At 61.7% G+C, this 57,671-nt stretch carries 43 protein-coding genes (1 of these 43 running past the window's edge); 14 read left to right on the top strand and 29 right to left on the bottom strand.

Translation table 11 applies throughout. The features are described 5' to 3' along the window. From MA04_RS02145 to MA04_RS02130, 4 genes are all read right to left on the bottom strand, one after another. Window positions 1-704, bottom strand: partial view of a TonB-dependent receptor family protein gene (locus tag MA04_RS02145; RefSeq protein WP_262459304.1) — the beginning only. Its footprint begins 1,426 nt before the window's first position; only the first 704 of its 2,130 coding nucleotides appear in the window; the start codon lies at window positions 702-704; its stop codon lies beyond the left edge, outside the window. A gap of 34 nt (window positions 705-738) precedes the next feature. Continuing rightward, window positions 739-1,164, bottom strand: a complete 426-nt coding sequence (locus tag MA04_RS02140; protein ID WP_022994160.1) for a CopD family copper resistance protein — start codon at window positions 1,162-1,164, stop codon at window positions 739-741. A gap of 133 nt (window positions 1,165-1,297) precedes the next feature. Continuing rightward, the gene (locus MA04_RS02135) at window positions 1,298-3,211 is read right to left on the bottom strand and encodes a hypothetical protein (RefSeq protein ID WP_262459303.1); all 1,914 of its coding nucleotides are present in this window, start codon (window positions 3,209-3,211) and stop codon (window positions 1,298-1,300) included. A 65-nt stretch (window positions 3,212-3,276) separates the two neighbouring features. Beyond that, window positions 3,277-3,813 carry a hypothetical protein gene (locus tag MA04_RS02130; RefSeq protein ID WP_063140282.1) on the bottom strand — a complete coding sequence of 179 codons (537 nt, stop codon included), beginning with the start codon at window positions 3,811-3,813 and terminating at the stop codon, window positions 3,277-3,279. A 112-nt stretch (window positions 3,814-3,925) separates the two neighbouring features. On the opposite strand from MA04_RS02130, the gene MA04_RS02125 reads away from it, so the two are divergent. Further along, window positions 3,926-4,660 (top strand): Crp/Fnr family transcriptional regulator, encoded by a 735-nt coding sequence (locus MA04_RS02125; protein WP_163125283.1) that lies wholly within the window; start codon window positions 3,926-3,928, stop codon window positions 4,658-4,660. On the opposite strand, the gene MA04_RS02120 is transcribed toward MA04_RS02125, so the two are convergent. Continuing rightward, entirely contained in the window at window positions 4,657-5,211 is a 555-nt protein-coding gene (locus MA04_RS02120; RefSeq protein ID WP_240342726.1) for a TetR/AcrR family transcriptional regulator, read from the bottom strand. The genes MA04_RS02125 and MA04_RS02120 overlap by 4 nt on opposite strands. A 165-nt stretch (window positions 5,212-5,376) precedes the next feature. On the opposite strand from MA04_RS02120, the gene MA04_RS02115 reads away from it, so the two are divergent. Then, window positions 5,377-5,817 carry a hotdog fold domain-containing protein gene (locus MA04_RS02115; RefSeq protein ID WP_163125287.1) on the top strand — a complete coding sequence of 147 codons (441 nt, stop codon included), beginning with the start codon at window positions 5,377-5,379 and terminating at the stop codon, window positions 5,815-5,817. A gap of 17 nt (window positions 5,818-5,834) precedes the next feature. Here the strand turns inward: MA04_RS02115 and MA04_RS02110 are convergent, their stop codons facing one another. Both MA04_RS02110 and MA04_RS02105 read right to left on the bottom strand, forming a co-directional pair. Further along, window positions 5,835-6,563: an SDR family oxidoreductase gene (locus tag MA04_RS02110; RefSeq protein ID WP_262459302.1), complete on the bottom strand. Its 729-nt coding sequence runs from the start codon at window positions 6,561-6,563 to the stop codon at window positions 5,835-5,837. Between the two features lie 64 nt (window positions 6,564-6,627). After that, window positions 6,628-7,818 carry an oxygenase MpaB family protein gene (locus MA04_RS02105; protein WP_163125289.1) on the bottom strand — a complete coding sequence of 397 codons (1,191 nt, stop codon included), beginning with the start codon at window positions 7,816-7,818 and terminating at the stop codon, window positions 6,628-6,630. A 108-nt stretch (window positions 7,819-7,926) separates the two neighbouring features. Here MA04_RS02105 and MA04_RS02100 point away from each other — a divergent pair, with 108 nt between their 5' ends. Then, complete coding sequence (locus MA04_RS02100; protein WP_262459301.1) at window positions 7,927-8,535, top strand: TetR/AcrR family transcriptional regulator; 609 nt, start codon at window positions 7,927-7,929, stop codon at window positions 8,533-8,535. A gap of 37 nt (window positions 8,536-8,572) precedes the next feature. On the opposite strand, the gene MA04_RS02095 is transcribed toward MA04_RS02100, so the two are convergent. The 4 genes from MA04_RS02095 to MA04_RS02080 form a co-directional block, all read right to left on the bottom strand. Continuing rightward, on the bottom strand, window positions 8,573-9,544 hold the full coding sequence (locus MA04_RS02095; RefSeq protein ID WP_262459300.1) for an acyl-CoA dehydrogenase family protein: 972 nt from the start codon (window positions 9,542-9,544) through the stop codon (window positions 8,573-8,575). Window positions 9,545-9,564: 20 nt separating this feature from the next. Further along, window positions 9,565-10,128 (bottom strand): NADPH-dependent FMN reductase, encoded by a 564-nt coding sequence (locus tag MA04_RS02090; protein ID WP_262459299.1) that lies wholly within the window; start codon window positions 10,126-10,128, stop codon window positions 9,565-9,567. A gap of 224 nt (window positions 10,129-10,352) precedes the next feature. Continuing rightward, entirely contained in the window at window positions 10,353-11,147 is a 795-nt protein-coding gene (locus MA04_RS02085; RefSeq protein ID WP_262459298.1) for a hypothetical protein, read from the bottom strand. A 10-nt stretch (window positions 11,148-11,157) separates the two neighbouring features. Further along, the gene (locus tag MA04_RS02080; RefSeq protein WP_262459297.1) at window positions 11,158-15,717 is read right to left on the bottom strand and encodes a phosphodiester glycosidase family protein; all 4,560 of its coding nucleotides are present in this window, start codon (window positions 15,715-15,717) and stop codon (window positions 11,158-11,160) included. 289 nt (window positions 15,718-16,006) lie between these two features. Between MA04_RS02080 and MA04_RS02075 the strand changes: the two genes are divergently transcribed. Then, a complete protein-coding gene (locus MA04_RS02075) occupies window positions 16,007-16,813 on the top strand; it encodes a helix-turn-helix transcriptional regulator (protein ID WP_262459296.1) in 807 nt (268 codons plus the stop codon). A 329-nt stretch (window positions 16,814-17,142) separates the two neighbouring features. On the opposite strand, the gene MA04_RS02070 is transcribed toward MA04_RS02075, so the two are convergent. The 3 genes from MA04_RS02070 to MA04_RS02060 form a co-directional block, all read right to left on the bottom strand. Beyond that, window positions 17,143-18,414, bottom strand: coding sequence for a PstS family phosphate ABC transporter substrate-binding protein (locus MA04_RS02070; protein WP_262459295.1), 1,272 nt, complete (start codon window positions 18,412-18,414; stop codon window positions 17,143-17,145). Window positions 18,415-18,870: 456 nt separating this feature from the next. Next, window positions 18,871-19,662: a LuxR family transcriptional regulator gene (locus tag MA04_RS02065; RefSeq protein ID WP_262459294.1), complete on the bottom strand. Its 792-nt coding sequence runs from the start codon at window positions 19,660-19,662 to the stop codon at window positions 18,871-18,873. A gap of 59 nt (window positions 19,663-19,721) precedes the next feature. Further along, the gene (locus MA04_RS02060; RefSeq protein WP_262459293.1) at window positions 19,722-31,481 is read right to left on the bottom strand and encodes a filamentous hemagglutinin family protein; all 11,760 of its coding nucleotides are present in this window, start codon (window positions 31,479-31,481) and stop codon (window positions 19,722-19,724) included. A 324-nt stretch (window positions 31,482-31,805) separates the two neighbouring features. On the opposite strand from MA04_RS02060, the gene MA04_RS02055 reads away from it, so the two are divergent. The 3 genes from MA04_RS02055 to MA04_RS02045 are packed head-to-tail and all read left to right on the top strand — an operon-like array spanning window position 31,806 to window position 34,050. Next, the gene (locus tag MA04_RS02055) at window positions 31,806-32,516 is read left to right on the top strand and encodes an STN domain-containing protein (protein WP_262459292.1); all 711 of its coding nucleotides are present in this window, start codon (window positions 31,806-31,808) and stop codon (window positions 32,514-32,516) included. Further along, entirely contained in the window at window positions 32,513-33,070 is a 558-nt protein-coding gene (locus MA04_RS02050) for an RNA polymerase sigma factor (protein WP_022994176.1), read from the top strand. The genes MA04_RS02055 and MA04_RS02050 overlap by 4 nt, the downstream gene beginning before the upstream one ends. Further along, the gene (locus MA04_RS02045; RefSeq protein ID WP_262459291.1) at window positions 33,067-34,050 is read left to right on the top strand and encodes a FecR family protein; all 984 of its coding nucleotides are present in this window, start codon (window positions 33,067-33,069) and stop codon (window positions 34,048-34,050) included. Before MA04_RS02050 ends, MA04_RS02045 begins: the two co-directional genes overlap by 4 nt. Window positions 34,051-34,234: 184 nt before the next feature. On the opposite strand, the gene MA04_RS02040 is transcribed toward MA04_RS02045, so the two are convergent. From MA04_RS02040 to MA04_RS02000, 9 genes are all read right to left on the bottom strand, one after another. Beyond that, window positions 34,235-34,537: a hypothetical protein gene (locus MA04_RS02040; RefSeq protein WP_262459290.1), complete on the bottom strand. Its 303-nt coding sequence runs from the start codon at window positions 34,535-34,537 to the stop codon at window positions 34,235-34,237. A 25-nt stretch (window positions 34,538-34,562) separates the two neighbouring features. Then, the gene (locus tag MA04_RS02035; RefSeq protein ID WP_262459289.1) at window positions 34,563-35,528 is read right to left on the bottom strand and encodes a peptidylprolyl isomerase; all 966 of its coding nucleotides are present in this window, start codon (window positions 35,526-35,528) and stop codon (window positions 34,563-34,565) included. Window positions 35,529-35,578: 50 nt separating this feature from the next. Then, entirely contained in the window at window positions 35,579-36,091 is a 513-nt protein-coding gene (locus MA04_RS02030; RefSeq protein ID WP_262459288.1) for a YbjN domain-containing protein, read from the bottom strand. A gap of 40 nt (window positions 36,092-36,131) precedes the next feature. Then, window positions 36,132-36,800, bottom strand: a complete 669-nt coding sequence (locus MA04_RS02025) for a DNA repair protein (protein ID WP_262459287.1) — start codon at window positions 36,798-36,800, stop codon at window positions 36,132-36,134. Between the two features lie 29 nt (window positions 36,801-36,829). Then, window positions 36,830-38,527, bottom strand: a complete 1,698-nt coding sequence (locus MA04_RS02020) for a putative porin (protein ID WP_262459286.1) — start codon at window positions 38,525-38,527, stop codon at window positions 36,830-36,832. Window positions 38,528-38,588: 61 nt separating this feature from the next. Further along, complete coding sequence (locus MA04_RS02015; RefSeq protein ID WP_262459285.1) at window positions 38,589-39,347, bottom strand: energy transducer TonB family protein; 759 nt, start codon at window positions 39,345-39,347, stop codon at window positions 38,589-38,591. A gap of 29 nt (window positions 39,348-39,376) precedes the next feature. Next, the gene (locus tag MA04_RS02010) at window positions 39,377-39,802 is read right to left on the bottom strand and encodes an ExbD/TolR family protein (RefSeq protein ID WP_262459284.1); all 426 of its coding nucleotides are present in this window, start codon (window positions 39,800-39,802) and stop codon (window positions 39,377-39,379) included. 11 nt (window positions 39,803-39,813) lie between these two features. Beyond that, window positions 39,814-41,706, bottom strand: a complete 1,893-nt coding sequence (locus MA04_RS02005; RefSeq protein ID WP_262459283.1) for a DUF2341 domain-containing protein — start codon at window positions 41,704-41,706, stop codon at window positions 39,814-39,816. A gap of 59 nt (window positions 41,707-41,765) precedes the next feature. Further along, window positions 41,766-43,322: a ShlB/FhaC/HecB family hemolysin secretion/activation protein gene (locus MA04_RS02000; RefSeq protein ID WP_262459458.1), complete on the bottom strand. Its 1,557-nt coding sequence runs from the start codon at window positions 43,320-43,322 to the stop codon at window positions 41,766-41,768. Window positions 43,323-43,764: 442 nt separating this feature from the next. On the opposite strand from MA04_RS02000, the gene MA04_RS01995 reads away from it, so the two are divergent. Then, a complete protein-coding gene (locus MA04_RS01995) occupies window positions 43,765-44,091 on the top strand; it encodes a hypothetical protein (protein WP_262459282.1) in 327 nt (108 codons plus the stop codon). 63 nt (window positions 44,092-44,154) lie between these two features. Beyond that, window positions 44,155-44,847 (top strand): 4'-phosphopantetheinyl transferase family protein, encoded by a 693-nt coding sequence (locus MA04_RS01990; protein WP_262459281.1) that lies wholly within the window; start codon window positions 44,155-44,157, stop codon window positions 44,845-44,847. A gap of 283 nt (window positions 44,848-45,130) precedes the next feature. On the opposite strand, the gene MA04_RS01985 is transcribed toward MA04_RS01990, so the two are convergent. From MA04_RS01985 to MA04_RS01975, 3 genes are all read right to left on the bottom strand, one after another. Continuing rightward, on the bottom strand, window positions 45,131-46,918 hold the full coding sequence (locus tag MA04_RS01985) for an acyl-CoA dehydrogenase C-terminal domain-containing protein (protein ID WP_262459280.1): 1,788 nt from the start codon (window positions 46,916-46,918) through the stop codon (window positions 45,131-45,133). Window positions 46,919-47,005: 87 nt separating this feature from the next. Further along, on the bottom strand, window positions 47,006-47,377 hold the full coding sequence (locus tag MA04_RS01980; protein WP_262459279.1) for a YbaN family protein: 372 nt from the start codon (window positions 47,375-47,377) through the stop codon (window positions 47,006-47,008). 356 nt (window positions 47,378-47,733) lie between these two features. Next, window positions 47,734-49,530, bottom strand: a complete 1,797-nt coding sequence (locus MA04_RS01975; RefSeq protein ID WP_262459278.1) for an acyl-CoA dehydrogenase C-terminal domain-containing protein — start codon at window positions 49,528-49,530, stop codon at window positions 47,734-47,736. 215 nt (window positions 49,531-49,745) lie between these two features. On the opposite strand from MA04_RS01975, the gene MA04_RS01970 reads away from it, so the two are divergent. The 3 genes from MA04_RS01970 (at window position 49,746) to MA04_RS01960 (ending at window position 53,429) form a co-directional block, all read left to right on the top strand. Beyond that, window positions 49,746-49,934: a Trm112 family protein gene (locus MA04_RS01970; RefSeq protein WP_022993715.1), complete on the top strand. Its 189-nt coding sequence runs from the start codon at window positions 49,746-49,748 to the stop codon at window positions 49,932-49,934. Between the two features lie 31 nt (window positions 49,935-49,965). Next, window positions 49,966-50,979 carry a phospholipase A gene (locus MA04_RS01965; protein ID WP_262459277.1) on the top strand — a complete coding sequence of 338 codons (1,014 nt, stop codon included), beginning with the start codon at window positions 49,966-49,968 and terminating at the stop codon, window positions 50,977-50,979. Window positions 50,980-51,155: 176 nt separating this feature from the next. Next, a complete protein-coding gene (locus MA04_RS01960) occupies window positions 51,156-53,429 on the top strand; it encodes a sulfatase-like hydrolase/transferase (protein ID WP_262459276.1) in 2,274 nt (757 codons plus the stop codon). A 154-nt stretch (window positions 53,430-53,583) separates the two neighbouring features. On the opposite strand, the gene MA04_RS01955 is transcribed toward MA04_RS01960, so the two are convergent. The 3 genes from MA04_RS01955 to MA04_RS01945 are packed head-to-tail and all read right to left on the bottom strand — an operon-like array spanning window position 53,584 to window position 56,103. Continuing rightward, window positions 53,584-54,930, bottom strand: coding sequence for a nicotinate phosphoribosyltransferase (locus MA04_RS01955; RefSeq protein WP_262459275.1), 1,347 nt, complete (start codon window positions 54,928-54,930; stop codon window positions 53,584-53,586). Window positions 54,931-54,977: 47 nt separating this feature from the next. After that, complete coding sequence (locus tag MA04_RS01950) at window positions 54,978-55,547, bottom strand: isochorismatase family protein (protein WP_262459274.1); 570 nt, start codon at window positions 55,545-55,547, stop codon at window positions 54,978-54,980. Window positions 55,548-55,584: 37 nt separating this feature from the next. Beyond that, window positions 55,585-56,103 (bottom strand): macro domain-containing protein, encoded by a 519-nt coding sequence (locus MA04_RS01945; protein WP_262459273.1) that lies wholly within the window; start codon window positions 56,101-56,103, stop codon window positions 55,585-55,587. A gap of 62 nt (window positions 56,104-56,165) precedes the next feature. On the opposite strand from MA04_RS01945, the gene MA04_RS01940 reads away from it, so the two are divergent. Beyond that, the gene (locus MA04_RS01940) at window positions 56,166-56,624 is read left to right on the top strand and encodes an LEA type 2 family protein (RefSeq protein WP_014993283.1); all 459 of its coding nucleotides are present in this window, start codon (window positions 56,166-56,168) and stop codon (window positions 56,622-56,624) included. A 45-nt stretch (window positions 56,625-56,669) separates the two neighbouring features. Beyond that, entirely contained in the window at window positions 56,670-57,629 is a 960-nt protein-coding gene (locus MA04_RS01935; protein ID WP_262459272.1) for an alpha/beta hydrolase, read from the top strand. The last annotated feature ends 42 nt before the right edge of the window (window positions 57,630-57,671 follow it).

Genomic DNA, 57,671 nt, shown 5'->3' with positions numbered 1-57,671 from the left:
TAGGTCCGGTTGACCCAGTTCCCACCCCGGTATCCGAAGTTGGCAACAAAGGTGTTTCTTTGCGCGCCGCTATGGCTTCGCCAACCATCGGACGCCTGATATCCGGCCCGTATATAGCCATCCCATTGCTCGCCTTTTTCGGCCAGGGCAAGACTACCCCTCCAGGTGTTCCAGGAGCCCCCTTCCAGAGAGACCGACGACGGGCTGTTCCTCGCCGTGCGCATATTGAAGTCAATGGCGCCGCCCAGGGTGGTGCCCCCGTAACGGAGCGCATTGGCACCTCTGTATACGGAGACCAGGCTGGTCTGCTCGGGATCGATCAGACCGATAATAAAAGAGCTGTCCGCCTGGTTGATCGGCAGACCATCATAAAGAATCTGCACGCCACGGCTGACCGGGTTATCCTGAATCCCTGATCCACGGATGTTCAGCCTTGGCTGATCATTGCCGCCGAAGAACTCCTGGATGATAATCCCCGGCTCAAAATCCAGCACCCTGGCCAGAGTAGCCTGGCTGCCCTCCTTCTCTGCGGGATCGATCAGATTGGTCGCACCGGGCACGTCATCGAGCCGGCGTTGCTGCTCCCGCTTTTCATGCACAGCTTCGTTACCGGCTTCGACCGTCACCGGGTCCAGGCGGTTGGGCTCCGCCGCCAGAGCGGTGGTGGCAACGAGCAGGCAACACGACAAACAACGCCTGGTCATCCCCCCACCTCCCACGGAGAAGAGGACGGACTGGTCAGGCCAGGTAGAACATGGCCTTGGCCAACACCACAATCAGCACCATATGGATGAACACACTGTAGTGGGTAATCTTGAAGCGCCGGGAGTTCATATTCCCGCAAACTGCCGCCCGGATGGCGGTAATGAAATGCACCAGGACGCTCAGCGCGAGCACGATCTTCGCGGTTAAAAGCGTGGAAAAAACACTGGAGAATGGCGGATACCAGCCTGCCCAATATACCCTCACCAGTAATCCGATCCCGGTGAGGAAGAGCAGCCCCACCACATAGGGCATGATCTTTCGCGCTCTTCGGTGAATGCCCTCCTCCACCAGCGTCATCATGCCCGCGGGCAGATACCGGCGGATGTTCTCCAGAAAGATCACCTCGAACGCCACAATGCCGATAAAGAGGATCGCACAGAACAGGTGCAGGGTGATCAATACTCCGTATTCCAATTGAATGCTCTCTCGTTAACCGGTCAGGAAATCGAATCATTGCTCACGAACCCCCTGAGCCTCAATGATATTTGTCATGGTGGAGAGGGGCGCCGGGCGCCCCGCTGCGTCGCGGCGCCTACCACTTGCGGCGGATAAGCAAGAGCGAAATCAGGCCCGACAATCCCAAGGGAAGGGAGCCGCCGCCCCCGGAGCCCCCCCCACCGGTTCCGCCGCCATCATCACCGTCACCGGTATTACCACCGTCCGTTTCCCCGCCGGAATCGGCCGGCTCGGTGGTGGCAAGCACCAGATTGACCAGCCGTCCGCCATCTTCGTAGGGGTATTCGTCCGGCAAAACGGTAATGTCCTGATCTTCATCAATGGGTGCGAACATATGGGTGGAAACCGTGAACTCGACAGTCTGATCATCGACTCGGGTAAACGGCACTTCGGCGGCCAGGCTGGCCCAGATGGTGGGCGCCAGCATCTCCTCCCCGTTGATCACCCCGGTGGTGCTGCTGAGAACACGCCGCACGGTAAACAACCGGAGTCCTTGCGGAATCTCCCCAGCGAATTCCAGCCGCATGGGCGGTGCATCGGGAAGCAGGCGGTAAACCACCGTGCCGTCGGACAGTTGTTCGCCCAGCCTGATGTAATCGACGATACCGGCATCATCGAGATACTCTTCGAAGCCGGTCTCGAAGACTTCACCGAACAGTTCGGTTCCCTGCGCACGCCACGCGCTGATCCCGGCTTCGAAGGCCGGCCGGGCCTGTTCCATCATGACGGCAAGGTCATCCATCAGTGCTTTCTTGCGGGCCAACAGCGTTTGCTGTTGCTCGGTCGGTTCATCCCCGAGACTGTCCCGATACGCTTCATAGTCGGCCTTGCGGAATAACCAGTCTCCCTTGGCGGAGAGGTATTCCCCCGCGTACGGCTCAATGAATTCCTTGTTCCACCTGTCCCAATCGGTGTCCTTCGCCGTGGTGCCGAACTGAATCTGGCCCAGCCGGTAGCTCAGTTCCGCGCCGTCCACGGTAACTCGGGGTAAATGTTCACCCACCGAGCTGGATTCAAAATAACGGGAGTCGATGCCGGTAACCGCATTGCCCAGTTGGAAGCGATTCCCTCTACTGTTGATCAATGTCACCAAGCGCCCGTCGAGAAGCCGTATACCGGCGGCCACGGAATCGTCTCCCACGCCTTTGACGCCTTCGATCAGGTCGGGCACGCCATCGTTGTCAGCATCAATCGGCATGGTGACGACGTCGCCGCGTCTGGCGATGTCCAGAACGGTATCAGCGGTAACGCCATAGGCCAGTGCCTGGGCATCGGTAACGCCGTCGCTGTTGCTGTCCGTGCCATCGTCCGGATACATCACCGCGCTTTCGAATTGAGGGGACACGCGGAAGGGAAACACCGCGTTGGGTTTCCCCTCGAACATGGCGGGCAGCCAGCGGCCCGGAATCATGTCCCCATCGGGGCCATCCAGAGTAGTGATCGACAGGGTGCCATCATCGGCTTCTTGTATCTCGAAATCCGTGGTGATCACGCCGAGAGGATAGCCCGCGAAATCGAGGAAGATCTGCAAGGCGAACTGTGCCGTGTAAGTGCCGTCACCATTGTCCACGAAGGTGCCGGTCACTTCGGATGAATCCGGTGTCTTTTCCGGAAAGAGCTGCCCGTCGATTCGTTCCCGGTCCGGGCTGAACAACTGAAACGGCGGCGAGGCCGTCTGCAAGGCGTAGATCCATCCCCCGCCGAGGGTGATCGTCTTGTTATCGAAATCCCACTGCCAGTACTGCGTGGAACGGCTGCCTCCCAACCGGTTGTATTGGGTAGTGTTGTCATACGGGCTGGTCAGCAACTGGTTGATTGGCGCCCGCGAAATCTCCGCCGGCAAGGTAATCGGGCTGTTCATATGCAAGGTATAGCGACCAATGTAGGTACCGCTGAGATCCGCGGTCCCGGCCAGACAAATACCGCTTTGGATTCCGATAAGAACGACGGCGTAACGCGCCGCGTTTTTCAATCTACTATTAGCTTTCATTACAGCGATCCTGATGTTTACCGTGGCGGGCATGCATCGGCATGCCCGTGCTCACAGACCTTCTTTCAGTAAGCGGAGCCCGTCAGTTCAATGGACAGATTGGCTGGGAACGGCGATGCCGGCAGGTTGTGCCCGATGACCCCGTCACCATCGGAATCGATGGTGTCGATGATCAGGACACCGCCGCTGTCGGTGATCTCCAGCGTAATTTCGGTATCCTTGCCGGGGTTACCAAACAACGGGTTGAATACCTTGAAGTTGTAATTGAACGAATAGGTGCCATCGCCGTTGTCGGTGAACGGAATGGTGGTGGTCCCGGCGCTGGTATCGGTCAGCGCGTAATTGAAAATGCCCGAGATACCCAGAAAGCTGGCGTTCACCTGACCGTTGGTGATGGTCATTTCCGCGTTATCGAAGTCCCAGTCCCAGTCGTAGTAGGCCACGCCGGTGGCACGAATGGTGTTGTCGTCCGTGGTCCTGACCTGGATCAGGTAGTCGCCGTAATAAGCCCCGGTCAAACCGGGCGTTCCGGCCATCGCGCTGGCGCCCAGCTGTAACGTGAAGATCCCCAGAATCGTGGCAATGCTAAGAAGCGGTTTCATGGCATTTCTCCGATGATGAAAGGTCGTTCCTTGCTCCTGAATACAGGAACCCCTATCATCTGATAATGATTCTCAAACAAAAATGACTTTTATCAGTTCAATGGGGTGGGTCGTGTCCGTTATCGAAGCGCTGAACAAAACCGCTCTGTTTTCCGGGGTGACATCACCGGCCTTGCGGATCATCGCGAAGGGCGCGCATTCCATATCCGTGCCCTGTGGAGCCCATTTATTCGAGTCGGGGGACGAGGCGCGTTCGTTCTTCCTACTGACTTCCGGCATCGTGCGTCTCTACCGCGCCGGTCTGGACGGTGAGGACAAGGTCTATCAGGTCCTGGGGGAAGGGGATTTGATCGCGGAAACCGCCATGTTTTCCAAACCCTGCGTCTATCCGCTCTCCGCCCAGGCGGAGAGCGACTGTGATCTTTACCGATTACACAAAGAGGGCCTGACCGAATTGGCCGCCAACGATTCCCGCTTCGCCCTGTATCTGCTTGAGCAAATGTCGGGCCGGTTGTATCAGGCGGTCAACCGCTTCGATCAGCTGACCGTGGCCAATGCCGGCCAACGTCTGGTGATGTACCTGCTCGCTCTGATCCAGGAGCAGAAAAGCCACTGGCTGACCCTGCCGGTCAGCGTCAAGGTGCTGGCGAAGCAACTGAACATGTCCCCGGAGACACTTTCCAGATTGCTGGCCCGCTTCCGGGAAAGCGACATGATCAGCGGCCGGGGTCGCAAGTGGGTGGTTTCCGATGCCGCCGGCCTTTGCCAGGTCACCAACCTTCCTCTGCCGGATTCCATGTCCTCCATGGCGGGCAGCCAGTTTTTCCGCTGCTGCAACTTCGGCTAGGGTGTGACCGCCACCGAGCGCCAGGCGGCTTCGGCGAAAACATCTATGTGGCTGGTCGGATCCCCTTTGACTCGGCCCGACAACCAGGCCCGGCAGTAATTTTCCGCCTGTCCGATCAGCAGGGAGGCGTAGGTCTCCCTCGGCAGGGCCCGGATTTCCCCGGCTTTGACGCCTTTCTCCAACCATTCCAGCAAGGCGCCATAACGAGCTTTGTTGCGCGCCTTCAGCCCTTCATTGAACGGGCCGCCGGCCACTGCCGCACGGGCCCGGAACATGAACCGGGCGAGCAAGGCTTGTTCCGTCACCCATTTTAAATAGGCGTGGATCAGCGCCACCACGGCCTCACGCGGCGTCGCGGCGCCCTCCATCGCCGGCGCCATGCACGCCTGCTGATCGTCCAACGCAGCGAAATAAAGCGCCGCCACCAGTCCCTCCTTATTACGGAAATGGTGATAGATGGAACCGATGCTGCTGTCGGCCCGCTGACGGATGGTGTCGATGGTGGTGGCTTCCAGGCCCTGTTCGTCGAAACAGGCCAGCGCACAGCTCATGATGTGCCTCTTATGCGCACGGCGGGCCCCCGGCTCCACGCGCTCGAATACGGACTCCATAGTTCTCCAGGCGTCGATACGTTGACAAGAATACTTTTCTAGAACAATATTCTAGAACTTCATTTAACCATACCAGTATAGTTCGGACCGCCCCGGAGGCCAGTCATGAGTCAGTTGTATCAGTTGTACCAAAGCGTCGATAAGGACACCTTCACGCAGATGGTGTGCGGCCAGGCGCCGTATTTCTCCACCATCGCCCCCCGTTTTGAACTCCTGGAACCCGGCCGCGCCCAGGTCAATGTGCCGTTCCGCAAGGAAATCACCAATCACCTGGGCACGGTCCATGCCATCGCCCTGTGCAATGCGGCGGAACTGGTAGCCGGCACCATGACCGATGTTTCCATTCCCGCTGGTGCGCGCTGGATTCCCAAGGGCATGACAGTGGAATATCGGGCCAAGGCAAAGACCGATGTCGTCGCGGTGGCGGACGGCAGCCAGGTGGATTGGAGTCAGGAAGGGGACCTGGTGGTACCCGTGTCGATCGCCGACAGCGACGGCACCGAGGTGTTCACCGCGGCCATCACCATGAATGTGCGCCACGGCTGACGCCGTGGCGGTAATCGTCAGGAAAACGCCGCCCGCCCCACCGAGGCGCCGCCGTCCACGAACAGGGTCTGACCGGTGATGTAGCCGCTATGCTCGCCGAGCAGGAATTCGATGGCGGCGGCGATTTCGTCCGGCTGGCCGAACCTGTCCATGGGGACACCGGCCAGATAGCGCGCTTCACCTTCACTGCCGGGCGGGTTGTTTTCGCGGAACAGCTCGGTTTCCGTCGGACCGGGCGCCACGGAATTGACGGTGATACCGGTTTTCGCCAGTTCCAGGGCCCAGGTACGGGTGAAGTTGACCAGGGCGGATTTGGCGGAGGCGTAGGCGGTGCGGCCTTGCATGCCCAGCACGGTCAGGCTGGAGATATTGACCACTCGGCCCCAGCCGCGCTGGCGCATCCCCGGCAACACCGCCTGGGTGGCCTGGATGGTCGGGTGCAGGTTCAGCGCCAGCACGCTGTCGAAGGTGTCCAGATCGATCTCGCCCAAAGGCTGCGGGCGCACCGCACCGACATTGTTGACCACACCGTCGAAGTCAAAGCGGTTGGCCAGATCCGCCAGCACCTGCTCGGTGTTGGCGCGGTCGCTCAGATCCGCGGAGATCAAAGTGCCAGGGAAGTCACCCTGGCCGGCGCCGCGGGCCAGGCCCACCACACCATGGCCGGCGGCGGCCAGCCGCTGGGCCAGGGCACGACCGATGCCCTTGCTGGCACCGGTAATCAGAAAGGTTCTTGTTGTCATCATGTTCTCCCGATAGGACAAAGCCCCAAGTGTGCCGTGTCCGACCGGATTGGGACAACGCCCTTGATCAGGTTTCCCGCAACGTACCCACCGCCGCTTTCTGAAAGGCACGGCCCCGTTGTTGCAGCCGTTCCCGCAGCCCGGGCAGAAAACGGTGACTGCTGTAATAAGTGAAGCGCGGAGCGATGGTCATTAGCGGGAACCAGGGCAGGATATGCTCCGGCAGACCGAGCTGGCGCATCTTTTCCTTGCCGAGAAAATAGCGGCTGGTGCTCAGATGCATGTGATAGCGCAGCCGCCGGCGCACGCTCTGAAGACGGGGAAAACGATGCGCCAGTGGTTCCCTGGCCAGCGCCCGCGCCAGTTCCGGCGTGGTCCAGTCCGGCTGGCTCTGGGTCATCAAAGTGTGATGCAAACGCAACGCGCCCTCTTTTTCGGTATCCACCAGCCACTGCTCCTGCACGCCCATCAGCCAGCAGGCGTAGCGCCACAGGTGCATGACCGCCCGGGACTCCCTGGGCGTCACCGGGATCCCCAGCAAGCGCAAGCCATTGAGCATCACCACCGAAAATCCCAGATAGGTCGCCACCATGTCCACCTGGCTCAGCGGCAATCCCCAGCGCTCATGATCCCAATCCTCACGCCGGTCCAGATCCCGGCGCACCAGAGCGTGCACCAGGCGCACCTGCAAGGTAGCGCGATAGCCGGCGGCCAGCGGCTCCAGACCGCCCACCTCGGTGCAGTCGATCCACCAGTGACCGGTGCGCGCCACCCGGCGGCCGGTGCCTTCGGTGAGCGCCCCGGTGAGCACCAGTGACTGATTGAAACCGGACAGCAAATAGCCCCCCATCAGCGCCAGATCACGGAGCACGAAGGTGGCGCCCTCTCCGGTGCCATGAATGAAGCGGGCCCCCAGCTCCAGCAGCTCCGGATCCACCCAGTCCGGCCGGGTTTCCACCTGGCGGAAGAAGCGCACCAGCGGCTCGGGGGCATCCGTCAGGCTGTCCACGCCCTGCTTCAGTGCCTGCTGGAACAACTTGTGGCCGCGACCTCGGCCATACCCCTCCATCCACGCCACCAGCTCATCCATGGCCGGGTCACCTACCCACAGGCCGTCCAGAGCCGCCTGAAACTCCTCCCGGCTCGGCGCCATATCACGCCCCAGCCATAATCGCAGCCACAGTGGCGTGCGCCCCTGGGTTTTTGCAAACGGGCGGGCCCGGGTCGGAGCCGGGCGAGGGGTAACGGACGCGTCCATGGTGTATCTCCTGCGGGCGATGGCCTCTTGTGTTACTCAGAACCATAATGCGAATATGTATTCGCATTCAATTCGCTTTTGGGCCTACCCTGGCCCTGGAGGAGCGTCATGCGCAAACAACCCAGACAGCGGCGCTCGCGGCAGATGGTGGACGCCCTGATCGACGCCACCGCCCAATGCATCACCGAATACGGCGTGGACGGCACCACCACTCCACGCATCGCCGAATGCGCGGGGGTCAGCGTTGGTTCCCTGTATCAGTATTTCAGCGACAAGGACGCCCTGTTCGAGGCCCTCGGCGAGAAACTGGCCCACGATGTGGCACGGGCGCTCAAACGCCTGCCACTGCCGGAATCCGCCAACCTGCATGATCTGGTGGGCGGTGCCATCCGTTTTGGTTTCGAGATGCTCAACGCCCGGGAGGGGCTGTTTCTGGAGCTGATCCGTAATTGGCACCGGCTGCCCACGGCTCGCGTGGCGGACGTGCTACAGGATCACTTCCTGGAACTGGCGCGGCTGTATTTCATCAAGCACCACCAGAAGTACCCGATCGAGGATTTGCAGGTGCGCATGTTCATCGTCGCCAACAGCACCTTGTTCACCATGGTGCGCCAGGTCAGCCAGGACGAAGGGTTGCTACGGCAGGAAGACGTGGCCGAGGGACTCACCAACATGATCGTCGGCTATCTCGGCGGTGAGACAGGCCCGTCCCGGTAGCATGACCGGTACGGGCCCGGTTCAGGACAACCCGGGTTCAGGACAAGGTGGCGAGTTGTTCCCAGGCCCGTTGGACCCGCAGCTCCCGTGGTTTGGAGGCGATCTGGAATAACGGCTGGTCCCGCAGCCAGCGCCGCAATGCCGGGTCCCCGTTGTCACTGCCGCGCCACTGATCGGTCACCCTGCCATACAGGGCCTGGCCCTGACCGAGCAGGCCGGCGAGCGCCACATGGGTCGCCGGGCTGCCGGCATCCACGCTGGCCAGACTGCCCAGCGAAAACAAATTGGCGGCCAGGGCTTCGATGAGCGGATCCGGCCAGCCGCGATAGCGGGCTTCGCGCAACAGATAGGCGTGCGTGGCGATGGCGATGAAGGTGTCTTCCACGGTGCGGAACGGCTTGACGTAGTCGCTGTAACCGTCGCCGGGTAGTACCGCCGCTTGCGGCACCCGTACATTGTCGAAGGCCGCCGCTTGATGGGGCACCTCCGGTACGAATTCCAGCGGCGTCTTCTCCGAGAAATAAATGCCTTCGGAAGAAGCCGGCACCGCCACCACTTTCAACGCCGGCCTGGCTTCCGGTTCATGGCCGTTAATGCGGGCCACCACCAGAAACACATCCGCCACCGGCCCCAGCGTGGTCCAGCTCTTCTCGCCACTGACGGTGACCGTGCCGTCGCCGTTGTCGGTTACCTGAGTACGAATATCCCGAGGGCGATTGCCGCTGCTTTCCGTGGCGCACAGCGCCATCGTCCATTCGTTCTCCAACAATTGGGGTCGGAAGGGAGTCAACAACCGCCGCAATGCCGATTGGTAGCCGCCAGCGAAGGCCCAGGCCAGTCGGTCGGAGAGAAAGCCGCCACTGACCGCCAGCGCCACCGGCGACAAACCCTCGGCGGCCTGGGCCCGCCATTCCGGCGCCCAATCCTCGGCGGTTTCCAAAGCGTCCACGTCCGCCCGGGAACTCAGTGCGAAACGCAGGGCGTCCATTAAATCGGATTGATCAGACATGTGCTCTCCCTCCCTCGGCATTACGAAGCGCGCAGCGGCTTCAAGGCGCCGGCCCATCGTTCCAGTTCATCGAGCATGGCCTGAGCGCTGTCCCGATGATGATCGTTACTTTCAAAGACACCGTCCTGCAGATGTTGGTTCACCATCGGCACCATCACCTGCTCCACCAACGGCATCACCTTCAAGGTGGTCAACAACGGCTTGGTGGCCTGCACCGAACGCAGTCCCCCGGATGCCCCGCCATAGCTGACGAAGCCCGCGGCCTTGTAGTTCCACTCCAGGTACAGGTAATTGAGCGCGTTAGTCAGCGCTGGTGTCGGCCCGAAATTGTACTCCGGCACCACGAAGACAAAGGCGTCGGCGGCATCCACCGTCTCCGCCCAGCGGCGCGTATGTTCATGCTGGTACTTCTGCATTCTCGGGTGATTGGGCTCGTCCAACAAAGGCAGATTCATCTCGGCCAGATCCACCAGACGGGCATCGAAGGCGCCGTGCTCGCTGGCTACCGGGTAGAACCAATCGGCCACCGCCTTGCCCACCCGTCCGGGGCGGGTACTGGCGATCACCACATCAAGACGCAGCATGCGTTACTCTCCGATTGCAGAAGTAATGTCTACAATCTACTCCCCACCGCCGCTACTGCAAACCTTGAAGAAGCAAAACGCGGTCATATTCGCTGCCAAGGCAGCTTCCCACAGCGGCTTCGGAGCGCAAACTGTGGGAGACCAGCTTGCTGGCGAATACGACCCTCGGCGTTGGCCCATTCGCTTGCAAGCAAGCTTCCCACAGCGGCTTCGTAGCAATTTTTTCAGTCGGATTCCGGGCAGAACAGATTGGTTTCGTCGCTACCGCTCAGCCGTACCAGGTCCACATCTCCCTGGAATGGCGTCCGCGTCGTGCTCCCCCAGGCGGCGCCGACCATGGCCCCGGTGGCGTGGCTGGAAAGAATAGGCATGCCGGCGGAGCGATCAAACTCCGCCACGGTTTCACAGTCCAGCTGCACCGTGACGTGATTGCCGTCACTGCCCACCCACAACTCCTGCCAGGTGCCGGCGTCCCCCAACGCCACCACCAGACGACGCTCCTGGTTCGGGAAGTTCAGCACCGCGGCGGCACCGTTCATTTGCAAATCAAAGGCCAGCGCGCCCTGGCTTCCCAGCGAGAACACCGAGCCCTGCGGGTCAGCGGCACTGCGAGCCCGTACATGCAAAGCGAACGCCTCGCCGATCACGGTGTTGGCCAGCACCGAATTTTCCCGGGTGGACAGCTGATAGGTGCCGTCGAAACCCAACACGCCGCCAACAGCGCCGCCCTCCTCCGACCGCGGCGCGGCTTCCAGTTCCTGATAGTTGCCATCCAGAGCGTACAGCGGATTACCGTAGGCGGAATAATCGTTGACGCAAAACTCCTCGCAGTCGGCATCCGCGTCCATCACCCAGAAACCCAGCACGTGGCCATCCACGGGCATGTACTCCACCGGGTTCTCGATGGTGTCACCGGGGACTTCGGTGACACGATCCACGTAACGGGTGTCGTCGCCGCCACAGGCGGTCAACGCAAAGGCCATGACGGCCAGGCTCAACGAAGTCTTGGCGATTTTCATGGTCTGCTCCTTAACGCCCCGCCCGCGGGGTGATGATGGTGTCGTCCACCACGGTGCCATCGAGAGTGCGCGTCAGCACATGCATGTTCTCTCCGTCGATTTGCAGCGTGGTGTAGGTATTGACGTTGTCGTCGAACAGCACATCGGCGAACTTCGCGATGCCGCCGCCGTTGTTGTCGTAGTACTTGGCCGAATCGGAACCAGCGATCAGGTAGGTGGCACCGGCCGGGTGCGGCTGCCCGCCCGCCATCGGCACACTGCGCGAGTACATGTGGTCGTGACCGGAGAGCACCAGATCGATGCCAAGTTCATCCACCAACGGTGGCAGGTACTGCATAACGCGGCCATTGCCGGAGGCCGGGTTGCCGTTGTACGGCGGCCGGTGAATCATGACGATCTTCCAGGTCTGGTCGGACGCGCTCATATCCGCGCGCAGCCAGTCCATCATCTTCGGCCAGTCACGTTCCTCGGTGAGTTCGCTGGTCAGCACGGCGATGTGGGTATTGCCGTAATCGAAGCTGTAGATAGCACCTTCGAAGGGATCGGCCACGCCGCTGTCGGTGGGGTCGAAGCGGAACATGGCGGCGAATTTCTCCGCGCCTTCGTTGTACACCTCATGGTTACCCTCGGTGGGCACCAGCAAACGGGACGCCAGCATGCCGTCACCTTCCAGGGATTCCAGGAACAAGCGCACCAGACGGTAGTCGCTCAAATCCTCGGTCAGGTCGCCCACATGCAGAATCAGATCACCGTCCGGCAATTGCGCCTGCATTTTCTGGTACAGCTCCGTCACCAGACCGCTGCCGTTGAAGATGTTTTCGTTGGACAGGGTCTGGGTGTCGCCGAACAGATGAATGTTCACCTGGTCGTCGCCGTCATCGGTGGTAAAGCTGAATTCGACGCTTTGGTTACCCGCACCATCGCCGACCCGGTAGCGGTAGGTGGTTCCCGGCGTCAGGTTAGCCAGCGCCACATGATGCACCCGCACCACGCCCGCTTCGGAGCCGTAGAAGAAGGGCAGGATCCCGGATTCACCGGTGGCGCTCTGATTCAGGGAACCGGCGCCGTAGGCGACCTCGCTGGCGCTCACGTCCGTGGAGGTGTACCAGGTCACGTTCACCTGAGAGCCATCACTGCCCGGGGTCAGGTACACATGGCGCGGCGCCGGCGTCAGCCGTTCCACCAATGCCTGCACATCGGTCATCAGCGACGAGCCCTGATCGTCATAGGCCCGGAACAGCAAATCCTGGGAGTCGCTGCCGGCGGGCAGGGTCACGGCCAGACGGCCTTCCGCGTCGGTGGTGCCGAGCACCACGACGTCACTGATCTGGTCCGTGCCACTGTTGTAGGTGAAGGTCTCCACCGTCACCCCGGAGGCGGCGTTACCCTGCTGATCCACCACCAGCATGTCCAATTGCTGGCCGCTGATGCCCCAGTGGGTCAGCAAACGATAACGGCTGCCCACTTCCTTGCGCACCACCGGGTGGTAGTAGGTATCGCCATCCAACTGGCCGTTCACCACTACCGAAACGAAGGTGTTCTGGATGTAGTCGCGCACCTTCAGTTCCAGATACGCCACCACGCCGGTATTGTCATTGAACCCGGTAAAGCGCCCGCTCCAGTTGCCTTCCGTGGTGCTGACATCGGTGGCGCTCAGGTCACCGTCGATCACCGTCATGGCGGCTTTGGTGGCGTCGTAGTCGAGACTCAGATTCAAGTCACCGAAGTTGCCGCCGCCCTCCACGCGGATCGGTACCTGGAAGGTGCCGCCGGGGTAGAACTGGATATTGGCACTGTCGATGTAAACACGCGGACCACCGGTCAGCACCTGGAACAGATAATCCCCGGCGGTGACGTTGCCGTTGGTATCCGCCACGCGGTAGTCCACCCGGTGCCAGCCGTCCGCCAGACCGGCGCTCTGGAATTCGATACGGTCCTGGCCATTGTTGGTGAGCGAGGCGGAAACGTCCTGGCCATCCAGGGCCACATAAGCGCTGCCAAAATCCACGCCGGAATCGTCATGCACCTGCAAGGACAACAAAGGATCAGGCTGCTCCACCGTGGCGTCGGCTTGCGGCGACACCGTCACACCGGGACCGGCGAGATCGGTGTCATCGCTGTAGATGGCGGTGAAGTCGTCCAGAATCACGTGGGAGTCGATGCGCTCGGCGGTCTTCAATACCAGGAAGCGGAACGGCTGGAAGAAACGCAGCGGTTCCCTGTAGCCGGACCCGATTTCCGCTTTCATGAAATGCCAGCCCCGTTCCGGCAAGGCATCGCCATCGTTGTTGTAGTTCAAGGTGACGGTCTTGCCGTCGGCATCCTTGAGACTGCCACGCACCCACCACACCTTGCCGGCCAGTTCATCAGGGATATAAACGTTCACGCCCAGATACTTGGGGTACCCCGGCAATTCGGTGACCTGGCCTGGATCGGTGAGATAAGCGCCGAAAGTGCCGGGCTGGGCGGGGTCCGCTTCCCAGCTCAGCTTCATCGAGTAGTTACCAGAAAATACCTGATCGGATACTTTCTCGATATTCACCGCCTTGTGTCGCGCACCGCCTGGCGCGAAGGCGCTGGTGTCACCCTCGAAGTCGGTCACCAGTTCCGGCGCCACGCCGATGTTCACCACGGTACTGGCGCTCTTCCCGGCAGCGGTGGCGGTAACGGTACAACTGCGGCCTTGCACCGGCGCCACGGACAGCACGCCGGTTTCCGGATTCAGAGCGCAATCGTCGGTGTTGTCCAGCTCATAGCTGATGACGTCGTTGGAATAGTGCACGCTGTCGCCGTCACTGATCAGCAGCGGCGTCAGTTGCAGGCTGCCGCCGCTGTCCACCGCGTACTGCTCGCTGGGGAAGCGGATCTCATCGATGGTACTGGTGACGCGCACACGGGCCACACCCTTTTGTTCGCCGACCCGAACCACCACATACCCTTGCGCGTCCGCATCGGCGGCTTTGAAGGCACCGGTGCGGCTGTCGATCAACCCCAGGGACGCATCGCTGATGCCGTACTCCGGGATGTCACCGCCGCCTTCCCAGGACGCACTGTCGTAACCCACGCCCCGGAAGCGGCGATAAACGGCTCCGGCCATCACCGTCAGTTCCCGGGGGTAAACCGCCACCGCGTTAGCGTCGTAGCGCGCCTGTTCCGCGTTCAACACCAGGCCCCACTTGGTGGCGGTGACCCGCTCGGCGCCATCGGAGGGCGTATTCACCAGGTAGGTGTAACGTTCGCCGGGCAGACGTGCCGCCAACGTGGAAGAGCCGCCGCCGTCCAGGTTGATCGCCTGCACCGCGCCATAGCCGATCATGATCTGGCCCAGCTTGGTCTGGGTGATACCGTCGTAGAGAGAGCCCACCGGCTTGTCCACCACCAGGAAAAAGGCGCTGCCATCGGCGCGAATGCCGAAAGCGGTGCGGCTGCTTACCGCCACTTCATCCTGATTGCTGCCAAGCTGACCGTCCTTCACCAACAGACCACGGCCGAAGCCAGCCCCCAGGGCACTTTCCACCTGGTCCCAGGACGGATCGTCGGTTTCGTAACGGATAGCCACCCGGCTGCCCGTGGACAGCACACCGCCATCCACCAACAACGCATGACCAGCGGGAACCACGTAGTGGGCACGGTCTTCCACGCGCCCCACCACGGTTCCAGACAATGGTGGCAACTGCATGCTCACCTCGCCGTCGCCCCGCTCCACCACACTGACTCCGTTGGCCTCGGCGGCGATCAGCGCGGCGCTGCGACCGGTCAGATCAACGGTGCCGCGATAGCTTTCCGCCGGGTACAGCTCCAGTTCGGAACTGCCACGGCTGAAGCTGGTGTTGGCCTGGCTGGCGTTATCGAAGTAATGCACCTTGCCCAGCGGCTCCAGCAACTGGCCATTGTGATACACATTCAGAGTGAACTCCGGCACCTGCTCAAGAATGCCGGGCGAACCGTCCTGGTACACCACGATCGCCTGTTCGTTGCGATCGGAAAACCCCGTGTAGGTGACCCCGTCCTTTTTGATCAGACCCATGTTCCAGCCCTGGGTCATGTTATACGGATCGGCGTTTACCGCCAGAATCACGTTTTGGCCGTTGTCGATGGCATGGTTGGCGGACGCGGTGGTGCGCTCGAAGGAGAATTGTCCATTGGAACGGGTCAACGGCACCAAAGAGAGACTGCCGCCGGTGGTGAACTCCGCACTGAAGATGCCTTCATCGCGAACGTGATTCAGACGACCGCTGGTCAGGCTCAGATCGGTATTGATCTGGAAGCGCTGATATTCGCTGATCGATGTCGCCTCGGTTTCCCTCGCGGTGACACCGTTCACCACAGGGGCAGGGTGTGGCTGGAACTGATCGTCGGCGTCGTCAGGCGCGGCGATTATATTCGCGGTAAAGGTTTCCGCACCGGAAAGATCCTCCACATAGGGGACATCCTCTTCCACCGGCACTTCGACGATCTTGTCCACGAATTTGGTGTCGGTATCCCCACCACAACCGGCCAGCAAGGACGCGATCAACGCTGGCAATACAGCCACACGCCATCGGCCCACGTGGCGAACGCAAGCTCCCATGATGTTCTCCCGAATAGATAAACCAATGTCAGGGCAAAGACCCTGCTAAAGATCGGGCACGATAAGAGAGCACAATGGCAAATCGATTACCGGCAGGTGACAGGGGTTATGACAACCGGCCTTCCCTTTCCCCATGTCACAGCGGTGAAATTTCCCCTCATGCAAAACTGTAAGAAAGAACAGGGTAATCATCATGAAACCGCAATACTTACTGCCTAATCTGTTATGAAAATCCGAGAATCAAAATCATAAAACGAACACCCATAAACCACAGGGAAGGCTCAGGGGGATGTTCTACGACAAAAGCGTGGTGGCCCAGATCCTGGCCATCACCCGCCTTACACGTCTTACACGTTTACACACCGCGGTGGAGTACTTCATCCGTGAACATGGCTTCCATTGCTATTTTTTTGTCATCAACAGCACGGTATCTCTGAATCAGTCCGAACCACTGCGCCTGCATAATCTGGCCGACGACTGGGTTCAGCTTTACCGGGACGAGCACCTGATCAATACCGATCCGCTGGTCCACTATGCCCTGAACCATCAGTTACCCTTGGACTGGCGGTCCCTCATGACCCTGCCGGACTACGACACCGGCGAACAACGCCGCGTCATGATCCTGCGTGCCCACCACGGCATGGCCTCCGGCTGCACCGTTCCCCTGTCCATCGGCGGCCTGCATGCCCGTTTCAACCTGATCAGTGAACAAGACGGCGAGCGCGCCTGGGACCACGTTCATCAATTCCTGCCCTACGCCCTGTTGCTCGGCAACGTGATCCTGGAACGCACTCGTACACTACGCGGCCAGGATGGCACCACCACAGCACAACAACGTGAAGCCCATTGCGCCGAAGCACTCAACAGCCGCGAACGGGAATGTCTGGTGTGGGCCAGCGCCGGCCACACCAACAACGAAATCGGCCAACGCCTGGGCATCACCGAACGCACCGTGGTCTATCACATCAGCAACGCCTGCCGGAAACTGCGCGCCCGCAACCGTCAGCATGCGGTGACCCGGGCGATTCTTTCCCGGCAATTGCCGTTGGAAGGACTGCCTGTGCAGTTTGATTTGCAGGGTGGCGGGGACGACTGAAGCGGGTAAAAGCCTCGGCATGTTTACTCTGGCCCCGTCGAAATGTTCGCTTGCAAGCAAGCTTCCCACAGCCCTTATGTCATGCCGGACCAGCAAGTAAACGTCATGCCGGACTTGATCCGGCATCTCCTTCTACGAAGCCATGTACCCTCCAGAGGGAGATCCCGGGTCACACAACGGTGCTTAGAACACCGTTTGGATGCCCCGCAGGGGGCGTTCAATGGCCTTAAGCCGTTGAACTCTCTTCCCCGGGATGACGGAGTACGGCCTTTAAAAAAAAGGGGCGCCCTCCAGGGGCGCCCCGCTCCGGTCAGGACCGGATGTGGTGCTTAGTTGATGCAATTGTCGATGATGTTTTCAGATGCGGTTTGGATACCGCTGGCCAGGCGGGCAAAGCCTACCGGCAGAGCGGAAGAGCCGCTGATCACTTCCTTGAACAGATCCCGGGTTGCCGCCGGATCCACGTTGTTGTCGGTGTAGGTCAGCAGGTTGGTGACGGCGGCAATCGGATAGTCACCTTCCAGTTGGGCCGCCGGATTGATCACCGCCAGACAACCTTCAACCAGAGCCGGATCAATGGAAAACAGGGTTTGTGTGGTCGGCAGACCAGTGGATAAATCAACATCCCCCAGAACCGTATCCGGCAGCAGATCACCGGTAGCGTACCCTACAGAGGAGGCGGTAGCGGGATCGTGCCCTTCGATCAAGGCATAGGCCAGACCGGCCTCATCCACGTTGGCGAAGTTGGCGAAGCCGATGGATCCGCTGTTGGTGGCTACCGCCGCAACCACACCACCGTTACCGCTGGCGGTAACACTGGAGTTGTAATCGGAAGGACCGTAGGAATCGGTGAAGTCTTCTGAAGTAACAAAGTCATCACCATAGTTAACGTTACAGTTAGCGGCGAAGTACTGGGTCGTGGCGAAAACCGTGCCACTCTCATCGGTACGGACCACCATGGTGATCGGGTCGGAGGAGCTGACGCCCACATCGGTCCAGACTTGAGCGTCACCGCTGAAGATGTCGCACACTTGCTCGGTGGTCAGATTCACGTTGGTGATCGGATTACCAAAGTTATCTTCAACGTTCACCGGCAGACCGATCAATGCACCCAGAGCAGGCACCTGTACCAGATTATCGCGGGTGGCTTGATTGCCATTCTGGAAGGTAGCGATGTCACTGGCGTTCAGCGGAGCATCAGAGCCGGCGAAATCCGGCAGTGCGTTCAGGCCGCTGAAACCGGCGGGGGAAGCGCTGTAGTCCCGGCAGTCGCCAGACGCGGACCAGCCCGGAGCACCGAGCAAAACGCGGCGACCCGTGCCGCTGCCGGTTTGGCAGTAGGAAGCAGTATTACCGGTGCTTAATTCATATTCATCGAAAATGGAACCGATACCAACGAAAGATTCCAGATAACCGGCACCCGCGGTCAAACCCGCGTTGGTGGACAGACGGGCTTGCGGGCTGGTCAGGGTGAAATCAGCCCCCACATAAGCCAGAGCCGGCAGGGAAGCACCACCGCCTACCAGATCGGTGGCGGAGGCAGCGAAAGGAGCGGAAGCGATAGCGGCAGCCAAGGCTGCCTTCTTGATCATGGCGTTCATAACAACAATACCCTCTTGGTGTCTAATTCGATTGCAACGAAGTGCGGCGAACCGCATGAACCACACTAAAGAGGGCGCGTTTCCAAACCTTTTCATTTCAGGGAATATTGCCGGTCGATCAGGCGACGTTTTCTTGTCACGGTTTTGTTGTTTCCGGCAGTTTGTAACCGGTTTTCGTTGTCTTTTATGAACCCCGCTTGCATACGGGGGTTGGGCACTGTTGAACAGGGAAGAGATGTGACAGAAGGTCATAAATCGGAGAAAAAGATTGCTGTGATCGGCAAAGAATGAAGACCGCTCTTTGGGGTGGATTCGAAGCCGCTGTGGGAAGCTTGCTTGCAAGCGAATTGCCAACGGCAGGGACAACAATTCGCTGCCAAGGCAGCTCCCACAGTGGGTTCGTGGTTAGAGTTGGGAATGAAAGGATATGTGATCGCCTTCGATCACCGGCAAGCGCTAAACCATGTTGCCAACCAGCCGGGAACTATCACTGGTGGGACCAAACAGCTTTCGAGACAGGATGGCCTTGGTGACCGCGTGTTGGCGATTGCGCGCATGGAGTTTTTCGCAGGCGTGGTGAACGTGGTACACCACGGTACGTTCGCTGATGCCGAGCAGAGCGCCGATTTCCGCGTTGGTCTTGCCTTCACTGGCCCAAAGCAAACACTCCCGTTCCCGTTGAGTGAGCGGTGTGCCGCCATCGGGCTCCATCAGGTCGTCGTCTTCTTTCCGGGTCAGACCCCGGGTTTTATCCAACAGGACCTGTCCCAGCAAAGAAGCGTATGGCAGGTAGCGGCGAATACAGAGATCCGCTTCCTCGTCATCATGATCACAGATCAAATCCAGCCGCGCCAAAACGCCATTGGCCTGACTCAAGGGCACGGTGCAACCACTTAATAGTCCGTGTTGGGCCCGCGCCGCCATGACGCGCAGATAACCCCGGTGCTGGTAACCGGGCAGCGCCATGATCTGCTTCCAATCCATGGGCAGGGTACGAGTAGCGGCGTAATGAACGAGGGGATCCTGATCCGGCTCTCTATCCATTTCAGGCCGGCGGCCATTGACCGGCAAATTGTGCAAGGTGACCGGGTCGCGGCCTGTCAGCGCATGCTGCCCGCGCAGCGAAAAATAGTAAAAGCGAAACCCGTGCATCTGAATCAGATACGTGGTGGCGGCATGCAGGCGCGCCAGCGTGGTCACCCGGGTCATCGCCAATATCTGACTGGCCGCGTCACGGTCGTAGAACATCCTTGTGCCTCCTGGCAATGTCCCCGGAGCGGGCTTGCTCCGGGGTTCAACCGAGATGATCAGCGCGACTCGAGTCCCCGGCGCTCAGCGGGCGTCAACATGCCCGTCTGGTTCGCCGACAACGGCCCCGCCCCCAACACCTGTACCATCCCCTCCCCAGGACGAGAGGCCGGGGCGGCGCTGGTCCGGTCGCCTCCCACTTCCAGCCGTTCCTGGCCGTAACCGAGAATTTCCACGCTGATAATGGAAGGCTGGTTCTGCTGATAGCGCCGCCCCACCTGCTCCGCCGCCTGCACCGCACTGGAAGCGGCGTTGCTGGCGCTGGTCAGGGCGCCCACGTTCACCGCCGCCACCGCCGGCAGGCCGGTGGAGTCCCCTTGCACCTGGATGTTTTCCGCGTTCACCACCTGCAACGCCGCCACATTGATACTGCCGGACACACGAATACCCGCCTCGCCAGCATCGATCACGCCCAGCGGCGCGATCAGATCGATGTCTCCTGGCGGCACTTCCGGGATCGGCGCCAGAGTGGCGATGCCCGCGCCGGTGCTGGGCACCGACGGCGACAGGGTGACAACACCCAGACTGTCGTAGGTGCGGCGCGGCGGCGTGTACACCAAGGTAGTTTTGGCACCGCGGCCGGCGTTGATGTCACCAGCGTTGGACCAGGCGAAGATGTCGCCGCCGTAGGTGGTCATGATGCGGGACAGGCCCAGCGCGATGTCGCCCTGGCTGAACAGCTGAATATCGCCGCTGCCCTGAGTGAGGATGCCATTGTCGCCGTTCTCCGGGCGCACTGATTCCAGGCCGATGATCAAATCACCGCCGGGCACCAGCATCTGGATGTCGCCGCCGCCTTCGGTGCGGATCAGACCGGAGCGCTCGGTATTCCCATCCTGAGTCGTGAACATGGTGAAGTCACCCTGGTAACCGGAGGTGCCCATTTCACTATCCATCTCCGGCAGCAGGGTCTCGATCACGCGGCGGCCACGCAGGTAGCTGCCGAAACGGGGTCCTTCGGAATCCGTGTACTCCCGTCCCCCTTCCCGCAGTTCCGCGTAATAGAGCTCGCGCAAGAAGATACGCTGCTGCTCCGGTGCCAGATTCTGGAAATAGGCCAGGGCATCGGTGAGGTCCAGACCCGTTAGCCCGAAACGCTGTTCCAGCCACGCCCTCAGTTCTTCGTCGTACACCTTGACGACCTTGTCCGGTTGCTCGGCCAGAGGCCTTCCGGCCTCGGCCAGATTGGCCGGATCCAGATAGCGATCGATGAGCGCCTGATAATCCGGGCCGGACGCGCCCATGCCGACATTGATGACGATGTCAGCGCCGCCGTTCTGATCACCGCCGACGACATCACCAAAAGCCCCGAGAGTACGAATCTGCCCCCGGTCGGCCTGATAGAAACCGCGCCCCGCGGTCAGCTCCAGCGCGCCTCCGCCCATCACTTTGGTGTTGATGTGAATCAGATCGCGCCCCGCCTCGATGATCGAGACGTCCGTCGGCCCATAGTGCCCCAGCGCCGATGGCTGGCCCCCCGCGGTTGCGCCCCCATATTCAACGATATCCCGGCCGGCGCGAACATGAGCCGGACGCCCGGCCTGATTGATAAGACGCTCACTCCGGATGCCATAGTAGCCATAGTAGAGCTGGTAGATATCGCCATCACGGGCATAGAACCGCGCGGGGGATACCTCTGTACCGAGCAAATCCGGGTCATAGGCCGACGACAACCCCAGGTTGTAGATGGCGTCTCCGGCCAGAAATTCCAGCCACCCATCCGCGGAGGTGTCGGCCACTGATCCCAAAGGGGAATTACTAGGAGTGCTAGCATTGCCATAAATCGTGCCCTCCGCGGCGACCACACTGAAACGGGCGGGAAGAAGTATGGCGTCATTTGATACTGCTCCTACCCCCATATTCCCGCCGGCACTGAACAGCATAGCCTCGGTCAGTTCGGTCCACAGCTTCACATCGCCGCTGTTCAGGTTCTCCGCGTTGACAATCTGGTCACCGTAGGTGTGTACCCGGGCCTGGGCATCGCCCAGCATCAGACGTAATCCACCATGAACTCTCCGGTCAACCAGTAGCAGATTCTCATCCGGCCGGGGATCCGTGGTGTTATTGGCAACAGCATAAGTGTGCCAAATCTGGCCGACGGCTCCGGCCCGCAGCAGCACATCGCCGCGCAGATTCGCTGTATATCCATCTGTTTCCCCCAAGGTGTCGGTCCCTCTAGCCTCCCAGCTGTTGACCACGCCCCCTACTTCCAGCCTTAAGTCGCCACCGCCATACTTGCGCCCTTCGCCATCGGCATTTTCCCAACCAGTGGAGCCTACCGCCAGCGACAAGCCGCCCGGTCTGGCGCTGCCATCACTCGGGCCATAGGAATACACGCCAAAGTCCCCGCCTACCGATACAGAGAGATTACCGCCACCGAGAGTACCGATACCGTCAAAGGCAATCAGCTCGTCAGCGGCACCATAACTGCCGGTATTGAGCCACCAGGCCAGGGCGCCGCTCTCCGGATCACTCCAGGTCCACAGCCAGTCGGAAATCTGTCCCTTTCGCGAGTAAGTGTTGCCCCTCATATCCCGACCCGCGCTCACCAGCACGTTGCCGCCGCCGGAGGCATAGAAACCGCCACTTTGTTCGGCCACTTCCCGATAACCACTGCCACTGCCCGGCAGCGTGGCGGGATCCCGTTGTTTATCCGGCGCCTCCACGGCCTCCACCGCGGTTCCGGCGGTATAGACCCCGAAGGGGGTCTCCTGCTGATAATCCCGGGCAGCGATCAACTCCAGGTCACCGCTGCCGGTACGGATCACACTGATTCCCTCCAGCGTATCGGCGCTCCCCGAATGATGTCTCACCTGGTAGGGGTTACTCAGCGTCAGGTCACCTTCGCTACCCTCGAGTGTTGAACGGCGGTCCGCCGCGGCCAGGTCCGCGCCGGCGACCAGCTTCAGATCCCAGCTTTGCATTCCTTCCGGCAACAGCGCCGCCAGCGGCCAGATGATCTGTTCCTGCTCGCCACCGCCGAATGAGGAGACAGCCAACCCGGCGGGCAGCGTATCGCCGACGTTCAACTCGATGGGGCTATTGAATTCATCCGCACTCGAGACTCCCAAGCCAGCCAACTCGTTCCCCGCCGGGATGACAACAGCGCCGTCAAAGCTAATAGCAACAGCTCTTCCGGAAAATGCGCTCCCCGCCCGAACTACCGACCCCACCGGCAAAGTGATCATTCCAAGGGTCGTACCGGCGTCGATCACATCACTGTAGGTCACCCCGGTCCGGGCATCCGTTACTGGTTCCGAGAGCAAAATGACGCCTTGATCCAGGGTCGTGTTAGCCAATCTTGTGCGATTGTTCACGGTGATATCGACGGGAACCTGGGCATCGGCATTCATCAATTGCAGATGCCTAGTCACAGTCAGATCAAAAGGCAGAGTGCCACCCGTGTCATATACAACGCCCAAATTCCAGCCGGCAGCCAGGATCAGCTGCTCGGACAAAGTGTAGCTCTCCGTTAATTGGCCGCGATTATCCAGCAGTCCGTCGGGCAGTTCGAAATCAACGGGATATCTGTCATCCGGAGTGGTCGGTGGCCGATAGAAACCATCGGTGACATTGCCATTCACATCAAGGTCACCCCCGGCGCGCATCACGAACACCCCGGCGGTGCCGCTACCGTACACAGCATCATCGGCGTCCGGTCCGTAGCGGTATCCGGCAAAATCCAGATCACCATCGATACGCAGATTGCCGTCCTCGGTGGCGGAGACGATCTCCACGCCCGGGCGCAGAGAGAAGACCTCGCCGGCGGCGTCTTTCAGGCTCACCAAGCGCTGTTGCAACTCGTCGTTGGCCAGGGCCGCGTTGATGAAGTCCTTGCTATGCTCATGGACACCATCAAGACCATCCCAATGCGGATTTTCTTCCTCACCTTCAGGCACTCTCTCTTTCGTTTTATCCAACCAATCCTGGTCGACAACCTGGGTGTTTTTGTTCTCAGGATCATCCGGGGCGTCATCGTAGGTCCAGAATCCGTTCACCGACACCCGCTTGGCACCGTTCACCGTCAGGTTGTCACCGGCATCCACCGCTACGTCATTACCCGTTGCCGATGTTTCAGATGGATCGCCCAGGCGGTGGGCATTCAGGTCGATGGTGCCACGGGCTTCGCCACCAGCGCCCACATCCAGAGTGACGTTATCGCCCAGCGCCAAACGGCCGTCCCGGCTGGTCAGGTTGATGATGGCCCGGTTGCTGCCCTCGATGGGGTCACCATGACTATCCACTTTCAGGGTGTCGCCACTGGCGTCCAGGGTCGCGCTGTCCTCCACCCGTAGATCATTGGCGGCGGCCAGGTAGATACTGCCGGCGTACTTACCACCGGCACGCAGATTGCCGTTGACGATCAGGTCGCCGCCATTGGTGGTGGCCTCGATATGGCGGGCGCGGACTTCCTCGTCCAGAGTCAGGTCGCCTTCGTTGGTTTCGAAGCCGCGCAGGTAATCAAAGCCGCCGTCGGTGAGGCGTTGATTGAGCGCCACGAAACCGGGCAAGGTATTGGCCTTGATACGTAGGGTGCCGCCTTCGCCCTCCCCTTCCGGGTCCTCCTCGGGATTACGAGCAACCAGCTCACCAGCCAGGTCCACGGTGCCGTTGACGGCGGTGGCTTCCAGTTTGCCCGCGTCGCTGTATGGCGCGGACACATCGATACGGGAGCCCGCGACCTGCTGGACATTGCCTTCAACGCTTTCCAGGCTGACCGCGCCGCCGAAGCTGTACCGGGTGACATCGAAAAACTCCACCGCCCGGCCAGCCACGTTGATCAGGCTGCCGTCGGCCAGCAGCAGATCCTCGGTGGCTTCGATGGCCACCTTGCCGCTAGGGGCGATGATGCTGCCCTCGACACGGACACTGTTGCCTTCCAAGGTCAGTTGAGCGCCCAGATCCAGGTCCGCCGGGTCCACGGCGGCTGCATCGGCAGGCCGGGTAACCAGCAGGTTGCCGCCGGTCCGGTAGGTCATTTCGGAACCGGCCTGGCCGGTGAGCACCGGGGAGCTCAGGGTCAGATTACCGCCGCTGCGTGTGCCATCGCTATCCTGCCGGTAAACGGACAAAGCGCCGTACAGGTCGCTGGTGATCCTTTCCCGCGCCTGGAAAGTGACCTCACCGAAGCCCAGCATCAGACGCTCCAGGGTGGCGTTGGCGGTTTGCTCACCCACCAGACCATTGAAGCCAAACACCACTTCATTGGCGTCCACCAGGAAGCCGCCGCTGCCGGTCCCCGCGCCGCCATCGATAACCTCGCCCGGCGTCACCGAGACATAGTCCGGAACGGAAGGGGTCCCCCAATTTTCACCCAGCCCGCTCCAGTTGAAGCGGTCGGTACGGATCGTCACGGTGTCGCCTTCACCGCCCAGACCGTAAATGGCCGGGGAGATAAAACGCAGGGCGGCGCGGGATTCGCCGGTGGCGGGGTCGTAGGTATCCAAAGTCACGGGACCGAAGAAATTAATGGCGCCGGCCGCCTGCAAACTGAAGCTCTCAAGTTCACCCAAAGCGAGCAAACCATCCAGGATACCTTGGTTCAGCCGCCAGCCGTCGGACAGCACACCCCGCGCCTCCGCCTCGGCCAAGGCATCGTCTGTGCCGATATTAATGTCTTCCAGCGAGAGCAGCAGATCCTTTGCGCTCAGATCGATATCGCCGACGGTGATACCGCCGGGGGCCGCCAGCGCCACGGTGCCTTCACCGTGTAGCGCCACCCCATCCTCAATACGCACACTGCCAGGACCTTCGGCCGCGCCGAGCTGCATCAGATCGTTACTGACCACCAACAGACCGGTACCACTATTAGTGTCGATCAGAAAACCATTTTCCGCGGTCCAGCCGGCCGAACCCCGTTCCCGGCTGTCCAGGACCGCGCCGGATTCCACCACCACCGCGTCCGCGCCATTACCGGCCAGCAACAGAGTCCCGGCGCGCAAAGTGGCCCCGGAGCGCACTGTCGTGCTACCCGATGAGCCCGCAGTTCCAATGGCCCCGGGTGGTGTCAAACCCAAGGCCAGCACGCTGGCGTCCAGATCGTTCAATTGGTCGGCATCGAGGGAAACACGGTCATCCGTGCCGTCACTGCCCTCACCCAGTACTTCCAGGTGGTTGCCATGGAACGAGATCAATCCACCACGGCCGCCCTCCACCCGTTCGTTCACCAGGGTTCCCGCGAATTGGAAGGCCGCCTTCCCGGTCAGCTCCGCATTGGTGAAATCGAACACCAGCGGGCGAGCCTGTTCCGGAAGCAAAGGCTGCATGATCGAGGTATCGCCGAAACGCGCCAACTGCGTGGCCATCCATTGGGACAAGGTGGTTTCGTTATAGCTGGCGTAGCGGCGCACCGTATCGCCGGACATCACCGAAGCCCATAACGGCAGTTTTCCGACTGTCCCGGTAAGGGCATTGGTGGTTTCCACCGCGGTCCGATACACACCCGGGGCCGCCGTGGCAATACCGGGTACGGCGTATTGGGCGGCGTCACTCCCCAGTTCCACCCGGAACCCGCCGGGCATCAAGGCGTATTCCGCTGGAAGCAGAGTATAGGTGCCCGCCGCCAGGCCGGGCACACCGTCGCCAATGGTGATCTGTTGTCCCACCTTGGAACCCGTATCCAGGGCCGGGTCGAGAGGGGCCTGGCCCTCGGCCAGACCGGGGACGATAGCGTAAACCCGGGCATTGCTGTCACCGGCGTGCCAGGGGGACGCATTGACCAGAGCGGTATTAAGGATGTCCACGGATCCGCCCCGTCCGGAGGTGAACCCCACGCCTCTCAGCTCTCCGCCGGCACTGACGTCGACCACGGCGCCCTCGCTGGCCGCGAAGGTTCGGGAATCGAAGTAGATGCCGCCCCAGGCCCTCTGAGACTGTTCATCACCTTGGCTGCCAGCGCCACCGGACCTGTCGTAAACCACCTCGGAACCGTTATAGAAGTATTTCAATCCGTCGGCGGTATAACCGTAGGGCAACACTAAACCGGCGGCGCTGATCGAGGTGATACTGCCGGCCTCGAGCTGCACGTCCATGTCCAGATTGCTGAAATACCGGGGAGACGTGTTGTACTTCAGATTCCGTTCCGTCCCATCCCGGGAGAAGTCGATCCTTCCCAACGGTGCCAATAGCACGCCGGCCTGCTCAATTCGCGGCGCCTGCAGGGTAAGGAAGCCGAACGCGGACAGTGGCGCCGCCACGTCCCCTTCCCCTTCTCTTTCGAAACGCAACACCGCATCTTCGATCGGATCAGCATCACGCCCTTCACCGCTGAGCCCCACACGGATCAGGTTCGAGCTGTGCGTGGTGGGGTACAATCGCTCGGAGATAAAACGCAGTTCTTTGCCGGTCATCACGTCCGCGTTGGTAAGGCGGATATCACCGCGGCTGTGTAACGTCACGGAGGCAAAACCCGGTAGATCCACCTCGGCATACCCGGCGGGCGTTTCATAGCGTCCCTGGGCCCCGAATGTCAGAGCGCCTTCCCCCAGATCAATAAGATCCGCGGTCACCGTGAAACGGCTGGAATCAGACGTCGCTGCCGATAACGGCGCCCAGTTATCGTAATCGAGACGAGGAAACACCCCGCCAGCATCGCCACCGGCAGGCAAGGTCGTCCGGCCCGCCAGAGCCACATGGGGAGCGTCCAGAGCAACGGCGATATCCGGCGTGTCCGGTGACGCGGCGATGGTGGCGGCGGTCAGAGACAGGCTGCCGGGCAGCGCCAGATCAGTGTCTCCCTCGAAGAGAATACCGTCCCGGGCCCAGAGCGCGAGATGGTCAATACCCGTGTTCTCAAGATCACCCACCGCGATCCGGGCCTGGCCAAAAGCCAGTTCCTCGCCGTAACCGGAATCACCGTTCTGACTGATGGTAATGTTGCGTAGAACCGCGCGCGGATCGTCGGGGTCCGAGGTATTAACGCCACGGCCCTCGAGCATCAGATCAAGGCGACCACCGTCTGCGTCATCACCACCGGCATCGGCACGGAGCGTACCGTCGAAATAGATACCCGATGTGGAACGCATCGCCAGACCGCCTCCCGAACTTGCCACGGAGGTCGATCCGGACGTTCCCAGATCCAGATCCGCACGGGTACCGGATACGTCGATCAAAGCGCCTTCGCGTACCACCACGAACGCATCGCTCAACTCAAGAAAACCCGTGCCACTGTTCATCTCCTCGGGGCGGTACGCGCCGAGAGTCACGGTGCCGCCATCCCAGACTTCACCATAACGGCGCCCGGCCGGCCCGGTCATCACATAGGCCCGGCCCGCCGCGTCCAGCACCGCCGTCTCGCCGATCACCAGGGTCCCTTCGGTGCCCGGATAAGAGCTCGACAGAATCGCGATCTCTCCGCCGGGCGCTCTCAGGGTGCCTTCCACGGCAACGGTGTTGCCACCGGAAATCACTATGGACTGCCCCGGATCGACGCTGATTTCAGCCCCACTCTGAACCTGAATGTCGCCGAAAACACCACGCCGTTCCGAGGTCAAGGTCAGGCTGGCTCCTCGGCGCTGTTGCGCGGTGCCGGCCAGGGGGTCCTCCAGATAGAGCGGTGGCAGCCAGAGTGCCAAAGCCTGGTTAAGGCTATTGGCCCGCGCGGCCTGATCCGTACGACGCAAAACCGGCATCATCACCGCCAAATCAGCGTCTCCGGACACCGTCAAGCCTCCACGTCCGTTGATGTCATAGGCACTGAAGCCGCTTTGCAGCAACGCCTCATCCAGCCTCAACATCGACGCCGGTTCCTCGCCGGAAGCCTCTTCGCTATTCCCGGGCGTGCCACCGAGGACAATGGCCTGACCCTGCCCGGATTCAATGGTCAGCACGCCGCCGCCGTCCACGCCATAACCTCTGAGGGTACCGTTTGTGCTCAAAGCGGCATCCGGGGCGGTACTGCTGTTCAATGCCACACTGGCACTCAGGGTGATGTCCCCGCCACGCCCTCCCAGCTGTTCTCCGTCCGCCTTCAAGGCGGCCCCGGAAGACACATCAACCAGGCTGCCTTCCGCCAGAGTCACGTCCTGAGTGCCTTCGATGGTGACATCGCCGCCATCCACATAGGCCTGCTTCCAGTTCTCACCGCTTTCCAACAGGCCGTTGCTCCACAGGCCACGGGTATCCAACTGCCCGTTTTCGCTCAGACGCAATTCGCTGTTTCCATCTTCGTCCGTGAAAGCAATCGGGGTCGTGTTGACGACACCGTCCGGTGTCAGAATGTTGGTCAGCGTGATATCGCCCCCCCGGGCGGTGACGGAGGCATCCACCTCCAACTGCCCGGACACCAGACGCAACTGCCCGCCCTCGGCCAGGGTCAGGTCGTTCTCCACCGCAATGCTGCCACCAGACACCAGATCCAGGCCACCGAGGCTCTGTTCATTCAAACGGTTGGCGTCCAGCCACACGGTATTGAGCCGTTCGCTGAGGTCGGATTCCAGGGTGAGCTGTTCGCTGATGTCGTCGAACTCACCGATGCGGATGTCGCTGCCGTAGGCGTTTTCCAGGCCGTACTGGCCATAACGCCCCACCGCCAGGCGGCCACGGCGGGCCACCCGGTTCTGCGCTTGCTGGTAGCTGTCCCGGCCGGCGTCCTGGGCCTGGTTCTGGCGCTCGCCCTGGAATACTTCGGCGACGATGTCGCCCTCCAGCACGGCGGTGGGGGCGTTGATGATCAGGGTGCCGGCGTCGCGGCCCACGGTGTAGCCGTTTTCCAGTTGACGCTCCGGCGCGATCAGCGGATTGCGCCAGGCGTCGGTTTGCCCCCAGCGTTCGCTGACCCGTTCATAGCCCTGATAGATACCCGTGTAAAGCATGCTCGCCGGGGCGGTGGCGGCGTCGTACAGTCTGCCGTCGGCGCCTTTGAGCCAGGTTTTGGCGATATAGCCGGTCTGCACATCAAGGGTACCGCCGGACAGGTTCACCGACGAGCCGGTCTGGGTCACCACTTCACTGCCGCCGAGCAGCACGGTGCCGCCCGCCGCCGACCATTCCCCGATGCCGTGGCCCTGGGTATCCAGGTAGCCGCTCACTTCCAACAGACCGCCGGCTGTATACCACCGATCCGTTTCGTAGCCGCCGGTGCCGGCGGGCACGAAGATCAGGTTGCGGCGATCGACCCAGACATCGCCATTGTTGAGTCCGCCGTTATCGCGGTTGTCCGGAGAATCCCGCTGCTCATTACCCTGCACGTTGATCAGGACGTTGTTGGATTCCATCGCCACCTTCACACCCAAGGAGCCGGACACGTCCAGTTCCGAGCCCGCGTTCAGGTGGGTGCGGCGGCCAGCGTCCACGGCGATCTGGCCGCCGGTGGCCAGGGTCAGGGAATCCTTCTCGAACACCACGTCGCCGCCGGAGACGATTTCCACCCGGGACTGGTCGCGGCGGTCGGACATCAGCCCGATGTTGTCGAAGGCGCCGGTGATCATGTCATCACGCAGGCCATCCAGTTCCGCCGACGACTCGATCAAGGCGTCGCGCTGATTGTCCAGGGCGGTCTCGCCGTCGTCCTCGATCACCACCGTGGTCACCGCCCCCTCGCCCAGAGTCACCTTGCCTTCGGCGTCGCTGGCCGAGTTGAGCAGATGGACGGTGCCCCGGGTGTTCACCGTGGTGGTGGCCATGGCCACGCCCTGTTGGCGCACGTCATGACCGGTGAGGGTGATGTCCCCTTCCCGCGCCACGATCAGGCCTTCATTGGTGACGGTGCCGGCGTCGCTGCCGGCTTCCCAGGTGCTGGCCACTTCGTTGCCACGGGTGGTGGAGGCCTGGTTGGCTTCGGTGCCCGCGCCCTTGCGAATGTAGAAATCCTCACCGGCGGCCAGGGTGGTCTGGCCCCGGCGGGTAGTGATTTCCCCGGCGTTGTTCACCTCCCGGCCCATCAGCAGCACATAGCCGCCGCCCTGGGTCACCGATTCCGGTTCGTGGGTGGTGATGCGGGCGCCAGCGTCCACCGTCACGTTGCCGGCGGCGTCGGTGAAGGTGGGCTGGGAGCCGTTGGTGTCGATGTACAGGCCGCGTTCGGTGAATTGTTCGTCGCTGATGTCGGCGGCGGCGGCCACCAGGTTGCGTACGTTGACCTGACTTGAGCCGCTGAACACCACACCGTTGCGGTTGACGATCATCACCGTGCCGTCGCCCTGGAGCCGGCCCTGGATCTGGCTGGGGCGAGCGCTGGGGTCGTTGACCCGGTTCAGCACCGCCCAGTTGGCTTGCTGGTCGAAGTCCACGGTGGTGTCGCGGCCGACGTTGAAGGTCTCCCAGTTGAGGATGGCCTTGTCGGCGGTTTGTCCGATGCTGACGGTGGTGTGGCCGTCCTTGGTGGTCTGGGTCGGGTCCTCGGCATTGAGCCAGCCGGCGGTGTCCGGGTTCACATCGACCTTGAGGCCACCTTCACCGAGGCCGTTGGGAATGTTTGAGGCGGCCTGCTGGGCGGCCCTGCGAGCCGCTTCCTGAGCCGCTCTCTGGGCGGCAACGGCAGCGGCGGTGCGGCCGAGGTTGTTGATCGAGTGTTGCAGTTGTTCGCGGGCGCGCTGCTGCTGTGACAGCGGCGGCGGTGTCCCCACGCCGTTACCCGGGCGCGGTTGCGCGGTGCCGGAACGCATGGCGCTGAACCACTCGGCACTGAACGGGCGTGAACCGGCGTCGGCCTGCCCGGCGCCCACCGCCAGAATCGAGGCCACGGCCAGAGCCAGCGGCTTGCGGGAAATCACGGAACGTACCGGAGTGCGACGGGCCGGTCTGGTGTTTTTCATCAGCATGAAATAGGCGCTCTCAACAACGACTGTGGACGACCACCAAGGCGATGGCGGTGCACGCGACGGGCGCGCCCCGCATCCCTACACGCTAGCGACGGCGGCCACGGCACAACCCCAACGGCCCCCGGCGCGGCATCGGCTCCAGCGTGAACGGTCTTTGTGAGAAAGATGATCGGCCCGCCCCACGACCGCCGTTTTTTCACGGAAAGTTCATCAAGGGGCACAATCCAGGCAGTGTCGGGTTCTACAGTGCACGACACGGATTTGACATACAGAGCCTGCATGGTGGAGCACGGATTGAATCCACCGGTTCAAGACCCGGATGCAGTGTCTACAGGTGACCATGCCAGTGCCGTCTTTCCCGTGACGATCACCGCCTCTTTCGCCGACCGGAGCCTCTTTCTCCGTTTGTTGCGGCTGGTGGGGACGGGATTGATGCTGGCATCGACCCTGGCCGGTTACGCCAATGACGGCGCCCCCTTTTTTGATCTTCCCGCGCAGCCTTTACCGCTGTCGTTGGAGACTTTCAGTGAGCAAACGGGGATATCGATCTTGGTTACCAGTGATCGCATCCAGGACAAAACCGCCAGCGCCGTACGGGGCCATTTCCCTCCGGATCAGGCGTTGACGATATTGCTGAACGGTACCGGGCTGACCAGCCGCCGGTTGACCGATTCCGCCCTGACGCTGGTACCTGCCCAGCACGACGACGCCAAAACCGTCGCATCCAAGACTCGATCCGTGGTGCCGCCCGCTTATGCCCGCTCACTGCAACAATCGGTGCTGACCGGCCTGTGTCGCCATCAACCGGAACAACTGGGACAGTTTCGCCTGGCGGTGCAATTGTGGGCCGACCCTCAAGGCCGGGTAACCCGGGTGCACTTTCCGGACGGCGACGCCGAGGCACGGTGGGGAGCAAGCGTCCGCGCCAGCTTCAAGGATCTGATCCTGCCTCCACCGCCGCCCGGCATGCCGCAACCGATCACACTGCTACTCCATCCGGGCACGCCATCCTGCCAAGGAGAATCCAGGGAATGAGTACCGCCGAGACTTCGCACCATTCGCTGCGCGATCTGCTGGTGCAACGCTATGACGAATTCCGTCAGCGTCTGTACAGCCGTCTGGGTTCCCACCAACTGGCGGAGGACGCCTTGCAGGAAACCTGGTTGCGAATTGAACGTATGCAGGAGGGCACCCGTGTTCACCATCCCGCCGCCTACCTTTTCCGCATCGCCATGAACGTGGCGGAGGAACAACGCCGTAAACACGCCAGAGTGATGACACTGGACGAAGTGGACGATCTCTATCAGATGGCGGATGAACTGGCCGATCCCGCCCGTGAGGCACTGGGTGAACAGGAGATCCGGATATTTCGCAGAGCCCTGGCGGAACTGCCACGCCGCCGACGCGCCATCGTTACCGCCGCGCGTATCGAGGACACTCCCCACGCGGAAATCGCCGAACGTTTCGGTGTGTCCCTGCGCACCGTGGAAAAAGAACTGCGCGCCGGATTACAGCATTGTTGCGAAAGGCTGGAGCGGGATTACGCCCCACGTTACGGGCCCAGACAAAAAAGGCCGACGCAATCATGACCGATTATCGAAACGCCCCCGCCCCCTCTTCCGACCGGATCACACGGGAGGCAAGAGAATGGGTGGTGCACCTCTCCTCGGGACGCGCCAGCGCCGCCGACGGTGAAGCTTTCCGCCGCTGGTGCGCGCGGAGCCCGGAGCACGCCCGGGCATTCGTCCATTGCCGTCAGGTCTGGCAGGGCATGGAACAGGCCGCTACCAGCGAGAGCATCGAAGCCGGCGTTCATCCGCTGCCCCGGCTCCGTTCTTCCCGTTTCACTCGCCGGGCCTTTCTCGGCGGCGCCGTGGCGGCTTCGGCGGCGGGCTGGCTGGCGTTACGCTCGCCTCTGGATTTGTGGACGCGCATGGGCATGCAGTCCGCCGATCTTTGGACTGGCACCGGGGAGCAACGCGAAGTAGTGCTGCCCAACGCCGCCACCGTGCAGCTCAACACCCGCACCAGTATCGACGTGAATAGGCAGGCGGAACAAATCACCGGACTGGTGTTGAACAGCGGCGAAACCGAGATCACCACCGCCGATGGCAATCGCCTTCCCTTCACGGTAGCCGCTCAGAACGGCCTCATCGAAGCGCGCCGTGCTCGCTTCAATGTGCGCTTCACCGACGACCGCGTCCGGGTGACCTGCCTGGATGGGCAGGTGGCGGTCCGTCATCGGCACCAGAGTGTTCAGCTCCAGCCTGCCCAACAGGTGGTGTACAACAGCGCCCGCCTGTCCTCGGTCCAGCACGTGGACCCGGACCGGGTGACAGCCTGGCGCCAACGCATGCTGGTGTTCAACGGCACGCCCCTGGCCCAGGTGGTGGACGAAGTTAACCGCTACCGCCCGGGGCAAATCGTATTGGTGAACGATCAGCTCGGCCGGGTTCCGGTACAGGCTTACCTGTCATTGGACAAACTGGAGGACTTCGCCGCGCTGGTCAAAGAGGTGCGTGGCGCGGAGGTGCGATCACTGCCGGGTGGGATACTGATTATCAGCTAGGCGGGTAGTAAAATCACCCGTCACCCCGGGCTTTTCTTAGGGCGGCCCAGGTTTCTTCTGTGTCACCCCGGACTTGATCCGGGGTCTCCTGCGGTGTCTTGTGGCTTCCGTTTTGGGCTCTGCCAGTTTGTTGGAGATGCCGGATCAAGTCCGGCATGACGTGTGGAGGGCGGCATGACGTAATTTAATCCAGGCAGTAGTAGACCACCGAATAGTTGTACACCAGCGTTACCGGAGCACCCCGCGCCACCGGGGCGCTCACGGAGTCTCGGGAATCCACGTTCTTCAAGCGCACTCGATCCGTGCCACAGGCCTGGCGCGCCTTGGCGATACAGGGATTGCCTTCCACATCACGAGTAAGTGAGCATTGCACGATCACCGAACGCTGGTAGCGATCGATGGCTGAATCGGAGCGAGGCGTGGTCTGAGTACAGGCGGCCAGAGAAGCGGCGGCCAACGCTGTTGCGATTACCATCCGGATTGGCATACGGGTTCCTTTTCTGCTAAGGCTGCTATTGGTTTTCCAGCAACGCGGTCACCGCGGCGCCGTTGATATTGAGAGAAGCTTCACCCACCAGCCGATTCAGGTAGGCCTCGGCGTTTTGCCGCCGGCGCTGTTCCCTGACCGTGGCGCGCAGTTGATCCCGCACTTCGTCGAAGGTGGCGGTTCTCGCTGCTTCGGTCTTCTCCAGTTTGAGCACATGCCAACCCGACGCGGTGCGGAACGGCGCGGAGACTTCCCCTTCCTTCAACGCCGCCACCACCGGGCGGGCCTCCGGGGTAAGCTGGGCTATTGACTGCACGCCGATATCACCACCCCGGGCGGCGGAAGCCGCGTCATCGGAATGGCGGCGGGCCAATTCGGCGAAGTCCCCTTTTTTGCCGCGGGCTTCCTTCACCAATTGCCCGGCGCGTGCTTTCACCTGGTCGGCATTGGTGCCCTCCACCGCAAGAAAAATCTGCCTGAGGTGATAGCGTTCCGGCACCGCCAGTTCCTGCTTGCTGCTTTCATAAAGCTGCCGCAGCGTGGCGTCATCGGGAAAGTCCTCCGGCACCTGACTCACCGCGCCCAGATAGCTGCGCAGCAGGATCTGATCGCGCGCTTGATTGATGGCCCGCGTCACTTCCTCTCGCTTCTCCCAGCCCTGTTGCCGGGCCTCCTGAATCAGCGCCTTTTCCGCCAGACGCTGACGCGCCCAATCATCAAACAGCGCACGATCCCGCTGGATCGCCGTGCGGGCCTGTGGCGACAACGCCGCCAGCCAGTCGGCCACTTCCTGGTTGCGCAGACTGACCGCCCCCAGAGCCGCAACCGCATCCCCTTGCCCGGTGGATGATGCCGGTGAGGGCGCCGGCGACGAGACCGATGCCGGTTCCGAAACGGCCACCGCCTCGGACGGCTGCATCACCCAAACGGTGCCAATGACACCCGCCACACCGGCCAACACCGCGCTGAGCAAAACCTGTGCGCTTTTCATTGTTCACTCCCTGGTTGAAACCACCGCCGGCATGCCGGCGATTCACTTCTCTACTCGTCACTCTCCGCCGCTTCCGTGCTTATCGCCTGCTCATGTTCGGGGGCATCGTCTTTATCGTGGCTTTCATCGCGGCTCTCATTACGGTTCTCGTCACGGTAATTGCGCAGATAGAGCAGGAACTCCTGCAACAGGCGGTCCCAGATTTCCAGGTTGGCGCGCACATGGGCGCGGCGCACACCGCCGGCCACGATCACGTCCATTTCCAGCACCAGAAAATCACCGTGCCGGCTCAATCGCGAAAAGCGCTTGCCACGGTTCCAGGCCGGGATCAGCCCCTCCGGCAGCTCGCCCTGGACACGCAGAGCGCAACTGATGGTGAAGTCCAGCAGCCCCTCACCCAGCGTGTTGCCGGGGCGCACGGCGAAGCCAATGCCCTGACTGGCGCTGAGCAGTTGCTTGCTGCCGTTGTGCTCGGTTTCGTTGGTGCGATAACCGGCTTCCTGCAACAGAGCACTGAGTTCCTCAAGAGGCAGAGTGTCGATGATGTGGTTTTCTTCGCTCATGGTGATGTCCTTAACAAGCCGTTGTGACGTTTCGATGATGTCAGCCGTCGTTTTCCGCCGTGTCGGCGTTACCGTCCTGATCCGACCGCACCACACCGACCTGGGCGTTATATAGCCGGTCTCCCATATCCTGAGCCCTGTTCTCGAACTCCACCCGCGACGAAGTCGCCAGCGGCTGACGCATCTTGAACAGGCTGCCGGCGCCGAGGCTTTCATAAGCGGACAGGATCTCCTTGCCCGCCAGATACATCTCCTCGTTGCGGCTGACGCAGGTCTGCAATTCGGCGGTACGTTGTTGCAGTGCCTTCTGCAGTGTCAGACGCTCCGCTTCCTTGCCCTTGGCCAGGGTCAACAACTCATCGTAGGCACCACGCATCTGCTCGGTGCGTTCCTGGCTGGCGGCGATGCGCGCCTGACTGCTGCGCTGCTGGGAGACCAGGTTCCCTTCCACCGCATCGAGCCGGGCCTGCAGTTTGGCCACCTGGGCCCGGGCAGCGTCACGTTGCACTTCCGCGTTGGAGCGGGCCGCCTCCAGGCCCGCTTGCCGGGATTGCAGGTCCCGTAATTGCTGGGTGGTGTTGCGTAACTCGGTGCGCAGACGTTCTTCCAGGCTGGACTGCTGGGCTTGCGTCCACGCAGGCAAGGCCAGGACCAACAATGCCATCGTCGCGGGGAACCACTTTGTTCTGACGTTATCCGCCCTCTTCATGGTATTACCTCCCTTCATCGCCAGGTCGATCAGAACCGGGCATTCAGTTCGAGCTGCAAAATGTCGATGGACAGCGGCGGCCCATACACCTCTTCCGAGCTCATCCAGCGTCCCTGGAAGTACAGACGCTCGTTCAAGGCATAAGCCGCGCCCAGGTAGTAGCCCTTGGCGTTGGTGCCACCAAGATGGAAAGAGGAATCGTTATAGGCATCCGGCAAAGCATCCGGTTTGATGTACTTGTAGCCCAGGAACGTCATCCAGTCGCCGCGGCGTTTCAGGTCCAGGGACGACCCGAAAGCGGCATGCACCATCCAGGCGTCACGGCCGCTCTCGATTTCGCCGGTGTTCACATTGAAGTTGTTTGCCAATTGTCCTTCGGCGTTCTGCCACATCTCCTGCTCGTCGTAGCCGTGGTTGTAGATGTAGTTGCCCGCCAGCTGCAATTTGTAGCCGTTGAAAAGCGTGGTATCCCAACGCACATTCAGATCAAACAACTGGAACTTGGAGGCCAGGCCAACGTACTGCGGCAAGGGCGTGTGCGCCGGGTCGGAAGGGTCCAGCTGAATGTCCCGCAACAGAAAGACCGTATTCCCCTTCTGCATAAAGGCCGGCACTGACCAGTCCGTATCACAGGGCGGCCCCACTTGATACAGGAAGCACTCCGAGGAGCGCTGGCCGCGCAGGTTGTCGAAATCATAATAGGCCACCGCTGCCTGGAATCGACTCTGATTCTTGAATTCCCAGTTCGCGCCAACCTGGGCGCCGAGCAGCCAGCGATCCTCGCTCTTGCCTTTGTCACGGCTGTTGGACGGCCAGTCGTCGTCGCTGTACTGAAGCGGGAAGGCACCAAGGGTACCGAAGAACGAGCCGCTATTGCTGAACGACAAACCGGAAAAACGGGCGGAAACACCATCGAAGTTCAGGTCACCGGAATAAAGAATATCCGTGGATACGAACGGGTTTTCAGCCCGCCCGGCGGTAAAGTTCCAGTTTCCCGGACGCCAGCTGATCCAGGCCCGGTCCAGCCAGATGTCTTTTTTGCTGAGGCCGCCGCCCAAGGTCTGGGTGGTGGAAACCGGTCCGTTGCTGCTGCCCGTGGCCAGGCGCACACCGGTACTCCAATTCTCGGAAAGGGCGGCTTCCAGGCCGAAACGAGCGCGAATACGTAGCAGGTTCTCTCGATCTTCCCGCGTATTCATCAGCGGCGGCAGATACGTAACGCTATCTTCATTGACGTCGTAGGGACCGTCATCATTCAGTTTCTGGAAATCAATGATTTCATCACTGTTATCCCCGGAGAAGAACCGGCTCTCATTACGTACTCGCACATCACCGAACACCTTCACCCGAGACACCCAATCCGGGAAGGTATTCGGCGCCGCCCAGTTCTCCGCCTTGGCCTGGGCCATTACGTCCTCTTTGACTTCCTCGCGAATCTCATCACGAACCACTTCCGGGATGTAGGGGACACGCACGTCCCCTTCCCGCACATCCGGCTCGGGGCGGGGCTGGCTGGCAGCCTGGGCCTCCCGTTGCGCCTGCTGTAGCAAGGCGTTGGCCTGGGCATCGGTGATCACCCCCTGTTCCACCAACAACCGGATCAGGTGCACGGTGGTGCTGTTGCCTCCCGGCGCGGTGGTTTCGGCGGGTGTCTGCGCCACGGCCGGGCCGCTCAAGGTCGCCGCCACGGCCAGCATCAGCAGCCACTGATTGCGCTTCATGTTCATTGCTTTATTGCTCCTGAAACGGTTCGTCTCGATTCTTGGGTCAGGTTGGTTTCGGCACCGGTCAGCCCGGACGCCGCCCTTGCAAAGCCACTTTCACCGGCAAAGTCATCGACTTCGGCGGCTTCTGATCCAACGCCGGAATGGCACGCACGGCGGCGATCACTTTGTCGTCCGTATCCGGGTCGCCGCTGGAGTTCAGTAACTGCACTCGGGTGATCTGGCCGGCTTCGTTAAGCCAGAGATTGATCTGTATCCGGTAACTCAGATGACGGATCGACGGCTCCTCGCGCAGCGCCCGCTGAAACGCGTAGGAGAGGTACTGGCCGTAAGTGGCGTTGCCGACCCGGCCGGTGCCGGAACCGGCCATTCCGCCACCACTGCCGGCCCCGATATTGAAGGCATCAGCGCCGGCCTGGGCTTCGCCATCGATCTGCATGGCCTCGGACAAATCGTCCGACGGCGAAGGCGGTTCCTCAGGCGTCGGTTCTTCCACCGGTGTGGGCTCCGGTTCCGGCTCGACGATCTCCTCCGGTTCGGGTTCCGGTTCCGGCTCCTTCATTTCCTCCGGCTCCGGCTCCGGTGGCGGCGGAGGCAGCGGTACCAGCATCGGCTCCTGCGGCACCTGTCGGCGCACGCCGCTCATATCGTTGGCCCATTGCCAGATCAGCCAGCCCAGAACAATCAACATCACCGCGCCGACAACAAAGCGCACATAGGTCATCGGCCCGCGCCGGGTATGGGATGCCTTGCTCGCGGAAACGGAATGCCGCTTGCCCGAAGCCGTTCCGGAATCCCGCGATTGAGGTGACTGCAACGACATGGTTTTTCCTGTTATCCGGTTGTCATCGATCACTGCGGCGGCTTGCCAGTCACCAGACCAACCTGGTTGAGATCCAGACGCCGCAGCACATCCAGCACTTGCACCACTTTCTGGTATTGCACCGCGGCGTCCCCGCGCACGATCACCGGAAAGCCGGGGTTCATGGCCTTCTCGGTGCGCAACCGATCTTCCAGTTCAGCGAGCGTCACCGGGTAGGCATCGAGAAACACCTGCCCGTCGTTGTTCACCGAAATGGCCTTGGTCTTGGACTCGGACAGCGACACCGAGGAGCTGGCCTTGGGCAGATCCACCTTGATGCCGGCGATCTGCGCCGTGGCGGTGAGGATGAACATCACCAGCACCACCATGAGCACATCCACCAGCGGCGTGATATTGATGCCGTCCACCGGTCCGTCCATTTCATCGTCGTCCATCGACGTTCTTGCCGAAGCCATCGTTGTTCTCCTTACACCACCGGACTTTGAGAGATGCCATGGCGCGCGGCATGACCGGCCTGCGCCGGCTGGGGCGGCCGCTGCCCGGCGCCATGAATCTCCGCCAGGCGGGTGACGAATTCGTCCAGGAAGACGCGCATGTCGGAACTGATATCGCGGTTACGGCCGTTGATGCGGTTGTAGGCAAACAGGGCCGGGATCGCCACGAACAACCCCATGGCGGTGGCCAGCAGGGCCGCGGCCATACCCGGTGCCACCGCGTTGATGTTCACGTCCCCGGCCATGGCAGTGCCGAGAAACACCACCATGATGCCCATCACCGTACCCAGCAGGCCGATGTAGGGGCCGCCGGCGATGGCGTTGGAGAGAACACCGAGACGGGAACTCAACTCGCGATTCTGCTGGGTGCGAACGGCGTCCATGGAAGCGCGGATCGCTTCCAGTGTTTCCGAGGAAATACTGGAAGTATCGGCGCCCTGGGCACGGCGCAATCGCAGTTCATGCACCGCCACTTGGTACAACCGCCACAGCGATGAGTATTCCAGTTCCTGTTCCAGCTCCGGGCTGTCCGCCATTTTTTCCAGTTGCGTGCCGACCTGAGCGAACTCGCCACGAAAACGGCCGTTGGCTTCGTCCACCCGGCGGGTATAGCGGAACTTGCGGAACATGACGAACCAGGTCTGGATCATCATGATCACCAGGACCCCGATGATGACCCAGGCGTCGATGGGCACCGCGCTCAGCAAAAAGCCGAGAGCGCCAAAGCCGAATCCGGACTGCTCTTCGTCGACGCCGAACACCACCAGCCGCGAATCGGAACCCTGGGCCTGGTAATCCGCCATCAACAACGGCGCTGGCCGGGCCTGTTTGGAAATCCGCACTTCATCCAGAGCGCCATTGAAATGGCGGGATGGCACCTCCGCCGGCGTGGTAGTGGCGACGTCCTCCCCTTCACTCGCGGTCTCTTCCGCAACGGGCGCGGCGGGCGTGTAACCCGGAATATCGCCCCCCAAGGCGATGGCGGTGGCCAGCGGCGGCAGTGCCACCGGCAAGCTGCTGATCTGGCGGCCATTCACGTACAACGCCACTTGCTGCCCATCGGCGGTCACCGCCAGATGTTGCCACTGACCGGATGCCAGTGGTTGCGCCGGCGCCGTCCTCTGGCCATTGACCTCAACGAAAGGCTGGCCGGCATTGATACCGATCAGCAGCGAATTGCCGGAGTCACGGCGGGCATAAATCAGCTGTTCGTTGGCACTCTGATCGGCCCGTACCCAGGCGCTGAAGGAGAACTGACCGGCGGCGGGCGTCGCCAGGGCCGGCGCGGCGTCCACCATCAGCGGTTCGCCACCGGCGAAGGCGGCGGCCTGGCCGATCACCCCGGTGACGCTTTGCGGCACGGTGTTACTGGAATTGTTGCCGTAGGCGGTGGCATCACGGGCTGGCGCGCCGGGCGCCTGGTCAAAGTGATAGACCAGGGTGTAATCCGCGTCGAACACCGCCTGACCGTTGCTGGTGGCCGGTGCGTCGGGGTTGCCGTAATACATCCAGACATCCTGGCTGGACCCGGCTTCCAGCGCCGGCACATCCACCCAGATGTAGGCCACGCCCAACAGCGCATCGAAACTTTCAATCTGATGATTGAGAACGGTCTGATCGTCCGCGGCGACAAAGCGCAGGTCCGAACCGTTTTCCTGGACGTCCTGAAAACTGAAATTACCGGTATGCAGACGTACCAGCAGCGGTACCCGGCCGACCCGCTGATCGATGGCCGCGCCCTGGGGCGAGGTATCGATGGTGATTTGCTTGCGGTAACTCCAATCGTCTTGCCACCAGGCATGGGCCAGAGTGGGCAACAGCGCACCCAGGCAGGATATGAGAAAAATCAGCAGGCGTTGTTGCATGATCAGACACTCCGAAAAACAAGCTGTTTGGTCGCCCTTAAGGGCGCCCTTCGTTCTGTTCAGAAACTGGCGGTAATACTGAAATGCACTCTGGGATCATGTTTTTCCGTGTTTTCCGCATCGGTAAGCGGGTACCCCAGATCCAGCCGTCCGCTCAACCAGGCACCGATCTCCGCCCGCAGCCCGACACCGACACTGGCCAGGTCGAATTCGTCGTCCTGTTCCGGCAACGGGTTTTGCAGCGTCAGATGGGCGCCTTCACCGAAGACATGGGCTCGCATCAGACTCCAGGGTGACCCCAGCCACTCGGCGATGGAGGGGGTGCGCAGTTCAATACTGGCCAGCACACCGTCGTCGGCGGATTGCTCCGCGGACAGATAACCCCGAACCGTGCCGGCGCCCCCCACCGCGAACTGCTCATTGGACACCAGGGAGCCGGACGCTATCTGCGCGCTCAGTTTTGTCGCCAGCCCCCACTCGCCCAGCAGCCTCTCGTTGCTGGCCTCGGCCTTGATCAAGGCGAAATCCGGTTTGGCCCGGTACCGTTTGTAATCGAAATCCTCCCAGCCACTGCTATTGCTGGGGAACTCATTGGTAGCGGTAACCAGGGTCAGATTGATCGAGCCCTGGTTCTTTTCGGTGTAGTAGTAGCCGTTATAGCCAAAGGTAAAAGGCGCGTATTTCAGCGGGATGGTGTCCTCGGCGTCGCCGAATTCCAGCGACTCATCGAAGTCCTTGAAATCAACGCCGAGAGAGAAGGAATGCCCCCAGGTACCGTCGAACGGAATGCTGTAGGTGGCGGAAACGCCGTAGGATTGTCCTTGCCCCAATACGCTGGTGCCGCCCACGGTATTGACGTCACTGTCGGAGGTATAACCGGAGAAACGCAGGGACCAGCGCTCGGACAACGGCAAGCCGTAACTCAACGACCAGACCTCGGCGTTATCGGTATTCTCCGGCGCGGTGAACAGGGTCAGGGACATGCTGTGTCCCCGTTGCCACAGGTTGGAGTGACCGAGGGTGGCGACGGTGCGCAGCTTTTCCGTGTCGGCGCTGTAATCGTTGTTCAATGTCAGGCTGCCGTTCCAGGGCGTCTGATCCTCGACGGCCAGATCCACATCCATGGTGCCGGGAATGGCGCCTTCCTTGACCACCGGCATCACCTGCCGCTTGCCGGTGCGGTTCACCTTGGTCAGATCTTCCTGCACCAGTTCGAAATTGGGCACCACGCCTTCCCGCAGTGCCGTCACTTCCTCGCGGATTTTCAGCGGAGAGTGATGCTCGGCACCGACCACGCGCACCCGACCCACGGTGACCTCGACCACCTGGAGATAGACCACGCCGCCGCTGACCCGCTGCTCCGGCAGCTCCACGTAAACGGATTGATAACCTTTGTCCTGATAGACCTTCTGCAGAGCCTTTTGCGCGCTCTGGATGTCTTCCAGGCCTCGTTCCGGGCCGAGAAAGGGGTACACCGCTTTCTCGATGTCGCGCACATCCAGAACCGTATTACCGCGCACAATGTACTCGTTGATGGTTACCGTTCTCGGTGCCGCTACCGGCGCGTCGTCTTCAGCGGCACTCTGCTGAGCGTAAAGTGACGATGTCAAAGTCATGGCTGCCACAAACACTCCTCCCAAAAAACAGGACACTCCGCTCATTCTGTTGGCGTCACGCATTGACTCGACTCTGCAAACACATACATAGATCGGTGGCCAGCATCACCGTGGGAAACTCTGGTAACCACGAACCACAACCCCGAAACACACCGCGGCAAATACGGTGATCCAGTTAACACTCTCTAGATGGCGGGAGTCCGTCGGAACCGAACCGTTGTCACCAAAAATTCACGGAAAGACCGCATTGCTACAGCAAAAAAGAGGCTGACCGGAGGCCTCTGATCGGCGCCCACGCGGCGCCAGAGCAGCGATAGAGAGGAACGGTGAGGGGCGAGACGGCCAGTCATGAAAAATTCACTGAAAAGCCGCCGCGTTTTCATTCTCCTGGCAGCGGACTCTCTCACCGATAAAAATCTCACCGATCACAAACGGAAACGACATGAAGCACTGGATAAGCATGGGATGGCTGGTACTGATGACGCCGGCGCTGCAAGCGGCGGAAGCTCCCGCGTCCGAGGCCGATGAGCCTTCCTGTGTGGAAGTGGAGGTAAACGGCCATCGCACCCTGCCCTACGACTGCCTGCAGCGTAAGATGATGCCGACGGCGATTCCCGAAGGCGCAAAAGGAGATAACCCGGCACTGGACTCCGCCGATGTCACCCGCCTGCCGCCCAACCAGACCGGGCAGTTCAGTCAGTCGGCGTTACGCAATCGTATGGGGAACGCGCTGGGAAGTGGCGTCAAACCGCAGCGTCCTCCGCGTTGAACCCGACTTGCCGGCATCGCGGGCAGACGCCAGTATAAAGACCCCGTCAGCGAGCACCGTGTTATGCCCGAATCCGTATCCAGCCTGGATCCTATTCAACTTGAGCACTGGGAAAGCGGCCTCTGTCTGGCCAGCGGCGGCTATTATCCGGAACGGACCCGGCTGGAGGATTTTGAACATCAGGCAGTGCCGCTGCCGGCGTCCCTGCAGGGCGCGGTGGAGAAGCGTCTGGCCGAATATCTGGCGGGGCGGTGCTGCGCCAGAGCCGCCATCGAGGCCATCACCCGTGAACCCGCCTTGCCCGGCTACGGGGAGGATCGGGCACCGGTTTGGCCACCGGCGGTATGCGGGGCCATCACCCACGCTCAGGGGCGGGCGGCGGCGTTGGTGGCCGACCGGAAGCGTTGGCGTGGCGTCGGCCTGGACGCGGAAGCGTGGATCGCCCCGCAACGGGCGCTGAAACTGCGCGAGCAGTTGCTGACGGAAGCGGAGATCGAGGCACTGTCGGACCTGGATCAGGAACAACAGGCACGCCGCGTTTCACTCACTTTCTCGGTGAAGGAGGCGTTGTTCAAAGCGCTTTATCCGCTCACCGGCCAACGCTTTTATTTCCAGGACGCGGCTCTGCTGGATGACCATCGCATCGTATTGCGCAGCACGTTATCGGATGAGTGGCGCACCGGTGTGGCGCTGGATTATCAATGGCGGGAACAGAACGGCGGGGTGCTCAGCTGGATTCTGGTGGCGCGGGTTTGACCCGTACCGTCATCCCGGACACCGATCCGGGATCCCACTCAGTTTATCGTGGCCTTGATGGTGGCACTGCCGGCGTCACGAGATCCCGGGTCAAGCCCGGGATGACGTACGGACATTCGCTTGCAGGCAAGCTCCCACAGCGGCTTCGTAGCATGATCTGTGGGAGCCAGCCTGCTGGCGAATCCCGGCCCTCCAGCGCTGGCACATTCGGCCTGCGGGCAAGCGGCCCGCCGCCCGGCTCCTACAGCGACTTCGTAGCCCGGGCTGTGCCCGCTTTTAACGCTTAAAACAAATCGGCGTCGAGGCTCATCATGGTTTCCGCACCGGCCTTCAACTGCCGCGCCAGGGCTTCGCTGCGCGGCAGCAGACGCTCGAAGTAAAACCGTCCGGTGATCATCTTGGCGCGGCCGAAGTCGTCATCACGCCCGGCGGCATTGACCATCATCATCGCCCACAGCCAGGCGTAGGTGACGTAACCGAACAGGTCCAGGTACTCCACCGCGCCGGCGTTGACCGCATCCGGATTATCACCCGCCTGACGCAGCAATTCCTCGGTGGCTACCTGCAGACGATCCACCGCGGCGACCAGCGGCTCACGCACGCCGTCCAGGCCTGCTTCCTGGCCATTTGCTTCGATCCAATGGCGCACTTCCGCCAGGAACGACTCCACGTAACGGCCACCATTGCGAGTCACTTTCCGGCCGGCCAGATCCAGGGCCTGGATACCGTTGGTGCCCTCGTAGATTTGCGAGATACGACAATCGCGCACGAACTGCTCCATACCCCACTCACGAATGTAACCGTGACCGCCGAACACTTGCTGGCCCAGTACCGTGGTTTCGAAACCGCGATCGGTGAAGAACGCTTTCGCCACCGGCGTCAGCAGCGCCACGCGATCCGCCGCCTTGCTGCGCACTTCCTCGTCCTCGGAGAACTTCACCAGATCCAGTTGGATACCAACGTATGCGGACAAGGCACGGCCGCCTTCATTGAGGGCACGCATGGTCATCAGCATACGGCGCACATCGCCATGCACGATGATCGGGTCGGCGGCGCCATCCGGATTGGCGGCACCGGTGGCGGCGCGCCCCTGGATACGCTCGCGGGCGTAATCCACCGCGCTCTGATAACTGGCTTCGCCCAGGCCCAGTCCCTGGATACCGATGGACAGCCGCTCGTAGTTCATCATGGTGAACATACACGCCAGCCCCTGGTTGATTTCGCCGACCAGCCACCCCTTGGCGCTGTCGAAGTTCATCACGCAGGTGGCGGAACCTTTGATGCCCATCTTGTGCTCGATGGAGCCGGCGGCGACGCCATTGCGTTCGCCGGCATCCTTGCCACTGACAGGGTCGGCGTCCGGCAGGAACTTCGGCACCAGGAACAGAGAGATGCCCTTGGAACCGGCCGGGGCATCCGGCAGTTTCGCCAGCACCAGATGGATGATGTTATCCACCATGTCGTGCTCGCCGCCGGTAATGAAAATCTTGGTCCCGCTGATCTGATAAGAGCCGTCGTCCTGCGGTACCGCCTTGGTGCGCAAAATGCCCAGGTCGGTGCCGCAATGCGGTTCGGTCAGACACATGGTGCCGGCCCATTCGCCGCTGTACAGCTTCGGCAGGTAAGCCTGTTTCAGCTCGTCGCTGGCGTGGGCGTCCAGACACAGGGTGGCGCCGTTGGTCAGCGCCGGGTACAGCGCGAAAGAGGAGTTGGCGCTGTGCATCATTTCCTCGAACAGCACCGCCAGGGATTTTGGCATGCCCTGCCCGCCGAATTCCGGATTGCCGGAGAACGCGCTCCAGCCGTTTTCGGCGTAGGTTTTGAAGGCTTCCTTGAAGCCTTTCGGCGTGGTGACGACACCGTCCTCGAAGTGACAACCTTCCTCGTCACCGTCACGGTTCAGCGGAAACAGCAGGTTCTCCACCATCTTGCCGGCTTCTTCGAGCACGGCGTCGGAAAGATCGCGGGTCACTTCGGAGATAGAGGGCAAGGAAGACCAGAGGTGTTCCGCCTGAAACACGTCGTTAAGCACGAAACGCATGTCTTCCAAAGGAGCCTTGTAGATCGCCATGGTCTGTCTCCCGATTGCTGACCGTGTGAAAGGCGGTCAGTTTAGCCACGACGCCGGTGCGGTAAACGATTATTTGTGACTCCCCATTCATCCGTGACCGCCCGGTTCCGGCCGTTTCCACAGCCAGATCAGGGTCACGCAGAGGAAGGCAGGCACGCTGATTTTCACCAACAAAGGGGCCGCTGACAGCGTGATCAGCAGCACGCTCAGTGCCATCATCAGAGTCGCCGCGACCTTGGCGCGACGGGATACCGCGCCATGTTCACGCCACTGCCGGATCGAAAAGCCGTAGCGGGGGTGATTGAGCAGCCAGTGCTCCAGACGCGGCCAACCGTGCGTGCCGGCCCAGGCCGCCAGCAGCAGAAACGGCACCGTGGGCAGACCAGGCACCACCACGCCGATCATGCCCAGCACCAGAGTCAGCAAGGCCAGTATTCGCCACAACAGAATCTTGATCATGGCGGGCATTACAGCATGAGCCGGGGGGCTTGTCTGCGTCGATCCGGGCTCATCGCGGTAGGCCAAATTTAGAAGGAAACAAGATTTCCCTCCATCAGGGACGCGGATCGGCAAGCGCGGGTGTTTTTCTGGCCTTGGAGACTTAGGTAGCGACAAAGCCGCGGTGGGAGCTTGCCTGGCTGTGGGAGCTTGCCTGCAAGCGAATGGGCTCGCTCGGGCGGTTTGTAATATTCGCTTGCAGGCAAGCTCCCACAGCCGGTCTGTACGGAGGCCTTCCGGGCCCCGGTTGTTCCGCGATGAATCAAAAAAAACCCGCCATCGAGGCGGGCTTTTTCGGGATCACAGCAAGTCGGAAATCAGAACGCGAAGTGCTCGGCGTCCAGATCCATTATGCTGTCCACGCCGCCTTCGATGGCGCCTTTGTGGCCGGCGGTGCGCGGCAGGATGCGCTTGAAGTAGAAACGCGCGGTCTTGATCTTGGCGTTGTAGAACGCTTCGTCGCCAGCACCGGCGGCCAGTTGTTCCTGAGCCTTGGAGGCCATCAGCGCCCACAGGTAAGCCAGGGTCACATAGCCGGAGTACATCAGGTAATCGACAGAGGCGCCGCCAGCGTATTCCGGATTCTGCATGGCCTGCAGGCCAATCGCCTGGGTCAGCTCGCCCCACTCACGGTTGCAACCGGCCAGCGGCTCGATGAACTCCTTCAGATCGGCGTTATCGGCGTTGGCTTCACAGAACTTGTGCACGATCTTGGTGAAGTTACGCAGCGCCTTGCCCTGGGTCATCAGCACTTTACGGCCCAGCAGGTCGAGCGCCTGGATACCAGTGGTGCCTTCGTACAGGGTGGAGATGCGCGCGTCACGCACGTTCTGTTCCATGCCCCATTCGCGGATGAAGCCGTGACCACCGTAGATCTGCACACCGTGGTTGGCGGCTTCCAGACCTGCTTCGGTGACGAACGCCTTGGCGATCGGGGTGAGCAACGCCATCAGTTCGTGGGCTTCTTCCCGCTCTTCCTCGGTTTTGCCCAGTTTCACGCTATCGCCCAATTGCGCGCACAGGTAAACCAGAGCACGGCCGCCTTCGGCGAACGCCTTGCTGGTCAGCAGCATACGGCGCACGTCCGGATGAACGATGATCGGATCCGCCGGGCCGTCCGGGTTTTTCGGCCCGCTCAGGCTACGCATGGCGAGGCGGTCCTTGGCGTAAGTCAGACCGCCCTGGAAACCCAGCTCGGCATGGGCCACGCCCTGAATGGCGGTACCCAGGCGGGCGAAGTTCATAAAGGTGAACATGCAGTTCAGGCCTTTGTTCTCCGGACCGATCAGATAGCCGGTGGCGCCGTCGAAGTTCATCACGCAGGTGGCGGAAGCCTTGATGCCCATCTTGTGCTCGATGGAGCCGCAGGCCACCGCGTTGCGCTCGCCCACACCGCCGTTACCGTCGGTGAGGAACTTCGGCACGATGAACAGGGAAATGCCCTTGGTGCCTTTCGGCGCTTCCGGCAGGCGGGCCAGCACGATGTGGACGATGTTCTCGGCCATGTCGTGTTCGCCAGCGGAGATGAAGATCTTGGTGCCGGTGATCTTGTAGGAGCCATCGGCCTGGGGCTCGGCCTTGCTCTTCAGGATGCCCAGGTCGGAACCGCAGTGCGGCTCGGTCAGACACATGGTGCCGGTCCATTCACCGCTGGTCAGCTTCGGCAGATAGGCCTGCTTCTGCTCGTCGGTGCCATGGGCCTCGATGGTGGCCACGGCGCCGTGGGACAGGCCCGGGTACATGCTCCAGGACCAGTTGGCGGTGCCGGTCATTTCGGAGATGGCGATACTGGCGGAACCGGGCAGGCCCTGACCACCGAACTCCGGATCACCGCCCATGGCCGGCCAGCCGCCTTCCACGTACTTGGCGTAAGCTTCCTTGAAGCCCTGTGGGGTGGTGACCACGCCGTCCTCGAAGTGGCAGCCTTCCTCGTCACCGGAACGGTTCAGCGGCGCCAGTTCGTTTTCCGCGAACTTGGCTCCTTCCTCCAGGAAGGCGTTGAGCAGTTCGCTGTTCACTTCTTCCAGGCCCAGCTTGGCGTAGTGGGCATCCAGGTCCAGCACCTCGTTGAGAACGAAGCGCATGTCGCGCAAAGGGACTTTATACTCAGGCATGTCAGGTCTCCCTGAAAACGGTCTGTCTGGGGTTCCGAGCGGGCACGCCCAAGGGCGCCGCCGTCATTGAAGGGCCACAATCTTAGGTGAGGGTGTCATCAGTGCCCACCTCTATTTGTGACCCATAAGTCAAACGACTGTTTGAATTCGCGCACGGGACCCCGAGGGCTGGTATAGTCGGCCCCGGACCATCATGACGATGAGGTATGAAGGCGATGATCGACCCCAATCTGCTCGACATTCTGGTGTGCCCGGTCAGCAAGGCTCCGCTGATCCTGGACGAGAAGGCCGGCGAGCTGAAATGCAAGGCCAGCGGTCTGGCCTACCCGATACGGGACGGCATCCCGGTGATGCTGGAAGAAGAAGCCCGCACCATGAGCAACGAGGAATTGAAAGGTCTTTGAGTTCCGCCATCACCACCAACGAGGACGGGGTATGAAGCGCATTTTGCTGGCTTGTCTGCTGTGCGGCCCGCTGGTGGCCCAGGCGCAGGAAAGCACGGAAACCACTGAGGCCGCCGCACGGGAGGCGGAAGCGAAACGCAATGAATGCTTGTTGCGAGGTGTTCAGCAAGGCGACCGCACCGTCACCCTGGAAGAGCTGCGCCGCTGGTGCGATCCGGAACAGCAGCAACGCAGTGCCCATGAGGATGCGCTGCGCGGCCGGCTGGCCCTGGAGCGGTCTGCTCTGAACAACCCCTTTGCCATCACGCCGCATCGCCGTAACTACCTGATGCCCTACTCTTATTGGTCGAATCCCCAATGGAACGACCCGGACCGGGAAGACGACGACCTGGACTCCGAGGAAATCAAATTCCAGCTGTCCCTGAAGGCACCGCTGTACGACGATTTCTGGAACGGCAGCACGCTGTACATGGCTTTCACCGGTACCTTTTTCTGGCAAGCCTACAACAGCAATCAATCCAGCCCGTTCCGGGAAATCAACTACGCGCCGGAAATTTTTCTGGCCAAACCCATGGACTGGAAACTGGGACCAGTCCGTACCGAACTGATGGCGTTTGGCTTCATTCATGAATCCAACGGCCGTGATGTTCCCGCGTCCCGCAGTTGGAACCGTGTCTACCTGCGGCACATCTCCCAGATCGGTTCCTACTACGTCTCGGTGATGCCCTGGTACCGGATTCCCGAAGACAAGAAAAAGGATCCGCTGCAAACCAGCGGCGACGACAATCCGGACATCGAAAAATACATGGGTCATTTCCAGTTGGAAGTGGCGCGCCCGTTCGGCAACCACGTGCTGGAATTGATGGTCCGCAACAACCTGCGCTCCGACAATAAAGGCGCCGGCGAAATCTCCTATTCCTTCCCGATCAACAAGCGCTTCAAAGGGCTGGTTCAGGTGTTTTCCGGCTACGGCGATTCGCTGATCAATTATGACGACTACGAGAACCGTTTCAGCCTCGGCATTTTGCTGACCGACACACTGTAACCCCCCCACCGGCGCCCGCCCGGGCGCCGAATTGATTCCCCTCCATCAATCTGGCCACAAAAATCTATTGCTACACTCCTTTTTTGCCCCCATATTAATGATTAACCATTATTTCCCTGCTGATTCCATTATTCCGACAACAACCGGTCACCACAGCTCACGAGGGAGAAGCCATCATGAGTTTCCGCCATCCCGCCGAACCGGATTTCCCCGGCAAGATTGGCCGCACCGTCGCCGATTCCGAACCGTCCTGGCCTGAGCCGCGCATGCCGCAAGGTGCTCCCAACATCGTGCTGGTGGTGCTCGACGACGCCGGTTTCTCCCATCTCGGCTGTTACGGATCCAGCATAGCCACGCCCAACATCGACCGGATCGCCAGCGAAGGCCTGCGCTACACGGGTTTCCACACCACCGCGCTGTGCTCGGCCACCCGCACCTGCCTGCTCAGCGGCCGCAACCACCACGCCGCGGGCATCCGCGCGATCTCCAACTTCGATACCGGTTACCCCAACACGCGCGGTGCCATTCCCCCCAATGCGGCACTGCTACCGGCGATCCTGCGCGATGCTGGCTACGCCACTTTCGCCACTGGCAAGTGGCACCTGGCCCCGATGCGCGAATGCTCCGCGGCCGGCCCCTTCACCAACTGGCCACTGCAGAAAGGCTTCGACCGTTTCTACGGTTTCATGCAGGGCGAAACGGATCAGTTCTACCCGGAACTGACCTATGACAATCACTTCGTGGCACCGCCCCGCTCGCCGGAACAGGGCTACCATGTGTCCGAGGACATCGTCGACCGCTCCCTGGATTTCATCCGCGACAGCGTCTCTCTGGTGCCGGAAAAGCCCTGGTTGCTGTATCTGGCGATGGGCGCCATGCATGCCCCGCACCAGGCCCCGCAAGCCTATCTGGACAAGTATCGGGGCAAATTCGATCACGGCTGGGAAAAGGAGCGCGAGCGCTGGTTCGAGCGCCAGAAGGCACTGGGGATCATTCCCCCGGATACCGCCCTGGCACCGCAAAATCCCGGCGTGCCGGACTGGGACACCCTGCCCGAGGACCACAAGCGGTTCGCCTCCCGCTTGCAGGAAGCGTTCGCCGCCATGCTCGAACACACGGACGCGCAGATCGGCCGGCTGATGGAGGGGCTTGCCGAGCTCGGCCAGGACCAGAACACTCTGTTCGTGCTGATCTCCGACAACGGCGCCAGCCAGGAAGGAGGCGCCACCGGCACCCTGGATGAAATGCGCTACTTCAACGGCATGAAGGAAGATGTGGCCACCGCCGTCAAACGGCTCGACGACATCGGCACGCCACGTAGCCACAGCAACATCCCCTGGGGCTGGGCCCAGGCCGGCAACACGCCGCTGAAGTGGTACAAGCAGAACACCCACGGCGGTGGCGTGCGCGATCCGCTGATCCTGCATTGGCCCGGCAGGCTCGGCAAGCCCGGGGAGATGCGCCATACCTTCTGCCACGCCGTGGACATCGCCCCCACCCTGCTCGACCTGATCGGCCTGCGGATGCCCGACACCGTGGCCGGAGTCCCGCAAATGCCGCTGCATGGCGTCAGCCTGAAGGCGACCCTGGACCAGGACGTGGACGTGCCGCGAGAGGCACAGTACTTCGAGATGCTCGGTCACCGTGCGATCTGGGCCGACGGCTGGAAGGCGGTCACCCATCACCGGCGCGGCAGCGATTACGACACCGAGGAGTGGGAGCTGTACAACCTCAACGAGGACTTCTCCGAATCCAACAACCTGGCACACAGCGAGCCGGAAAAGCTTGAGCACATGAAGGCGCTGTGGTGGCGCGAAGCGGAAAAAAACGGCGTACTGCCGCTGGATGACCGCAAAGCCGGCGATCTGTTCCGCGGCTCCCGCCGCAAGGGCGTGCCGACCAGCCGCAAGCATTTCGTCTACTACCCGCCGGTGTCACACATCGTTTCCGACGCCTGCCCGCCGGTGTACAAAGGCTTCACGCTCACCGTGGAGTTGCCGGATCATCCTGAGCATGGCGACGGCGTATTGGTATCGCGCGGCACCATCAATAGCGGCTTCGTGCTCTATATCCAGGACGGCAAAGCGCACTTCGACCACAATGGCTTCCATGACCATACCCACCTGGTCAGCGAACGGATTCTGGCGCCCGGCGAACACACCGTTACCGTAACCGTGACCCGTCGCGAGGATGGCGGCGGCGATGTCACTCTGGCGGTGGATGGCGAGCCCCAGGCCAGCGGTTCGATTCCACTGTTGCTGGTGATGCTCTCCAGCATCGGCATGGATTTCGGCCGCTGTCTGTCACCGGTCACCGAAGGTTACAGCGCGCCCTTCCCCTATCCGGGCCGCATCAGGCGGGTGATCTTCGATCTGCCTTCCAGCAGCGCACGCAAACTCGACCAGGACGCCGACAAGGCCAACGAGCGGGCGATTATGTCGCAGCAGTAGGTGCCCACAGGCTGTCAGACTCCCGGCGTCCTGCCCCTTTGCGCTTATGGGGCAATTCGCTGCCAAGGCCGCTTCCCACAAGGGGGTTACAACGCGGCTGTGGGAAGCAGCCTTGGCAGCGAATACAGCACGAGTTCGTGGCACAGCACCGCTCTTATCGGGAAAGCGCGTCCAGCGTGCGTTGGCGGAGGGTTTCCAGGCGCTCACTGAGGCTCACCGGATAAGGTTCCGGCGCCCGCTGAACGCCCCGCAACGGCTCCGGCAACGCCGCCAGTTCACCACGCAGCCGCTGGCGGGCGGCGTCGGCGTCCGGTGCCGCAATCACCGGCTCGCCGTTGGCGATGACCGTGCGCAACAACGGCTCGCCATCGCGTGCCTCATCGATACCGGTGATCTCGTCACCGGCCAACATGCCGTTCGCGTCGTGATGGCGCCATACCTGTTTGGCGCCGGGATAGACCGGCTTGCCCGGTGCGTTCTTAAGCCGGGGCTCGCCGCCGTACTCGGTGAGCTTGTAGGCGAAATCCAGAGAGGGCGCGTCGGCCACCGAGCCCATTTCCGTGCCCACCCCGAAGCCGTCCATGGGGGCGCCATCAGCCACCAGCTTCGCCACTTTCCATTCGTCCAGACCACCGCTGACGACAATGCGTATACCGCTCAGTCCGGCGTCATCCAGCCGCCGGCGCGCCGCTTTCGCCAAGGCACCCAGGTCTCCGGAATCGATTCGAATGGCGCCCACCTCGATACCTTCCTCCCGTACCAGGCCGATCACTTTGTCCACCGCGGCCAGAGTGTCGTAGGTGTCCACCAGCAGAGTGGTTCCCGGATACAGCCGTGCGTATTCGAGAAAGGCCTGCCGTTCATCCCCCACCGCCTGAATGTAAGAGTGCGCCATGGTGCCCTGGGCCGGCAGATCAAAGTCCCGCGACGCCAGCACATTGCTGGTGCCACTGATGCCCGCCACCCGGTAGGCGCGCACACCGCGCCAGGCCGCTTCCAGGCCGTGCATGCGGCGCATGCCGAAATCCATCACCGGCCGTCCGCCAGCGGCATCCACTACCCGGGAAGCCTTGGAGGCCAGCAGTGTCTCCAGGTTGATGTAATTCATCAGCAGGCTTTCCAGCAGCTGCCCCTGGATCACTGGCGCCCGCACCTCCAGTACCGGCTCGTGGGGAAAGACGAGGGTGCCCTCCGGCACCGTGCGGATCTCCCCGGTAAAGCGAAAACCGGCCAACCAGTCCAGAAACTCCGGTTGGAATTGCTTCAATTCCGCCAGGCGGGCCACTTGCGCCTCGGGAAAGCGCAGTTCGCTGACCAGGTGGGCGGCGTACTCCTGACCGCAGGCCACGGCATACTGACGTTGCTCGGGCAGTACACGGAAAAACAGGCTGAAAATGGCTTCGTCGTTGCGCTGCTGACGCCAGTAAGCCTGCGCCATGGTCAGTTCATAGAGATCCGTGAGCAGACACAACGCGTCTCGGTCCGGCCAAATGGCGGTCATCAGACTTCCTCATGCAGTATGCAGTGCTGTGGCCAGGCAGATTGGTTTCACTGTCCGGCGATGAGTATCACCCCGGCTTCCCGCAATGCCCGGTGGCACTCCTGCTGCCGATCGGCGAATACCGGCCGGGTGGCGGCCAGTAGCAAATGAGTGACCAAACCGTGGCGGCGGGCATCCAGAGCGGTATGGTAAACACAAACGTCTTCCGCCAGACCGCCCAGCCATAAGCGCCGCACTCGGCGGCGGCGCAACCAGTGGGCCAGGCCGGTACCGTCAAAGGCGGAATAGGCGTCCCGTTCGAAATGGCCCCCTTTGCTTACCCGCACCGCCTTATGCGGAATCCGCAGTTCCGGGTGAAAGGCGGCGCCCCAGCTGTCCTGCACGCAGTGTACCGGCCACGGCCCGCCACGAGTATGAAACGAAACATGGTCCACCGGATGCCAGTCCCGCGACAGAATCACCGGCAGATTGGCGTCGGTGGCCGTGCCGATCCAGTGATTGAGGACCGGCACCACCGCGTGGCCGTCGTCCACCGGCAGAGCGCCGCCGGGGCAGAAGTCGTTCTGCACATCCACCACCAGCAGGGCGTCTCCGGCGCGCATTGATGTGCCTGTCATGACTTACCTCCTTCATTGGCCAGCGCGGTCATCGGAATCAGCCCGCCGCCAATTCATCCAGCACCCGCCGATGCACCTCGCCCGCGGACGGATCAAACAATACGAAACGCACCTGTTGCAACGATGATCGCTGCCCGGTCACCGTCCGTACCGTTCGCAGCGCCACCCGGGCGGCCTCTTCCATCGGATAGCCGAAGACCCCGGTGGAGATGGCCGGGAATGCCACCGAGGCCAGCTCACGGGAAGCCGCCAATTCCAGGGCATTGCGATAACAGTCGGCCAGCAATCGGGCGGACGGCTGGTCCAGTTGGTAAACCGGCCCCAGGCAATGGATCACATACCGATTGGGGAGGTCAAACCCTTCGGTAAGCACCGCCTCTCCGGGGCGGATCGGCGCCAGAGGCGCGCAGGCCCGGGCCAGTTCCGGCCCGGCGGCGCGGTGAATGGCACCGGCCACACCTCCACCGGGTTTCAATTCCCGATTGGCGGCGTTGACGATGGCGTCCATGTCCGCTTGTCGGGTAATGTCTCCCACGGTAATTTCCAAGGAAGTCATGGTGACGTCCTCCCGATCGGTGTTTGATGTCCTCATGCTGCTGCTCATCAGGGAGCCTGTAAATGCGTTTTGCCGTTGTTATTTTCGCCCTGCTGCTGTCCGCCTGCCAGACCCTGAGCGGTCTGGAAAAACCGGAAGTGTCATTGTCCTCGGTACAACTGGAACAAGTCAGTGTATTCGAGCAGCAATGGCATCTGGTGTTGCGAGTACGCAATCCCAATGACCGGGAACTGACCCTCAACAGCCTCGACTATGAAGTGTTTTTCAACGGCGAGCGCTTCGCTCGCGGCCTGACGGGAGAACGGGTCACCTTGCCGGCCATGGGCGATGCTCTGGTCAGCACCCGCATCACCACCACCCTGCTGGGGACGTTGCAACAACTGCAAGGCCTGCAGCGGCTGGACGAGCCGCTGGACTATGAGATCAAGGGCAAAGCCCGGGTGGCCGGTGTCGGCTTCCCGCTGCATTTCGACCGCAAAGGCCAGTTCACCCTGCCCGATACCTTGCCACGGGCACGCTGATCATGGCCGGCACGTTGTTTCACCACAGTCCGCCAGGAGGCCGGGATGGGATTACGACGTGAACTGCTGGGCGGCCAGGCCACGCCCTTTCAGGCGGCGCTGGCCATGGCTCTGCGGGGGCTGTTGCGCTTCGGAGTACGCCCCGCTTTTCGCCCCGGCATACGCCTGGGGGTGCAGCGCTTCTGGCTGAACACCGCCAGCCGCGCCAGTCTGGTCGCCGGTGGGGTGCCGCGCCACCGGGCCCGCTTCGGCTCGGTGCCGGCGGAGGTATTGGGCCGTCCCCAGGGTCCGGTCTTGTTGTATCTGCATGGCGGCGGCTACGTCTCCGGCTCGCCCGCCACGCGCCGATCGCTGACGTCCCATCTGGCGCGCCGTCTCAACGCCACCGTGGTGGTGCCGGCTTATCGACTGGCGCCGGAGCACCCCTGCCCGGCGGCGCTGGACGACGCCCTGATGGTGTATCAACGCTTGCTGGACAAAGGCCATGACGCCAGCCACATCGCGGTGGGGGGCGATGCCGCTGGTGGCGGGCTGACGTTGGCGCTGCTGCAACGGATCCGGGATTCGGCGCTGCCGGCGCCGGCGGCGGGTGTGCTGTTGTCACCGTGGCTGGATCTGACGGTGAATCAGGAGCAGCGCTCCGACATTGGTGAAACCCTGCTGAACGTGCCCTGGCTGGCCCAGGCGGCACGGCTCTACGCCGGCGACGACCTCGCCCGGCCGCAGGCGTCACCGCTGTATGGCGATCTCAATGGTCTGCCGCCATTGCTGATTCAGAGCGGCGGTGATGAGTTGCTGCGAGTGGACAGCGAACGGCTGGCGGATCGGCTGCGCGCCACCGACACGCCGAGCCGCTATCAGTTGTTTCCACGCCGCTGGCACGTCTTCCAGACCCACGCCGGCCTCCTCGCCGACGCCGACCTGGCCGTGGCGGAGATCGGGGATTTTCTGCACCAGAAATGGGAAAAAGCAGTGAATAATGAACAGTTAACAGTGAACAGTTGAAAAAAGACGCAATGGACTGGCCCCATTTAAGTAGACACGGAT

The organism is Alloalcanivorax balearicus MACL04 (genome assembly GCF_025532145.1).
GTDB classification, from domain to species: domain Bacteria; phylum Pseudomonadota; class Gammaproteobacteria; order Pseudomonadales; family Alcanivoracaceae; genus Alloalcanivorax; species Alloalcanivorax balearicus.
This window is presented reverse-complemented; position numbering and strand designations above follow the sequence as displayed.

Excerpts from the sequence above, each read along its gene's own strand:
- MA04_RS02135 (WP_262459303.1), bottom strand. The coding sequence starts at position 3,211 with ATGAAAGCTAATAGTAGATTGAAAAACGCGGCGCGTTACGCCGTCGTT.
- MA04_RS02130 (WP_063140282.1), bottom strand. The coding sequence starts at position 3,813 with ATGAAACCGCTTCTTAGCATTGCCACGATTCTGGGGATCTTCACGTTA.
- MA04_RS02120 (WP_240342726.1), bottom strand. The coding sequence starts at position 5,211 with ATGAGCTGTGCGCTGGCCTGTTTCGACGAACAGGGCCTGGAAGCCACC.
- MA04_RS02115 (WP_163125287.1), top strand. The coding sequence starts at position 5,377 with ATGAGTCAGTTGTATCAGTTGTACCAAAGCGTCGATAAGGACACCTTC.
- MA04_RS02110 (WP_262459302.1), bottom strand. The coding sequence starts at position 6,563 with ATGATGACAACAAGAACCTTTCTGATTACCGGTGCCAGCAAGGGCATC.
- MA04_RS02105 (WP_163125289.1), bottom strand. The coding sequence starts at position 7,818 with ATGGACGCGTCCGTTACCCCTCGCCCGGCTCCGACCCGGGCCCGCCCG.
- MA04_RS02100 (WP_262459301.1), top strand. The coding sequence starts at position 7,927 with ATGCGCAAACAACCCAGACAGCGGCGCTCGCGGCAGATGGTGGACGCC.
- MA04_RS02095 (WP_262459300.1), bottom strand. The coding sequence starts at position 9,544 with ATGTCTGATCAATCCGATTTAATGGACGCCCTGCGTTTCGCACTGAGT.
- MA04_RS02090 (WP_262459299.1), bottom strand. The coding sequence starts at position 10,128 with ATGCTGCGTCTTGATGTGGTGATCGCCAGTACCCGCCCCGGACGGGTG.
- MA04_RS02085 (WP_262459298.1), bottom strand. The coding sequence starts at position 11,147 with ATGAAAATCGCCAAGACTTCGTTGAGCCTGGCCGTCATGGCCTTTGCG.
- MA04_RS02080 (WP_262459297.1), bottom strand. The coding sequence starts at position 15,717 with ATGGGAGCTTGCGTTCGCCACGTGGGCCGATGGCGTGTGGCTGTATTG.
- MA04_RS02075 (WP_262459296.1), top strand. The coding sequence starts at position 16,007 with ATGTTCTACGACAAAAGCGTGGTGGCCCAGATCCTGGCCATCACCCGC.
- MA04_RS02070 (WP_262459295.1), bottom strand. The coding sequence starts at position 18,414 with ATGAACGCCATGATCAAGAAGGCAGCCTTGGCTGCCGCTATCGCTTCC.
- MA04_RS02065 (WP_262459294.1), bottom strand. The coding sequence starts at position 19,662 with ATGTTCTACGACCGTGACGCGGCCAGTCAGATATTGGCGATGACCCGG.
- MA04_RS02060 (WP_262459293.1), bottom strand. The coding sequence starts at position 31,481 with ATGCTGATGAAAAACACCAGACCGGCCCGTCGCACTCCGGTACGTTCC.
- MA04_RS02050 (WP_022994176.1), top strand. The coding sequence starts at position 32,513 with ATGAGTACCGCCGAGACTTCGCACCATTCGCTGCGCGATCTGCTGGTG.
- MA04_RS02045 (WP_262459291.1), top strand. The coding sequence starts at position 33,067 with ATGACCGATTATCGAAACGCCCCCGCCCCCTCTTCCGACCGGATCACA.
- MA04_RS02040 (WP_262459290.1), bottom strand. The coding sequence starts at position 34,537 with ATGCCAATCCGGATGGTAATCGCAACAGCGTTGGCCGCCGCTTCTCTG.
- MA04_RS02035 (WP_262459289.1), bottom strand. The coding sequence starts at position 35,528 with ATGAAAAGCGCACAGGTTTTGCTCAGCGCGGTGTTGGCCGGTGTGGCG.
- MA04_RS02030 (WP_262459288.1), bottom strand. The coding sequence starts at position 36,091 with ATGAGCGAAGAAAACCACATCATCGACACTCTGCCTCTTGAGGAACTC.
- MA04_RS02025 (WP_262459287.1), bottom strand. The coding sequence starts at position 36,800 with ATGAAGAGGGCGGATAACGTCAGAACAAAGTGGTTCCCCGCGACGATG.
- MA04_RS02020 (WP_262459286.1), bottom strand. The coding sequence starts at position 38,527 with ATGAACATGAAGCGCAATCAGTGGCTGCTGATGCTGGCCGTGGCGGCG.
- MA04_RS02015 (WP_262459285.1), bottom strand. The coding sequence starts at position 39,347 with ATGTCGTTGCAGTCACCTCAATCGCGGGATTCCGGAACGGCTTCGGGC.
- MA04_RS02010 (WP_262459284.1), bottom strand. The coding sequence starts at position 39,802 with ATGGCTTCGGCAAGAACGTCGATGGACGACGATGAAATGGACGGACCG.
- MA04_RS02005 (WP_262459283.1), bottom strand. The coding sequence starts at position 41,706 with ATGCAACAACGCCTGCTGATTTTTCTCATATCCTGCCTGGGTGCGCTG.
- MA04_RS02000 (WP_262459458.1), bottom strand. The coding sequence starts at position 43,322 with ATGACTTTGACATCGTCACTTTACGCTCAGCAGAGTGCCGCTGAAGAC.
- MA04_RS01995 (WP_262459282.1), top strand. The coding sequence starts at position 43,765 with ATGAAGCACTGGATAAGCATGGGATGGCTGGTACTGATGACGCCGGCG.
- MA04_RS01990 (WP_262459281.1), top strand. The coding sequence starts at position 44,155 with ATGCCCGAATCCGTATCCAGCCTGGATCCTATTCAACTTGAGCACTGG.
- MA04_RS01985 (WP_262459280.1), bottom strand. The coding sequence starts at position 46,918 with ATGGCGATCTACAAGGCTCCTTTGGAAGACATGCGTTTCGTGCTTAAC.
- MA04_RS01980 (WP_262459279.1), bottom strand. The coding sequence starts at position 47,377 with ATGATCAAGATTCTGTTGTGGCGAATACTGGCCTTGCTGACTCTGGTG.
- MA04_RS01975 (WP_262459278.1), bottom strand. The coding sequence starts at position 49,530 with ATGCCTGAGTATAAAGTCCCTTTGCGCGACATGCGCTTCGTTCTCAAC.
- MA04_RS01970 (WP_022993715.1), top strand. The coding sequence starts at position 49,746 with ATGATCGACCCCAATCTGCTCGACATTCTGGTGTGCCCGGTCAGCAAG.
- MA04_RS01965 (WP_262459277.1), top strand. The coding sequence starts at position 49,966 with ATGAAGCGCATTTTGCTGGCTTGTCTGCTGTGCGGCCCGCTGGTGGCC.
- MA04_RS01960 (WP_262459276.1), top strand. The coding sequence starts at position 51,156 with ATGAGTTTCCGCCATCCCGCCGAACCGGATTTCCCCGGCAAGATTGGC.
- MA04_RS01955 (WP_262459275.1), bottom strand. The coding sequence starts at position 54,930 with ATGACCGCCATTTGGCCGGACCGAGACGCGTTGTGTCTGCTCACGGAT.
- MA04_RS01950 (WP_262459274.1), bottom strand. The coding sequence starts at position 55,547 with ATGACAGGCACATCAATGCGCGCCGGAGACGCCCTGCTGGTGGTGGAT.
- MA04_RS01945 (WP_262459273.1), bottom strand. The coding sequence starts at position 56,103 with ATGACTTCCTTGGAAATTACCGTGGGAGACATTACCCGACAAGCGGAC.
- MA04_RS01940 (WP_014993283.1), top strand. The coding sequence starts at position 56,166 with ATGCGTTTTGCCGTTGTTATTTTCGCCCTGCTGCTGTCCGCCTGCCAG.
- MA04_RS01935 (WP_262459272.1), top strand. The coding sequence starts at position 56,670 with ATGGGATTACGACGTGAACTGCTGGGCGGCCAGGCCACGCCCTTTCAG.